Consider the following 54,432-nt stretch of genomic DNA (forward strand, 5'->3'; position numbering starts at 1 on the left):
CATCAGACAACTTGATCGACTTATCTGATCAACATTTGAGCCTTGCGTCGAATCGTCCGGGATGCGCGGCGGACCGGTGAGGACCTCCTCGACGGCCCCCGGTGGCCCTGCGGAGGCCGCTTCTGTCAAGGCCACGTACCATGGGGTAAGGCCGTGGCGTGTTCAGCCCGGCAGTGGCCCCGCGGATGCGGAGGCCGTCCACTCACTCCGGGAGAAGCGCCTCACTATGGCCACGCGCCACGACATCCGCAACGTCGCCATCGTCGCCCACGTCGACCACGGCAAGACCACTCTGGTCGACGCCATGCTCAAGCAGGCCGGTGCCTTCGCCGCGCACGCCGCAGAGTCGCTGGACGACCGCATGATGGACTCGAACGACCTGGAACGTGAGAAGGGCATCACGATCCTGGCGAAGAACACGGCGGTCAAGTACCACCCGAAGGATGGCGGCGACGCCATCACGATCAACATCATCGACACCCCCGGCCACGCCGACTTCGGTGGTGAGGTCGAGCGCGGTCTGTCGATGGTGGACGCGGTGGTCCTGCTGGTCGACGCCTCCGAGGGTCCGCTGCCGCAGACCCGCTTCGTGCTGCGCAAGGCGCTGCAGGCCCGCCTGCCCGTGATCCTGTGCATCAACAAGACGGACCGCCCGGACTCGCGCATCGACGAGGTCGTGAACGAGGCGTACGACCTCTTCCTCGACCTGGACGCCGACGAGGACCAGATCGAGTTCCCGATCGTCTACGCGTGTGCGCGTGACGGTGTGGCCTCGCTGACCAAGCCGCAGGACGGCACCGTCCCGGCCGACAGCGACAGCCTGGAGCCGTTCTTCTCCACGATCCTGGACTCCGTCCCGGCCCCGTCCTACGACGAGTCCGCGCCGCTCCAGGCCCACGTGACCAACCTGGACGCCGACAACTTCCTCGGCCGTATCGCGCTGCTCCGCGTCGAGCAGGGCGAGCTGCGCAAGGGCCAGACCGTCACGTGGATCAAGCGCGACGGCGCGATGTCCAACGTGCGCATCACCGAGCTGCTGATGACCGAGGCGCTCACCCGCAAGCCCGCCGAGGTGGCCGGCCCCGGTGACATCTGCGCCGTCGCCGGTATCCCGGACATCATGATCGGTGAGACCCTCGCCGACACCGAGAACCCGATCGCGCTGCCGCTGATCACGGTCGACGAGCCCGCGATCTCCATGACCATCGGCACGAACACCTCGCCGATGGTGGGCCGTGGTGGCACGGGCAAGGGCGCGGACGCCAAGTCCGTGGTCAAGGACCGCAAGGTCACCGCCCGCCAGGTCAAGGACCGCCTCGACCGCGAGCTGGTCGGCAACGTCTCGCTCCGCGTGCTCGACACCGAGCGCCCGGACGCCTGGGAGGTCCAGGGCCGCGGTGAGCTCGCGCTCGCCATCCTGGTCGAGCAGATGCGCCGCGAGGGCTTCGAGCTGACCATCGGCAAGCCGCAGGTCGTCACGCAGCTCGTCGACGGCAAGGTGCACGAGCCGGTCGAGCGCATGACGATCGACGTACCCGAGGAGCACATGGGCGCGGTCACGCAGCTCATGGGTGTCCGCAAGGGCCGCATGGACAACATGTCGAACCACGGCTCCGGCTGGGTCCGCCTTGAGTTCGTCGTTCCCTCGCGTGGTCTCATCGGCTTCCGGACCGAGTTCCTGACCGGCACGCGCGGCACGGGCATCGCCCACTCCATCCACGAGGGCCACGAGCCGTGGTTCGGCACGCTGACGACCCGTAACAACGGCTCGCTCGTCGCCGACCGCTCGGGCGCCGTCACCGCGTTCGCGATGACGAACCTCCAGGAGCGCGGTGTGCTGTTCACCGACCCCGGCACCGAGGTGTACGAGGGCATGATCGTCGGCGAGAACTCCCGCGCCGACGACATGGACGTGAACATCACCAAGGAGAAGAAGCTCACGAACATGCGGTCGTCCTCGGCCGACACGTTCGAGGCGATCGTCCCGCCGCGCAAGCTCTCCCTTGAGCAGTCCCTTGAGTTCTGCCGCGACGACGAGTGCGTCGAGGTGACCCCGGAGGCCGTTCGCATCCGCAAGGTCGTCCTCGACCAGAAGGAGCGCGGCCGCACCGCGAGCCGCGCCAAGCACGGCTGATCCACCGCGCCAAGCACGGCTGATCCGCCGGCACCGACCGGCTGATCCAAAGGCGACCTGAGCCCGGGTGCCCCCGCATGGGGGCACCCGGGCTTTTTTTGCCACCCATTTCCGTCCTCGCGTGTCCGAAATGCGGTGCGGCCGGACCGATACGCATGTAACACGTCCGTTTCGGGGGCTTCTCCCGCAGATCATTTTGTCCAAGTTTTGGAAGATGTACGCGGCAGCTGTGATGGAACCGAGACCTAAAGGCTGTGGTCGGTTATCTGGCTCATGTCACATAGTTAGCCGCGTAACGCTCGGGTCAATGGGTCATGCGCTGTGGGGACAGCGTCGACTCACGAGCACAGTGGGGTACTTGATCCTTCGTCAGGGGTGTCGGAGGTCAACCAGTACCCCTCCTGTCCGTGCACCGGTTGAGTCATGAGGAGGTACCCATGTGCGGTGTCATCAACGCCCTGTGGGTCACATCGTCCCCCGCGGTCCGCGACGACGGCGCGGAGTACCGAACCCTGATCCGCGCCACCGCGTACTGACGCGGGGGCCGGCGCCTGCGCCCGGCCCGACGGACCGTGACGTGGTTTCAACTACGCGCGTCCCGCTGGGACTTCCGGGCGACTTCGGGCGATCGACGTCTCTTCTGAACCGAACGGTGGCCGGGCACGCCAGGTGACGGCCGCCGACTCGGCACGGCCCGATCCGCTCCGGCGGACCGGCGCGGCCGGGTACGGCACACCCACACTTGCGGAATGGGCGAATTGTGACGAGTCCTATCGAGACTGAGGACGGCGCGGAACCGGTCGTCGTGCACGGCGGGCAGGCGGCGACCACGAAACCCGAGGGTGACCAGCTCGTCGGCCGGTCTCCCGGCCAGTTGATGTGGACCCGTTTCAAACGGGACCGCTCGGGGGTCATCTCCGCCTACGTCGTGGGGTTCTTCTTCCTGGTCGGGCTGCTCGCCCCGCTGATCTCCAAGCTGTACGGCAAGAATCCGTACACGGTGTACGCGGACGAACGTCCCGAGCTGTTCGACAGCGCCGGCGTGCCGCTCCAGCCCAACGGCGGTATCAGCAGCGAGTTCTGGTTCGGCCTGGAGCCGGGCAACGGCTATGACGTCTTCACCAAACTGATCTTCGGCATCCGGACCTCGCTGATGATCTCCGTGGCGGTGACGGTCACCGTCGTGATCACCGGCATCCTGCTGGGAGTGACCGCGGGCTACGTCGGCGGGAGGGCCGACTACGCCATCAGCCGCGTCATCGACTTCCTGCTGGCCTTCCCCTCGCAGCTCTTCTTCATCGCGAGCATGCCGGTCGTGGTCTCGCTCTTCGTGAGTCCGCGCGACGAGACCCCGACCTATGTGCGGGTGGTCGCGCTGATCGTCGTCCAGTGGTTCCTCGGCTGGATGAGTCTCGGCCGCATCCTACGGGGAACCTCGCTCTCCCTGCGCGAACGGGAGTTCATCGAAGCGGCCAAGGTGAGCGGGGCGTCCCCCTGGCGGATCATCCGCAAGGAGGTCCTGCCCAACGTGGTGACACCGCTCCTCGTGCAGACCACCTACCTGCTCCCGAACTTCGTGACGATCGAGGCGGGTCTGTCGTTCCTCGGCGTCGGAATCGTCGAACCGACGCCCGACTGGGGACAGATGTTCTCCAAGGCCTCGACGGAACTGGTCCTCCAGAACGACATCACCTACATGTTCTTCCCGGGCGTCTCGATGATCATCTTCGTCGTCGCGTTCAACCTGCTCGGGGATTCGGTCAGGGACGCCTTCGATCCCAAGACGGCTCGCTGACCACAGAGTTGTGGGCGCCTTCGCCCCGATCTCGAACGGCACCTCCACAGCACCTCAATGTCAGATCACTGGTTCGAAGACCGCAGACCGCAACTCGGCGGCACCACAGGTGCACTTGTTCGCACCGGTGACAACAGATGGGTAGGAATCTGAGTGATGAGTAGGGGCGGACGCCACGCATACGCCGCAATCTCAGTGCTCGCGGCGGGAGCTCTCGTGCTCACCGGTTGCAGCAAGGGCGGCAGCGACAACGGGAACAAGGACAACAAGGACAAGGAGAACGCGCAGCGGCAGCAGGCGTCGATCAAGTTCGGCAACGCCGCCGACTCCACCGGCCCCGCGGCCGAGGTACCCGGCGCCAAGAGCGGCGGCACGATGGAGGTCCTCCAGCGTGACAGCTACGCGCACCTGGACCCGGGCCAGATCTACGTCTCCGACGAGGGCTCCCTCGCCACGCTGCTCCACCGTGGTCTGACCGGTTACAAGGCCACGAGCGACGACGGCTCCAAGCACGAGATCGTCGGCGACCTCGCCACCGACTCCGGCACCACGACGGACGGCGGCAAGACCTGGAAGTACACGCTCAAGGACGGCATCAAGTTCGCGAACGGCGAGGCGATCACGTCCAAGGACGTCCGCCAGACCTTCGAGCGCATGTTCGCCCCGTTCATCAACCAGGGCCCGCCCTACATCCAGCAGTGGCTCGCCGACACTCCGGGCGCGGACTACCGCAAGCTGCTGAAGGACGGCCCCTACAAGGGCAAGCACCTGCCGGACACCATCCTGGAGACGCCGGACGACAAAACCGTCGTCTTCAAGTTCAAGACCTCGCACCCCGACCTGCCGTACGCCCTCGCCATGGCGGGCTACGCGGTCGTCTCCGCGAAGGGTGACACGAAGACGAAGTACGACCGGGCGCCCGTCACGACCGGCCCGTACAAGATCGAGTCGTTCAAGTCCGGCAAGTCTATGGTCCTCGTGAAGAACACCAACTGGGACCCGAAGACCGACCCGATCCGTCACCAGTACGTGGACAAGTTCAACATCACGTTCAACCAGCAGTACGAGACGTCCACCAAGACGCTGCTGGCGGACACCGGCGCCGACCAGACCGGCATCAGCTTCAACAACCAGGTCGACGCGGGCAACCTCTCCAAGGTCCTCGCCGACCCGAAGATGAAGTCCCGTACGGTCTCGGGCTTCCAGCCCTACGTCGGCCAGATGAACATCAACCTGAGCCACCCGGCCCTCAAGGACAAGACGATCCGCGAGGCCATCGCCTACGCCCTGCCGGTCACGCCGTTCGTGCGTGCCTACGGCGGCACCGACGCGATGGAGGTCGCCGGCGGTCTGATCAGCCCGACCGTCAGCGGCTACGACGCCTCCTTCGACCCGTGGGGCAAGAAGAAGAAGCCGGCCGGTGACCCGGTCAAGGCCAAGGCCCTGCTGAAGAAGGCCGGCAAGGTGGGCATGAAGCTGACCTTCGGCTACATCAACACCCCCGAGGGCCAGCAGTACTCCACCGCCATGGCCGAGGGCCTGAAGAAGGCCGGGTTCGACGTCCAGCGCCAGGAGATCCCGGCCGAGACCTACTACGACCAGGTCAGCAAGCTGGACAACAACTACGACATCTTCCACACCGCGTGGGGTGCCGACTGGCCGTCCGCCTCGACCGTGATCCCGCCGCTGTACGACGGCCGCGGAATCGCCGACGGCGCGCAGAACTACTCGCAGGTCAACGACCCCAAGGTGAACGCGGACATCGACCGCATCAACAAGATCACCGACCCGGTCAAGGGCGCGGCCGAGTGGGAGAAGGTCGACCAGTACCTGGTCAAGGACGTCGTCAACGTCGTCCCGACCGGCTACTACAAGCAGACCCAGATCGCCGGCTCCAAGGTCGGCGGCCTGGTCTACGACGACGTGATCGGTGGCGTCGACCCGCGTCGCCTGTTCGTCAAGTAACCGTCGCTTCGACGGGGCCCGGCGCGATCGCCCTCGGCGAGGGTGACGCGCCGGGCCCCGCCGGGCCCGCTGACGTCTGAGAGCTGCCCCTGCCATGCTGCGCTTCCTCATTCGCCGGACACTCGGCGCCGCCGTCATTCTCTTCCTGCTGAGTATCGTCGCGTTCCTGCTGTTCTTCGGGATGCCGAGGGACCCGGGCCTGCTGATGTGCGGCAAGACATGCACGCCTGCCAACCTCGCGAACATCCATCACGTGCTCGGCCTCGACAAGTCGATCCCGGAGCAGTACTGGATCTTCCTGCACAACCTCGTGCTGGGCAGCAACGGCTTCGACCAGGGTCCGTGCCCCGCGCCCTGTTTCGGGTACTCGTACCACACCAATGAAGAGGTCTGGGGCACGCTGATGGACCGCCTGCCCACCACGGTGTCGCTGACGCTGGGTGCCGCGGTCTGCTTCCTCTTCGTGGGTCTGGGCACCGGCATGCTCGCCGCGTGGAAGCGCGGCACGCTCGTGGACAAGACGGTGACCGCCGGCGCGATGGTGCTCAGCTCGATGCAGATCTACTTCCTCGGCCCGCTGGCGCTGGCCGCCCTCGTCTACCAGAGCCACCTCTTCGACAAGCCCGCCTACAACGACTTCACCGCGGACCCGGTGAGCTGGTTCAGCGGACTGATCATCCCCTGGGTGATCCTCTCCACGATCTTCGCCTCGCAGTACACCCGTATGGCGCGCTCGTCGATGATCGAGCAGCTCCAGGAGGAACACGTCCGCACCGCCCGGGCCAAGGGCATGTCGCGCAAGTACGTCTTCTTCCGCTACGCCTGGCGCGGATCCCTGATCCCCATCGTCACCATCTTCGGCATCGACCTCGGCTCGCTGCTGGGCGGCGCGATCATCACCGAGTACACCTTCGGACTCCCCGGCCTCGGCAAACTCGCCGTGGAATCGGTCTTCTTCAGCGACCTTCCGCTGCTGCTGGGCGTGATGCTCTTCTCCGCCGCCATGATCCTGCTGTTCAACATCGTCGTGGATGCCTGCTACGCCTTCATCGACCCGCGCGTGCGGCTGTCCTAGGAGCAATCCGTGACCACTCTGACCAAGGAATCGGGCGCCGGCACCCCGGCGGGCTCGGGTGCCTTCCTCTCGGTGCGCGACCTGTACGTCCGGTTCAAGACCGAGGACGGCGTCGTCAAGGCCGTCGACGGTCTCTCCTTCGACCTCGAACGGGGCAAGACGCTCGGCATCGTGGGGGAGTCGGGCTCCGGCAAGTCGGTGACCAACCTGACGGTCCTCGGCCTGCACAACCCGATGTTCACGACCGTCGAGGGCGAGATCGTGCTCGACGGCCAGGAGCTGATCACCGCCCGCGAGTCGGAGTTGGAGAAGGTGCGCGGCAACAAGGCCGCGATGATCTTCCAGGACCCGCTCACGGCGCTCTCCCCGTACTACACGGTGGGCCGGCAGATCGCCGAGCCGTTCTGGAAGCACACCGGAGCCTCGAAGAAGGCCGCCTGGGACCGCGCGGTGGAGATGCTCGGCAAGGTCGGCATCCCCAACCCCAAGGAACGGGCGAAGGACTATCCGCACCAGTTCTCCGGCGGTATGCGCCAGCGCGCGATGATCGCCATGGCGCTGATCTGCGACCCCGACCTGCTGATCGCGGACGAGCCGACCACCGCGCTCGACGTCACCGTGCAGGCCCAGATCCTCGACCTCCTGAAGAACCTCCAGCAGGAGTTCGGCTCGGCCATCATCTTCATCACGCACGACCTGGGCGTCATCGCGGACATGGCCGACGACATCATGGTGATGTACGCGGGCGGGGCGGTGGAACGCGGCACGGTGAACGAGGTGCTGCGCTCGCCCCAGCACCCCTACACCTGGGGCCTGCTGAACTCCATGCCCCGGCTGGACTCGGACCTCGATACGCCGCTCGCCCCCATCCCCGGCGCGCCGCCCTCCCTGCTGAGGCCGCCGTCGGGCTGCCGGTTCCACCCCCGCTGCACGTTCCGGGGCGAGGTCGGGGGTTCGCGGTGCGTGGACGAACTCCCGCTGCTGCCGGCGGGCCGGGGAGGCGCGTGCCACCTCACGGCCGAGCAGAAGCAGACCATTTTCGTCGAGCAGATCAAGCCCCGGCTGCGGTAGGGAGAACAGCGAGATGAAGGAAGACGTCGCGAAGGAAGACGTCGAGAAGGACGTCACGGCGGGCGCGGCCACGCTGCCCGCCCCGCGCGCCGCCGCCGGTGACAGCTCCGGCGAGCCGCTGCTCGTGGTCGAGAACCTGGTCAAACACTTCCCGGTCAAGGGCGGCTTCCCGATCAGGCGCACCATCGGCGCGGTGCAGGCGGTGGACGGCATCGACCTGACGGTGCACGTGGGCGAGAGCTTCGGCCTGGTGGGGGAGTCGGGCTGCGGCAAGTCCACGACCGGACGCCTGATCACCCGCCTGCTGGAGCCGACGGGCGGCACCATCTCGTACCGCGGCCAGGACATCACGCACGCCGGCCGCAAGCAGCTCGCGCCGGTCCGCTCCGAGATCCAGATGATCTTCCAGGACCCCTACTCGTCGCTGAACCCGCGGCAGACCGTCGGCAAGATCATCTCCGCGCCGATGGAGATCAACGGGATCAACCCGGCGGGCGGTCGCGAGAAGCGGGTTCGTGAGCTGCTGGAGATCGTGGGTCTGAACCCCGAGCACTACAACCGCTTCCCGCACGAGTTCTCCGGCGGCCAGCGCCAGCGCATCGGTGTGGCCCGCGCGCTGGCGTCCGAGCCCAAGCTGATCGTCGCCGACGAGCCGGTCTCCGCACTGGACGTCTCCATCCAGGCGCAGGTCGTCAACCTCCTCCAGGAGGTGCAGCGGGAACTGGGCATCGCGTTCCTGTTCATCGCCCACGACCTCGCGGTGGTACGGCACTTCTCGCAGCGCGTCGCCGTCATGTACCTCGGCAAGGTGATCGAGGTCGGCGACCGGAAGTCCATCTACACCCGGCCGCGGCACCCCTACACCCACGCCCTGCTCTCCGCGGTCCCCGAGGTCGAACTGGAGGAGTCCGACAAGCCCCCGCGGGAGCGCATCCGCCTCGCGGGCGATGTGCCGTCGCCCATCTCCCCGCCCTCCGGCTGCCGCTTCCGCACCCGCTGCTGGAAGGCGCAGGACAAGTGCGCGACCGAGGAACCGCCGCTCGTCCGGATCGCGGGCAACCGTGAGGGCCATCTGACGGCGTGCCACTTCCCGGAGGAGCCGACCACCGAGGCCCGCGACGAGGACATCGTCCTGGACCCGGCCCTGGTGGCCCTGGAGGACGCACCCGAGGCCACCTAGGACGGCCTGCCGTACGGAGGAGGGGCCCGCGCCGGACGCGCGGGCCCCTTCCCTTGCGCGGGCCGCGGAACGCGCGTGGGTCCCCGCTCCCTTGCGCGGGCCGCGGGGCGGTGCATGGGTCCGTCGGCCACCGGGTGCCCGGGGCCGCCCCGGACGGCCGAATGGGGGCCGCCCCCGGTCGGGGAGGTCCGGACCGCTCGCGGGCGTCCCTTCCTCGGCCGAGGGGGCTGTCATGGCCCAGTGAGCCGCCGGGGCGGTCAGGCCGGGCCGGCGACCGTGATGATCTCGGGGGCGGCGGGGGTGAGCGGCCGGAGCCCCCAGTCGCCGTACTGTTCGCGCACGACCAGCCCGGCCTCGCCGAGGAACGTCCTCAAGGCGTCCGCGCCCAGGAACCGCAGCGTGGTGCGGCTGACCCGCGGCCACCCCCAGCGCGGGTGCTCGAAGGTCTCGCTGAACGTCACCCGGTCCCCGAGCACCGGCGTCTCGACCTCGTGCCACACCCGTACGGGATCCCCGTGCGCGTCGCTCACCTCGCGCGCCCGCTCCGGCCGCCACCCCTCCCACGCCCGGACGGCGGGATTGCGGGTCTCGAAGACGAACCTCCCGCCGTCTCCGAGGGCCTGCCGTACGGCGGCCAGCGCGAAGCGCACCTCCTCGTCGCCGACGAGCACCTGGAACGCGTGCCCGGTCATCACGACGAGGTCGAACTCCCCCTCCCAGCGCACCGATCCGAGGTCCCCGAGCACCCACTCGACGTCCGCCTGCCCGCGCGCCTGGACCAGCATGGCCGCGGCGGGATCCAGCCCGCACAGCCGCCCCTCGTGACCGGCCTCCCGCGCACGCGCCAACAAGCGTCCCGTCCCGCATCCGACATCGAGCACGGACCGCGCGGACATCACCAGATCCAGGTAGAAGTCGTCGCTCGGACCCCATGGATTCAGCGTGTCGTACAAGGCGGCGAGTGAGACGTCACTGAACGATCGGTCAGCCATCACAGCAGTCTCTCAGCCCCGGCGGCCTCACGAAACCACTGATCGGAAAGGAACCGGTGAGCAAGTGACGGGGAAAGAATGGCAGGTTGAAGGGACGAGGAAAGGGGAGCCGGGGTTCGACGGGCTCCGACACCGCTCACGAGAATCGGGACGAGATGCTGCACCACATCGAGCTGTGGGTACCGGATCTGGGACGGGCCGTACGCTCCTGGGGCTGGCTGCTGGAGCGGCTCGGATACACGCCGTACCAGGACTGGCCGGACGGCCGGAGCTGGCGGACGGGGGAGACCTACCTCGTCTTCGAGCAGTCCCCCGCCCTGACCGCCGACCGCCACGACCGGCTGCGCCCGGGACTGAACCACCTCGCCTTCCACGTCGCCGGCCGCGCCGAGCTCGACACCCTCGTCGCCGAGGCGCCGGACCACGGCTGGACCCTCCTGTTCCCCGAAACCCACCCCCACGCGGGCGGCCCCGCCCACTACGCCGCCTACCTGGAGGACCCGGACGGCTTCGAGGCCGAACTCGTGGCCCGGCGGGAGGAGGAACGGAGCGTTAATCGCTCGACATCGAGTGGCCCCGGCCGGGATGCTTCACCCCGATGACTTCACAGACACGTACGGACAGGCCCCGTGACTGGGACGAGCGTTCCCAGTTGGCCACGTTTCTCGACTACGCCCGTGCCACCGCCCGCGCCAAGTGCGAGGACGTCTCGGCCGAGGACGCCCGCAAGGCTCCGTTGCCCGGGTCCCCGCTGATGACCCTGAGCGGGCTGATCAACCATCTGCGCTGGGTCGAGTACTACTGGTTCCAGGTGGTCTTCCTGGGCGAGGAGGACGAGGGGCCCTGGACGGACGAGGACCCCGACCGCGAGATGCGTATCGCCGTCGACTTCCCGCTCGCGCAGCTTCTCGGCGAGTACGAGGAACAGAGCGCCCGCTACCGCACGTTGGTGGCCGAGCACGACCTCGACACGAAGGCCAAGCGGGCCGGGCGCGACGGCACCCACGTCGACCTCCGCTGGATCGTCCTCCACCTCGTGGAGGAGACGGCCCGCCACAACGGCCACCTCGACATCCTGCGCGAACTGGCCGACGGCCGGACGGGAGACTAGACCATGGGAGAAGCGCAGTTGTCGCACCCCACCATCCGTACGATCACCTTCGACTGCTCCGGTGATCCCTACGATGTCGGGCTGTTCTGGAGCAGGCTGCTCGGCCGGCCGCTGAACGACGACGACAAGCCCGGTGACCCGGAGGCGGTGATCGAGGACCCGGCCGGTGGCCCGACCCTCCTGTTCGTGCGGGTCCCCGAGGGCAAGACGGTCAAGAACCGCGTCCACCTCGACCTGACCCCGCACGGCCGCACCCGCGACGCGGAGGCCGAACACGCCATCTCCCTCGGCGCCCGCCGCGTCGCCGACCACATCCGCCCCGACGGCAGCGGCTGGGTTCTCCTCGCGGACCCCGAGGGCAACGAATTCTGCATGGAACGCGGGGACTTGGAATTGTCGGACACGCCCTAGCCGGGCCTGCACGAGAGAAGGCCCGCACCGGGAGGTGCGGGCCTTCGTTCCCCTGGAACCGGCGTTCATGGGCTCGGGTCAATGGGCCGGGAAAGTCGGTTCCTGAAGGTGGCGGCTGACGCAAAGGGGTGTGTCAGACCGCCGCCTCGGAGTCCTTCGCGAGACGCTGGGCCGGAACGGTCTCCGTCGTCTCCGGGTAGTGGCAGGCCGTCAGGTGGCCGTCGTTGCTGCCCGAGATCTGCACCAGCGGCGGAGCCTCGGTCGCGCACTTCTCCGTCGCCTTCCAGCAGCGGGTGCGGAAGCGGCAGCCCGACGGCGGGTTGAGCGGCGAGGGGACGTCACCCTTGAGCAGGATGCGTTCACGGGCCGGGACGTCGTCCGCGGTCGCCTCGGGAACGGCGGACATCAGCGCGCGCGTGTACGGGTGGCGCGGGTTGTCGTACAGGTCCTCGCGGTTGGCGATCTCGACGATCTTGCCGAGGTACATCACCGCGACGCGCTGCGAGAAGTGCCGCACGATCGCGAGGTCGTGGGCGATGAACAGGAACGCGATGCCCAGGTCCCGCTGGAGCTCCTGGAGCAGGTTCACGACCTGCGCCTGGATGGAGACGTCGAGCGCCGAGACCGGCTCGTCCGCGACGATCAGCTTCGGCTTCAGGGCCAGCGCGCGGGCCACACCGATGCGCTGACGCTGACCGCCGGAGAACTCGTGCGGGAAGCGGTTGTAGTGCTCGGGGTTGAGACCGACCGTCTCCAGCAGCTCACGGACGCGCTTCTCGTGACCACCGGGCGGGTTGATCCCGTTGATCTCCATCGGACCCGAGATGATCTTGCCGACCGTCTGCCGCGGGTTCAGCGAGGCGTACGGGTCCTGGAAGATCATCTGGATCTCGGAGCGGACCGGCGCGAGCTGCTTGCGGCCGGCGTGCGTGATGTCCTGACCGCGGTACTTGATGCTGCCGCCGGTGGGCTCCAGCAGACGCGTGACCAGCCGGCCCGTCGTGGACTTGCCGCAGCCGGACTCGCCGACCAGGCCGAGGCTCTCGCCCTCGGCGACCTGGAAGTCGAGACCGTCCACGGCCTGGACCGCGCCGATCTTCCGCTTGAAGGGGAAGCCGCCCATCACCGGGAAGTGCTTGGTCAGTCCGGTGACGTCCAGGAGGGGGTTCGTGTTGCTCATGATCGTGAAGTCCCGTCTCAGTTACGTCAGTGCGACCGCGTCGCGGCGAGGTCGGCGAAGAAGTCGCGGCGCTGGTCCGCCGTGAGGTGGCAGGCGGCACCGCGCCCGTCCGTGACCTGGAGCGGCGGCTGCTCGGTGGAGCAGGAGCCGTCCGTGACCTTCTCAGCGAAGGTGCAGCGCGGGTGGAAGCGGCAGCCCGACGGCGGGTTGAGGAGCGAGGGCGGCGAGCCGGGGATCGGCGACAGCGGCACGTCGACCGGTCCGTCCAGGCTCGGCATCGAGCCCAGCAGGCCCCAGGTGTAGGGGTGCTGCGGCGCGCGCAGCACCTCCTTCTTGGTGCCCCGCTCCACACAGCGGCCGCCGTACATCACCAGCACGTCGTCCGCGATGTCGGCGATGACGCCGAGGTCGTGGGTGATGAAGATGATGGCGGTGCCGAACTCCTGCTGGAGGTCCTTGAGCAGGTCCATGATCTGGGCCTGCACGGTGACGTCGAGCGCGGTGGTCGGTTCGTCCGCGATCAGCAGCTCGGGGTCGCAGACCAGTGCCATCGCGATCATCGCGCGCTGGCGCATACCGCCGGAGAACTGGTGCGGGTAGTCGTCCACCCGGATGTCCGGCTGCGGGATGCCCACGCGCCGCAGCATCTCGATCGCCCGCAGCCGGGCCTCCTTCTTGGAGGCACCGGTGTGCTTGCGGTACGTCTCGCCGATCTGCCGGCCGATCGTGTGGTACGGCGACAGCGAGGCCAGCGCGTCCTGGAAGATCATCGACATCTTGTTGCCGCGCAGCCGCTCCAGCTCGCGCTCGGAGGCGGTCAGCAGCTCCTTGCCTTCGAGCAGGATCTCGCCGTCGATGGCGGTGTGCTCACGGTCGTGCAGACCGAGAATCGTCAGGTTCGTGACGGACTTGCCCGAGCCCGACTCGCCCACGATGCCGAGCGTCTTGCCCTTGGCCAGGTCGAAGGTGAGACCGTCGACGGCCTTGACGACGCCGTCTTCGGTGGAGAAGTGGACCTTCAGATCCCTGACGGACAGGAAGGGCTGCTGATCGGTGCTCGTCACGGGGACGCTCCTGGGGGGTGATGCGAGGGGGTAGCTTGCGGTCGGCGGGTGGGCGGCGCGGGGGCGCCGGGGTCAGGCGAGCCGGATCCGCGGGTCGATGAAGGCGTAGACCGCGTCCACGATGATGTTGAAGAAGACGATCGCCCCGGAGGCCACCAAGGTCACGGCCAGCAGCATCGGCAGGTCGTTCGCCTCGACGGCGGTCACGGCGAGCTTGCCGATGCCCTGGAGGCTGAAGACCGACTCGGTGATGATGGCGCCGCCGATCAGGGTGCCCAGGTCGATGCCGAAGATCGTGACGATCGGGCCCATCGCGCCGCGCCAGGCGAAGCGGAAGAACACCGCGCCGCGGGACAGGCCCTTGGCACGCGCCGTGCGCACGTAGTCCTCGCTGAGCTGTTCCACGAGCTGGGAGCGGGTCATACGGGTGTAGTTGGCCGTGAAGATGATTGACAGCGTCAGCCAGGGCAGCAGCAGGCCGCCGGCCCAGGCTCCGGGGTTGTCGGTGAGCGGCGTGTACGAGGGCTGCTCGAGGATGCCGAGCTGCTGGACCAGGAAGTACATCGCGATGTAGCCGACGAAGTAGATCTGGAGCGAGGAGCCGATCAGCGAGAACGAGCTGGCGATCTTGTCGGCGGCTTTGCCCTGCTTGACGGCGGCGATCATGCCGGTGCCGACACCGATGATGAGGAAGAAGATCGAGGCGCCGAACGCGAGGGAGAGCGTGGTCGGCAGACGGTCCATGATCGTGCCGAGAACGGGCTCGCGGTTGGTGAACGAGAAGCCGAGGCAGGGGGCGTTGCAGTTGCCCAGGCCGCCGTAGTCACGCCCGGCGAAGATGCCCTCCAGCCAGTGCCAGTACTGCACGGGCAGCGGATCGGCGATACCGAGGTTCACCCTGACCTGCTCCAGGAGGTCCTTGGTGCAGACCTTTCCGCACGCCATGCGGGCGGGGTCACGCGGGATCGCGTAGAAGAGCATGAAGGTGACGGCGCTGATGATCAGCAGAATCACAAGTGCGCCGAGAACACGGCGGACTAGAAAACGGAGCATGGCGTGACTTTCCGGACGGGGCGCCGTCGCCGGGAGTGTGGGGAGGGGGTCGAGAGAGGGGCCGGGGCGGCGGCACGGTGGCCGCCGCCCCGAAGCAGGATCAGGCCTTCGCGGCGTAGACCTTGCCCAGTGCGATGCAGGTGTTGCCGGAGTCGTAGATCACGCCGCCGACCTTGGAGCCGTGGAAGTAGTTGCGGATCGGGTTGTAGTCCGGAACCACGGCGGCGAGCTGCATGATCTGCTCGTCGATGTCGCCCCACATCGTGGCGGCCTTCTTCGCGTCGGGCTCGATCGTGGCGGCGGCGATCGCCTTGTCCACGCTCGCGTCCTTCAGCTGCGGCCAGTTGACGCCACCGTCGGCGATCTGGCTGCTGTCGAAGCAGGGCTGGATGACCGCGTAACCGGCCGGCCAGTCCGGGCCCCAGCCGGCGGCGAACATGTCGTACTCGTTGTCGAGCTGGCCGATCTGGCTGTAGAAGGAGGTCTTGTCGACCTGCTTCACGACCGGGGTGAAGCCGGCCTTGGTCAGCGCGGTCTTGATCGCGACGGCCTGCTTGACCGCGTTGTCCGACTGCTGCATGGCGACGACGATGGTCTGGCCCGTCTTGCCGGCGTCCTTGAGAAGGGCCTTGGCCTTCTCGGGGTCACCCATCGGCTTCGTCTTCTTCTCGTAGAGGTCGAAGTCCTTGTGACCCGGGGTGAGCGGGCTGATGATCGTGGTCGCGGTCGCCGTGGAGAGCGAGCCACCGCGGATCTGCTGGAGCTGCTTCGAGGGCCACGCGAAGTTGAGCGCCTGGCGCACCTTGGCGTCGGTGACGCGCTTGGTGTTGATCGCGAAGTAGTAGCAGGTGGTGTCGACCTGGGTCAGGACGCGCTTCTTGAGCGTCGGGTCCGTCATGACCTTCTGGATGCGCTCCGGGGCGACCTCGTTGAGCAGCGACAGCGTGAACTGGTCGTTGCCGTTGTCCGCGATGTAGCGGTCCGTCGAGGCCAGCGACTGGAAGCCGAACTGGAAGACGAACTTGTCCGGGTACGCGTTGCGCAGCGGGTCCGTCTCGGCGACCCAGTGCTCGTTGCGGACCAGGGTCGCGCCCTTGCCGATGCTGCGGCTCTCGATCTTGTACGGGGCGCAGGAGAGCGGGTGCTTGTCGTACTTCTCCTTGGTGTCGTGCTTCTTGGGCACGATGGAGAAGCCGCGCATGGCGACCATGAAGTTGAAGTCGGCGTGGGCCTCCTTCAGCTTGAACGTGATGGTCTTGCCGCTGACCTCGATGGAGTCGAGGTGCTTGCCGCCGTAGGGGCCCTTGTACTTGTCGCCGCCGATGAGCCAGCCCTGCGGGTAACGGGGACCCTGGGTGACGAAGGAGGCGAAGAGGCGCTCGAAGGTGTGGCGGACGTCCTCGATCGTGACGTCGGCGCCGTCCTCCCACTTCACGTTGTCCTTCAGCGTGAAGGACCAGGTCTTGCCGCCGTCGGCCGCGGTGCCGGCGTCCGTGGCGAGGTCACCCACGAGGGTGGTGCCGCCCTTGGAGTCGATCTTGTAGCCGGTCAGGCCGCGCAGGAACAGGACCGAGCAGGCGCCCTCGTACGAGGAGTAGAGCTGCGCCGGGTCCAGGTGGTCCCAGTCGATCTGGTCGAGCGTGTAGATCGTGCCGCCCTTGACCGCGCCGGGGACCTCGGGAGCCGCTCCGGTGGAGTCCGCCTTGGTGCCGACCGTGATGGTGGCCGCCTTGGCCTTGGCCACGGACGGAGCCTTGTTGCTGCCGGTCCCGCTGTTGCCGCTGCTGCAGGCGCTCAGCACCGTGGTGGCACCGGCGGCCACACCAGTGGCTATGAGGAAGTTTCTGCGGGAAAAGGACATGGCTTACCTGCCTAGTGGTGGGTGAATGTGAGACGGGTAACCAGCCGGACGGCTATGACCGGTACTGGGGGTGGAAGTCAGCGCTTGGACTTCGGGTCGAGTGCGTCGCGGACCGAGTCTCCGAGCAGGTTGAAGGCGAGGACGAAGATGATCATCGAGACGCCCGGGAAGATCATGAAGGTGATGTCTTCCGTGTAGAAGCCGGCACCGCGCTGGATCATGACGCCCCAGTCCGGGGTCGGGTCCTGGATACCGACGCCGAGGAAGGCGAGACCCGCTTCGGCCGTGACGTAGGCCGGCAGCATGAGGGTCGACTGGATCAGGATCGGTGTCCAGAGGTTGGGCAGCAGTTCCTTGAAGACGATGCGGCGCGAGGACGCGCCGGTCACCTTCGCCGCCTCGACGAACTCGCGCTCGCGCAGACCAAGGACCTGACCCCGCAGCAGACGTGCGATGGAGGCCCAGCCGAAGGCGGAGAGGACGAGGATCAGGCAGGTGGCCCGCAGCCAGGTCGGGACCTCTTCGTTGAAGGGTACGAAGAGCGCGTAGACGACCGGCATGAAGGCGATGAAGAACAGCGTGGACGGGAACGACAGCAGGATGTCGATGACCCGGCCGACGAAGTAGTCCGTCTTGCCGCCGAGGTATCCCGCGGTGATGCCGATCACGACGCCGACCACCGTGGTGAGCAGGGTGGCGGCGGTGGCGATCATCAGCGACGTGCGGATGCCGTACAGCAGGAAGGTGAAGACGTCACGTCCGAGCTGGGGCTCGATGCCGAACCAGAAGCTGCCGTCGATGCCGCCGTTGGGCTTCACCGGGAAGGCGAAGTCGTTGAGCAGGCCGTCCGTCTCCTGGCCGTACTGCTCGTACGGGTTCTTCCCGTACAGCTTGGCTATGAGCGGCGCGCAGATCGCGATGACGAAGAAGAAGACCACGATGTACGCGGAGACGACACCGGTGCGGTCGCGCTTGAAGCGCGTCCAGGCGAGTCGTCCGGGGGAGCGACTTTCCGAGCCCTTGTGGGTGGAAGACGAAGCCGGGGTCTTGCCGGTCTCGTCGGTCACCTCAAGTGGGGCGGCCGCGGATGGAGTAGGGGGGGTCATGATGCTCCAGGCCCGAGGGGGTCAAGGGCTCCGCAGGGCGCTCCCTACGGGCTACGCCGGACTTTTTCAACGCAATTCATGCAAGGTCAATAAAATCTCGGTCGCCTTGGTCTTGTCTTTACTTTCTTTGCCTCTGGTTGACCTCAGCGTAACTACGCGTGTAGCGCACTGTGGCCGTTCTGTGTCCGGATTCGGACCAACAGGGCGAAACGGGCAATGAGTTCGTTATCCGGACGCCAGAGTCTCGGAATGCGTACATCTCGTGCACTGGAATCAACAGTTCCGCATCGAACGGTGGAGATCTGTTGCGCGCAAGGTCAAGATCGTCTGCGCCGAAGGTCAAGATCATTTGACGGACCGTCCGGAATGCCTCCTTCCTGCCCCCGTTCGGACGGGCCGCCGGTGCCTCCTTCCGGATGGATCGCCACTCGGAAGGGTGGGGTAAATGTGCGATCTGCCCTATATAGGAAGATATTGGGCCCTAAAGGCACACCGCACCGGAGCCGGACGTTCGAGCCCGACCCCGGCGCCGGCGGCACAGCGCACTCTTGAGGAGGCACTCCATGCGTGGAGCCACGCACGCCAAATGGGCCGCATGCGCGGCGGCGGTAGTCCTGGCGGCGTCCGCCTGCGGAGGCGGAGGGGGCGGGAGCAGCAGCGGCTCCGGCACGGTCAGCGCCTCCTGGGGCGACCCGCAGAACCCGCTGGAACCGTCGAACACCAATGAGGTGCAGGGCGGCAAGGTCCTCGACATGATCTTCCGCGGCCTCAAGCGGTACAACGCCAAGACCGGTGCCGCCGAGGACATGCTCGCCCAGAAGATCGAGACCTCGGACTCGCAGAACTTCACGATCACGGTCAAGGACGGCTGGAAGTTCAGCAACGGCGAGGCCGTCACCGCCCAGTCCTTCGTCGACGCCTGGAACTACGGCGCCAGCCTGAAGAACAACCAGAAGAACGCGTACTTCTTCGGATACATCGAGGGCTACGACAAGACGCACCCCGACACGGGCAAGCAGAGCGCCGACACCCTGTCCGGGCTCAAGGTGACCGGCACCAACACGTTCACCGTCAAGCTCACCCAGAAGTTCTCGACGTTCCCGGACACCCTCGGCTACGCGGCCTTCTCGCCGCTGCCCAAGGCGTTCTTCAGCGACCACGCGGCCTGGGTCGCGAAGCCCGTCGGCAACGGCCCGTACACGATCAACAGCTACGCCAAGGGCTCCCAGATGTCCCTGACGAAGTGGGACGGCTACCCCGGTGACGACCCGGCGAAGAACGACGGTGTGACCCTCAAGGTCTACACGGACAACAACACCGCCTACAACGATCTCCTGGCCGGAAACCTCGACCTCGTCGACGACGTGCCCGCGGCCCAGCTCAAGAACGCCAAGAGCGACCTGAACGGCCGGTACATCAACACCCCGGCCGGCATCATCCAGACGCTCGCCTTCCCGTTCTACGACCCGAAGTGGAACACCAGCGGCGCCACCAAGGTCCGTCAGGGACTGTCCATGGCGATCAACCGCCAGCAGATCACCGACACCATTTTCCAGAAGACGCGGACGCCCGCGAGCGACTGGACCTCACCGGTGCTCGGCGAGAAGGGCGGCTTCCAGGAAGGCCTGTGCGGCAAGTACTGCGACTACAACCCGTCCGAGGCCAAGAAGATGGTCCAGGAGGGCGGCGGTCTGCCCGGCGGCCAGGTCAAGCTCTCGTACAACGCGGACACCGGCTCCCACAAGGAATGGATCGACGCCGTCTGCAACTCGATCAACAACGCCCTCGGCAACGACAAGGCCTGCGTCGGCAACCCGATCGGCACCTTCGCCGACTTCCGCAACCAGATCGGGCAGCACAAGATGCCCGGTCCGTTCCGGGCCGGCTGGCAGATGGACTACCCGCTGATCCAGAACTTCCTCCAGCCGCTGTACTACACGAACGCCTCGTCCAACGACGGCCTGTGGTCCAACAAGCAGTTCGACAGCCTGGTCAACCAGGCGAACGCGGAGACCGACACCAGCAAGGCGATCAAGCTGTTCCAGCAGGCCGAGGGGGTCGTACGGGACAACATGGCCGCCATCCCGCTCTGGTACCAGAACGGCAGCGCCGGCTACTCGGACAAGGTCTCGAACGTGGCCCTGAACCAGTTCAGCGTGCCCGTCTACAACGAGATCACCGTCAACTGAGCCGACTCGGCGGGCCCGTTACGGCGGGCCCGCTCCTCTCTCTCCGGAGCACTCATGGGACGGTACGTCATCCGGCGACTGCTGCAGATGATCCCGGTCTTCATCGGCGCCACACTGCTCATCTTCCTGATGGTGAACGTGATGGGCGACCCCATCGCGGGCCTGTGCGGTGAGCGCAAGTGCGACCCCGCCACGGCCGCCCAGCTGCGCGAGGAGTTCAACCTCGACAAGAACGTCTTCGTCCAGTACCTGCTGTACCTGAAGGACATCTTCACCGGTGACTTCGGCACCGCGTTCAACGGACAGCCGGTCACCGAGCTGATGTCCACCGCCTTCCCGGTCACCATCCGGCTGACGCTCGTCGCGATCTTCTTCGAGATCGTCATCGGCATCACGCTCGGCGTCATCACCGGTCTGCGCCGCGGCCGGCCCGTCGACACGGGCGTCCTGCTGCTCACCCTCGTGGTCATCTCCGTGCCGACCTTCGTCACCGGACTGCTGGCCCAGCTCCTGCTCGGCGTCAAATGGGGCTGGATCAAGCCGTCGGTCTCCGCGGACGCCACGTTCGGCGAGCTGATCGTGCCGGGCCTCGTGCTGGCCTCGGTCTCCCTCGCCTACGTCACCCGGCTGACCCGGACCTCCATCGCGGAGAACAAGAGGTCCGACTACGTCCGCACGGCCGTCGCCAAGGGCCTGCCGCGGCGCCGCGTCACCATCAGGCATCTGCTGCGCAACTCGCTGATCCCGGTGGTCACCTTCATCGGCACCGACATCGGCGCCCTCATGGGCGGCGCGATCGTCACCGAGCGGATCTTCAACATCCACGGTGTCGGCTACCAGCTCTACCAGGGGATCGTGCGCCAGAACACCCAGACCGTCGTCGGCTTCGTGACGATCCTCGTCCTCATCTTCATGGTCGCCAATCTGCTCGTCGACCTTCTGTACGCCGTACTCGACCCGAGGATCCGCTATGCCTGAGCAGCCGCCGTACGAGGAAGAGGAATTCCACCACGGCCCCGAAGGTCCGCCGCCGGAGGACCTCGCGATCGCACCGACCGGCTTCGGCGGCACCATGGACCTCGGATCGAGCGAAGCGGAAACCCTGGAGAAGACACCAGGAGGACCGGAGGGCACGGGGCCCAGCGAGAAGCCCCGCTCCCTGTGGTCCGACGCCTGGCGGGACCTGCGCCGCAACCCCGTCTTCATCATCTCCGGACTCGTCATCGTCTTCCTGGTCGTCATCTCGATCTGGCCCTCCCTGATCACCGACCAGAGCCCGCTCAAGTGCGACCTCTCCAAGGCGCAGGAGGGCTCGCAGTCCGGACACCCCTTCGGCTACGACGGTCAGGGCTGCGACGTCTACACCCGGACCGTGTACGGGACCCGCGTCTCGATCAGCGTCGGTGTCCTCGCCACGCTCGGGGTCGCGCTCCTCGGTTCGTTCCTCGGCGGGCTGGCCGGCTTCTACGGCGGGGTGGGCGACTCGGTCCTGTCCCGGATCACCGACATCTTCTTCGCGATCCCCGTCGTGCTCGGCGGTCTGGTCCTGCTCTCCGTGGTGACCAGCAACACGATCTGGCCCGTCGTCGGGTTCATGGTGCTGCTCGGCTGGCCGCAGGTCTCCCGTATCGCGCGCGGCTCGGTCATCACCACCAAGGAGAACGACTACGTCCACGCGGCCCGCGCCCTCGGCGCGTCCAACTCGCGGATGATGCTGCGGCACATCACCCCGAACGCGGTCGCGCCGGTGATCGTCGTCGCGACCATCGCGCTCGGCACGTACATCTCGCTGGAGGCGACGCTGTCGTACCTGGGTGTCGGTCTCAAGCCCCCGACGGTGAGCTGGGGCATCGACATCTCCTCGGCCTCCGCGTACATCCGCCAGGCCCCGCACATGCTGCTGTGGCCGGCCGGCGCGCTCGCGATCACCGTGCTCGCGTTCATCATGCTCGGCGACGCGGTGCGCGACGCCCTCGACCCGAAGCTGAGGTGAGTGCCGTGCTGCTCGAAGTGCGTGATCTGCACGTTGAGTTCAGGACCCGGGACGGTGTCGCCAAGGCCGTCAACGGGGTCGACTACAGCGTCGACGAGGGCGAGACGCTCGCCGTGCTCGGCGAGTCCGGCTCCGGCAAGTCGGTGACCGCCCAGGCGATCATGGGCATCCTCGACATGCCGCCCGGGAAGATCACCGGCGGCGAGATCCTCTTCCAGGGCAAGGACCTGCTGAAGTTCAAGGAGGAGGAGCGGCGCAAGGTCCGGGGCGCCGAGATGGCGATGATCTTCCAGGACGCGCTGTCCTCCCTGAACCCCGTCATCAGCGTCGGGGACCAGCTCGGCGAGATGTTCATCGTGCACCGCGGGATGAAACGCAAGGAGGCCCGCGCCAAGGCGATCGAGCTGATGGAGCACGTGCGCATCCCGGGGGCCGCCGAGCGCGTGCGGGACTATCCGCACCAGTTCTCCGGCGGTATGCGCCAGCGCATCATGATCGCCATGGCGCTGGCCCTGGAACCCGCCCTGATCATCGCCGACGAACCGACCACCGCGCTCGACGTCACCGTGCAGGCCCAGGTCATGGACCTGCTCGCCGAACTCCAGCGCGAGCTCCACATGGGGCTCATCCTCATCACCCACGACCTCGGCGTGGTCGCGGACGTCGCCGACAAGATCGCGGTGATGTACGCGGGCCGGATCGTCGAGACCGCCCCGGTCCACGACATCTACAAGGCGCCCGCCCACCCCTACACCAAGGGCCTGCTGGAATCGATCCCCCGGCTCGACCAGAAGGGCCAGGAGCTCTACGCCATCAAGGGCCTGCCGCCCAACCTGATGCACATCCCGCCGGGCTGCGCCTTCAACCCGCGCTGCCCGATGGCCCAGGACATCTGCCGCACCGAGGTGCCGCCGCTCGCGGAGGTCGACGCGGACCGCCGCAGCGCCTGCTTCTTCTGGAGGGAGTGCCTCGATGACTCAAGCCGCAACTGAGCCGCTGCTGGAGGTCAGCGGACTGGTCAAGCACTTCCCGCTCACCCAGGGGATCCTGTTCAGGAAGCAGATCGGGGCCGTCAAGGCGGTCGACGGCGTCGACTTCCACCTCGACCGCGGCGAGACCCTCGGCATCGTCGGCGAGTCCGGCTGCGGCAAGTCGACGGTCGCCAAGATGCTGGTCAACCTGGAGCGGCCGACCGAGGGCGCGATCAAGTACAAGGGCGAGGACATCACCCAGTTGTCCGGCAAGGCGCTGAAGGCGGTGCGCCGCAACATCCAGATGGTGTTCCAGGACCCGTACACCTCGCTCAACCCGCGCATGACCGTCGGCGACATCATCGGGGAGCCCTACGACATCCACCCCGAGGTCGCGCCGAAGGGCGACCGGCGGCGCAGGGTCCAGGAGCTGCTGGACGTGGTCGGGCTCAACCCGGAGTACATCAACCGCTATCCGCACCAGTTCTCCGGAGGCCAGCGCCAGCGCATCGGCATCGCGCGGGGCCTGGCGCTGCGGCCCGAGATCATCGTCGCCGACGAGCCGGTCTCCGCGCTCGACGTCTCCGTGCAGGCGCAGGTGATCAACCTGCTGGACCGGCTCCAGGCCGAGTTCGAGCTCAGCTACGTCTTCATCGCGCACGACCTGTCGATCGTGCGGCACATCTCCGACCGGGTCGGGGTGATGTATCTCGGGCGGATCGTGGAGACCGGCAAGGACGTCGAGATCTACGACCACCCGACGCACCCCTACACCCAGGCGCTGCTGTCCGCGGTGCCCGTGCCGGACCCGGAGGCCCGGGAGCACCGGGAACGGATCATCCTGCACGGGGACGTGCCCTCGCCCGCGAAGATCCCGTCCGGCTGCCGGTTCCGCACCCGCTGCTGGAAGGCGCAGGAACGCTGCACGCTCGAGGTGCCGCTGCTCGCGGTGCCGGCCGAGTTCCGGCTCGTCGAGGGTCCGGCCGCCCACGACTCGGCCTGTCACTTCGCCGAGGAGAAGCAGGTCGTGCCGCCCGAGGAGCCGTCCGACGGAACGGCATAGCGGCATAAACCTGAGCAAACTTCGTTAACACGCAGGCAACTTGACGGAAGCGGTACCGATATACGGACGCGTCAAGGTGAACAACGTACGGCCGTGCGGGTGCCGTGAACGAGCCGGGGTGTCGCCATGTCACCCCGGCTCGTACCTTTTGCGCCTGAACCGGCGCCGCCCTCGCGGAGGTGGCCGGTGTTTCGTCGTGGTTCCTCGATCGACGGCCGCGGTGTTCGGTGGAGTCTGGTGCTCAGTTCAGACCGAGGGCGCGTCGCAGGAAGTCCACCTGGAGCAGGAGCAGGTTCTCCGCGACCGTCTCCTGCGGGGTCATGTGGGTGACCCCCGACAGGGGCAGGACCTCGTGGGGGCGGCCGGCGGCGAGCAGGGCGGAGGAGAGCCGCAGGGCGTGCGCCACCACCACGTTGTCGTCCGCGAGGCCGTGCACGATCATCAGCGGCCGGTGCGCGTCCGCGGGCGCGGCCAGCCCCTCGTCGGTGACCAGTGAACTCTTCGCGTACGCCGCCGGGTTCGTCGCCGGGTCGCCGAGGTAGCGCTCGGTGTAGTGCGTGTCGTACAGCCGCCAGTCGGCGACCGGGGCCCCCGCGATGCCCGCGTGGAAGACGTCGGGGCGGCGCAGCACGGCGAGTCCCGCGAGCCAGCCGCCGTAGGACCAGCCGCGGATCGCGACCCGGGACAGGTCGAGCGGGAAGCGCTCCGCGAGACCGTGCAGCGCCTCCACCTGGTCGTCGAGGGAGAGCGTCAGGTCGTCGCGGATCGCCTTCTCCCAGGCGGGGGAGCGCCCCGGGGTGCCGCGTCCGTCGGCGACGACCACCGCGAAACCTTGGTCGGCGAACCACTGCGAGGTGAGGTGCGCGTTGTGCGCGGCCAGCACCCGGGGGCCGTGCGGACCGCCGTAGGGGTCCAGGAGGACGGGCAGGGGAGTGTCACCGTCGTAGTCGGTAGGCATAAGCACGGCGCATGGGATTTTCTGTGCGCCCCCCTGTGTGAGCGTCACGCGCGGGGACAAACCGGGATCTTCGGCGTACGAGGAGATGGTCGCCGTCTTCTTTCCCTCGCGCAGCACCTGCACCTGGGCGCCCGGCTGGTCGAGCACCGACGACACGAGCACGGTCACGCCCCCGGCGCGTACGGCCGAGTGCACGCCGGGCTCCTGCGAGACGCGCTCCAGGCCGAGTTCGTTCACCCGGTACACATGTACTTCACCCGTTTCGGGGGAACTCGCCCCCTCGCCCGCCGAGGCCGCGACCAGCACGTCGTCGGCCGAGACGTCGAGCACCGCCCTGACATGCAACTGGGCTCCGGTCAGCGGGCGTTCGCCGAACGCCAGGACGCGCGCGCCGCCCTCGTCGGCGATCCGGACGAGCTGTCCGCCGGGGCTCCAGCACGGCACTCCAGGGAAAAGATCAAGCCAAGTTGGATCTTCGTCCGCGTGCACCATCCGGGTCGCCCCGGAATCCGGGTCCACGGCCAGGAAGAGCTGGCTGCGCTGGTCCCTCGCCTGCACCAGAAGCAGCGGCGCACCCGCGGCTGACCAGTGCGCATGTGCCAGATACGGGTAGCGCGCCCGGTCCCAGGACACCTCGGTGCGCACCCCGTCGAGCCCGAACACGAAGAGCCGCACCTCGGCGTTGGGGCTGCCCGCCACCGGATAGGCGACCCGCTGCGGATCGGCTTCCGGGTGGGCCGGATCGGAGATCCACCAGCGCTGTACGGGCGTGTCGTCGACCCGCGCGACGAGCAGCCGGTCTCCTTCGGGCGACCACCAGAAGCCGCGCGAACGCCCCATCTCCTCGGCCGCGATGAACTCGGCCAGTCCGTAGGAGACCGTCCCCCGGCCCCCGGCCGGCTCCGGCTCCGCGATGGCCAGGTCGCCCTCGCCCTCGGCCCCGACGACGCGCAGGGCGCCCCCGGACACGTACGCCACGAGCGTGCCGTCCGGGGAGGGGCGCGGGTCGATCACCGGCCCGGAGACCGGGAGTTCACGCGCCGTGCCCGCCCGCAGCTCCGCCGTGAACAGCCGCCCTGACAAGGTGAAAGAGGCCAACTCGGCGGCTGCGTCGGTGGCGTACCCGACGATGCCCGCGCCGCCCTCGCGGCTGCGCTCGCGGCGCGCCCGCTCCTCGGGGGACAGGTGCTCGGTGGCTCCGCCGAGCAGGGCCGCGGGGTCGGCCACGACCCGCTCACGGCCCTCCGGTACGTCGAGGACCCACAGTTGGTTGGCCCGATCCGTACCGGAAGGGGACCGCAGGAACACCACACGGGAACCGTCGGGGGACACGGTGAACGCGCGCGGCGCGCCGGAGGTGAACCGCTGGGTGCGGGCGTACCGACGCGGGAAGGAGAGAGGCTCGTTCGTCATGCGTCGACCATATTGGCCATGCGCCCCCTTGTGCGGCCGTGCGCCGATCGATGCGCGCGTACGGATAGTTATGATCACTAGCGCTGTGTGGGTAGGAACCTGCCGGCTGAAGTTTGGATGGACCGACCCCTCGTGCCCGACCCCGTACCGGACCCCAAGTCCCTGGGAACTTTGGAGGTGAGCCGCCGTGGCACTCTCGATTTCGGCGGTGGTGCTGCTGGCGATCATCGTCTTTCTTCTGATCAAGAAGTCAGGACTGAAAGGCGGGCACGCGGTCGTCTGCATGCTGCTCGGCTTCTATCTCGCCTCCTCGACCATCGCGCCCACGATCAGCGATCTGACCACGAACATCGCGGGCATGATCGGCAGCATCAAGTTCTGATCCGCCCCGGGACCGTGGGCGGGGAGAGTGTCCGGCTCCCGCTCCCCGCCTGCCCCGTCCGGCCTCCTCGAAACGGACCGGTCCGCGCCGCCGGACGGCGGGGGACCCGGGCCTCGTAGGGTGGGTTCCATGACGGAACTGCCCGACCGGCGTCTGCTCCTGGTGCACGCGCACCCGGACGACGAGTCGATCAACAACGGCGCGACCATGGCCCGGTACGCGGCCGAGGGCGCCCAGGTGACGCTGGTGACCTGCACCCTCGGCGAGGAGGGCGAGGTCATTCCGCCCGAACTCGCCCATCTCGCCCCCGACCGCGAGGGCGGACTCGGTCCCTACCGGACCGGCGAGCTGAGCGCGGCCATGAAGGAGCTGGGCGTCACCGACCACCGCTTCCTGGGCGGCCCCGGGCGGTTCCGCGACTCCGGGATGATGGGCGCCGAGCAGAACCACCGCCCCGGCGCCTTCTGGGCCGCGGACGTCGACGACGCCGCGGATCACCTCGTGGAGGTGATCCGCGAGGTGCGCCCCCAGGTGCTCGTCACCTATGACCCCGACGGCGGGTACGGGCACCCCGACCACATCCGGGCCCATCGCGTGGCCGTGCGCGCCGCGGAGCTGGCCGCGGATCCCGCCCACCGCCCCGACCTCGGCGGCGCGTGGCGGATCGCCAAGACCTACTGGAACCGGGTGCCGCGCCCCGTCGCCGAGGAGGCGTTCGCCCGCCTGCGCGAGGCCCTGCCCGACCTGCCGTTCGACCGGAGCGCCGCCGTCGACGACGTACCGGGCGTGGTCGACGAGGCGACCGTCACCACCGAGATCGACGGCACCGCGTACGCCACGGCCAAGGCCGCCGCGATGCGGGCGCACGCCACCCAGATCACCGTGGACGGACCCTGGTTCGTCCTCTCGAACGAGCTGGCCCAGCCGCTCTTCACCACCGAGTACTACGAACTGGCCGGCGCCCCGCGCCCCGCGGCGCGCGAGCGAGACCTTTTCGAGGGAACCGGCACGACCGGGCGAGGGGCGGATCCGCGATGAGCTCGAACGGACAGCGCGGCGGGGGAAGCATGCTCGCCCAGCCGCTGAAGCCCCCCTCGGGCGGGCGGATCGCCGCCTACCTGGGGCTCTTTCTGCTCGGTGCCGTGGTCGGCGTCGCCGGAGCGCTGGTACAGCCGGGCTGGTTCCCGTTCGGGCTGCTGCTCGCCCTGGCGGGCGCCGCCGGACTCTTCCTGGGCGGCGCGCGGGCGGCGGGCACCCGGGCCGGAGCCGTCGCCCCCGCGGCGGGCTGGGTGGTCGCCGTCGTCCTGCTCACCGCCAGCCGCCCGGAAGGGGACTTCCTCTTCGGCGCGGGCGTCGTCTCGTATCTCTTCCTGCTCGGAGGCATGGCCGTGGCTGTGATGTGCGCCACTCTCGGCCAGGGGCGGCAACCAGGCCCTTCCGGTGCCCGACTTGGCAAGTGACGTACCACTTCGCCGTGTCGGTCCCGTGCGGGTCCCGCGCGAGATTCCTGCACGGTCGAGGTTTGCGGGCCGGACATGGCCAGTATGGTGGTGCGCGCCGCCGAGCTGCCCGAGATGAGGTCGAGTAAACGGGCGGCGGAGCCAACCGGGAGAACCTGCCTTGAGTCGTGAAACTGACAGTTCGTCCTCCGGGCCCAACGGGCGCGGTGGAGCCGCGTACCCGTCGGGGACGCCGCCGTACGGCACCCCCACGGCTTCCGAGAACGGTGCCGACGGGGGCCGCTCGGCCGCCGGCAAGCCGACGGAGGAGCGCAAGACCGAGACAACGCTGACGACACGGATCCGGATCAACATCCCCGGATCGCGGCCCATCCCGCCCGTGGTCGTCCGTACACCCGTCGCCGACGCCGACGCGCCGTCCGAGGGCGGCGACGGCGCCGACACCGGGACACACGCGGTGCCGGGCGCGAGTTCGCCCGCGGGCGCCGCCGGAACGACGGCCACCGCCCCGGCTCCGTCCGCGCCCGCGGACCAGCCCGCGGCGGCCGAGACGAGCAACTGGTTCGCGCCCCGCAAGCCCGGCACGCCCCCCAAGGGCGGGGCGGGCGGCGGCCCGGCCAACGGGGCGGGTGTGCCGGGCGGTTCGGCTCCCGCCGGCCCCGCGCCTTCCGCGCCTGCGGCGGGCACGCCGGGCGCGGGACGGCCCGCGCCGTCCATCGGTGCCGGCCCGCTGGGCATCACCGGTGGCGTCCGGCCCGGCGGCGCGAACGGTGCCGCGCTCCCCGGTGCCACCGGCGCCGGACCCGTGGCCCCCGGTCACGGCGGCGGCACGGGCTCCTTCGACGTCTCCGGGGCGCTGCGCGACACCGGCTCCTTCCCGGCCATAGGTACGTCCGGCGCGTCCGCGGGGTCCGGCGAACCGCGCCGCGACGACCTCCCGTACTTCTCCGAGAGCGGCCGCGGCGGCCCGGCCGGTCCGACCGGCGGTCCCGCCACCGGCGCCGGCCCGCTGCGGCCCCCGGCCGGCGCAGGCGCGGGCCCCGGCAGCCTGGCCGCCCGGTCCGGTCCGGCCCCCGGCAACCGGAACACGGGCCCCGGACACTCCGGCGCGCGCGGCGGCCTGAGCGGCGGTCTCAGCGACGACACCGCGATCCTCACCCCGCAGAAGCCGGCACCCGACCCGGGCCCCGGTGGCTACGGCGCCCCCGCGGACAACGTCTCCGGGCACACGCTGACCAGTGGCATGCCCGTCGTGTCGCCCAGCCAGAACTTCGCCTACGACGGGGAGCCCGACGGCGCCCGGTCGCACACCCCGCCGAAGCTCCCCGAGCCCGTCCGGCAGCCGTCCGCCCCCGCGAAGCAGGCGAAGCCGGCGAAGAAGAAGGGCCGCAACAAGCCGGTACTGCTCGGCGTCCTCGTCGTGGTCCTCGGCGGCGGTGCCTACGGTGCCGGCCTGCTCATGAACCACTCGGACGTGCCCAAGGGCACCACGGTGCTCGGCGTCGACATCGGCGGCGGCACCCGCGACGACGCCGTGAGGAAGCTCGACGACGCCCTCGGCACCCGGACGAACAAGCCGCTCACGCTGTCCGTGGACGGTGACACGGTCCAGCTCAGGCCCGACCAGGCCGGACTCCAGCTCGACAGTCAGGCCACCGTCCGTGCCGCCGCCTCCAGCGACTACAACCCGATCTCCGTGATCGGCTCGCTGTTCGGGCAGGGGCGTGTGGTGGAGCCCGTGATGCCGGTCGACAAGGAGAAGCTGCAGGCCGCCCTGGAGCGCGCCGCGAGCGGCTCGGGTTCGGCGAGCGACGGCACGATCAAGTTCCAGGCGGGCAAGGCCGTCCCGGTCTACGGCAAGGCCGGCAAGGGCATCGACGTCGAACCCTCGCTGCAGGCCGTCCAGGACGCGTACCGCGCCCAGGTGGAGAGCAACACGGCCACGCCGGTGAAGGTCGCCACCACGTCCCGCCAGCCGACGATCAGCAAGACAGAGGTGGACCGGAAGATGTCGACGTTCGCGAACGTCGCCATGTCCGCGAACATCACCGTCCGCACGGACGCGGCCCACACGGTCTCCTTCAGCCCGCAGAAGTCCATCTGGAAGTTCCTGAGCGTCCAGCCCATCCAGGGCAAGCTCGTCGAGCACTACGACCTCAAGGCGCTCGAGGAGCTGTACGGGCACGCCTTCGACGGGGTGACGATCACCAAGGGCGACGGCAGCCAGAAGGCCGTCAGCCCGCAGGACGTGGCCTCGGCCGTCGGCAGGGCGCTCGTCGGGAAGACGGCGACCGACCGCGTCATCACCATCTCCACCAACCCCACCTGACGGGTGTAGCCGGCGCGTGGAGGGCGCCCGGCCGGGACTCCACCGGCCGGGCGCCCTCGCGTCGTTCGGGGCCGCCGACCCGAGAGCCGTCCGCGGCGGCGGAACACGACAGTCGTCCGGGGCGGCCGAACACGACAGTCGTCCGCGGCGGCCCGCCCGACCTCGCCCGACCCCGTCCGGGGCGGCCGGCATGACATTCGTTCGGTCCGTCACATGACATCTGTCATCCGCCGCTCAGGACACACCACACTGCCGCGCGTGCCCCCCTCTCGACCACGATGGACGGCATGACAACGACTGCGGCGACCACCACCACATCGGTGGTCCGGTTCGAATCGGTGACCAAGAGCTACGGGAACGTCCGGGCCGTGGACGGACTGACGCTCGAACTCCACCCGGGCGAAACCGTCGCCCTGCTGGGTCCCAACGGCGCGGGCAAGTCGACCACGCTCGACCTGCTGCTCGGCCTCAAGAACGCCGACAGCGGCACGGTGCGGGTGTTCGGCACCGGCCCGCGCGAGGCGATCGTCGCCGGCCGGGTGGGCGCCATGCTCCAGAGCGGCGGGCTGATGGACGAGGTCACCGTCGGTGAACTGGTCAAGCTCGCCTGCGACCTGCACCCGAGGCCGTACTCCGCGAGCGAGGTCCTCGCCCGCGCGGGTATCACCCAGATCGCCGACCGCAAGGTCAACAAGCTGTCCGGAGGCCAGGCACAGCGTGTCCGCTTCGCCCTCGCCACGGCCGGCGACAGCGACCTGATCGTCCTCGACGAGCCCACCACCGGCATGGACGTCACCGCCCGGCAGGCGTTCTGGGCCACCATGCGCGAACAGGCGGACCAGGGCCGTACGGTCCTGTTCGCCACGCACTACCTGGAAGAGGCCGACGCCATCGCGGACCGCGTGCTCGTCCTGCACCGCGGACGGCTGCTGGCGGACGGCACCGCCGCCGAGATCAAGGCCAAGGCCGGAGCGCGCCGCGTCTCCTTCGACCTGGAGGGCACGATCGACGGGGCCTCGCTGCGCGCGCTGCCCTTCCTCACCTCGGTCACGGTGTCCAGGAGCGGCTCCGCCGCGGGGTCCGGGCAGACCGTCCGCATCCAGTCCTCGGACGCGGACGCGACCGTCCACGCGCTGTACGGGCTAGGCGTCTACCCCCGCAACCTCGAAGTCGCCGGGCTCGGTCTGGAGCAGGCCTTCGTCGCCATCACCGAGGCCGAAGAGGCCACCCGCGGCGCGGCCGAAGCGGCCCCCCGCGCCACCGCCGAGGAGGCCACGTCCAAGTGAACAGTCTCATCAAGCTGGAGATCACCCGCGCCCTGCGCAACCGCAAGTTCCTGTTCTTCTCGGTCGTCTACCCCTCGGCCCTGTTCCTGCTGATCGCGGGCAGCGCCGACAGCACCACGAAGGTGGACGGCACCGGCCTGACCCTGCCGACCTTCTTCATGGTCTCCATGGCCTCCTTCGGCGCCCTGACCGCCGTCCTCATGGGGAACAGCGAGCGCATCGCGAAGGAGCGGGAGAGCGGCTGGGTACGGCAGTTGAGGCTCACCCCGCTGCCCGGCCGCGGCTACGTGTTCGCCAAGACGGCCAGCGCCGCCGTGATCAGCCTGCCGTCGATCGTGATCGTCTTCGTGGTCGCCGCGGCGGTGAAGGACGTACGCCTGGACGTCTGGCAGTGGTTCGCGCTCACCGGCGTGATCTGGGCCGGCAGCCTGGTCTTCGCCGCCCTCGGTGTCGCCATCGGCTATCTCGCCAGCGGAGACGCGGTCCGGCCGATCACGATGATCGTCTACTTCGGTCTGTCGATGCTCGGCGGCCTGTGGATGCCGACGACGACCTTCCCCGACTGGCTCCAGAACATAGCCAAATGGCTCCCCACCCACGCGTACGCTGCCCTGGGGCAGGCCATCGAACTGGGGAACGCCCCGCACGCGAAGGACATCGCCATCCTCGCCGTGTCCTTCGCCCTCTTCGCGGGCGGCGCGGCCTGGCTGTACCGGAAGGACACGCTGAAGGCGTGAACGCCATGACGGAAGACCCGCTGCCCGACGCGGCCCGCACGGACCGGATCGTGCGGCTGGGACAGTCCCCGCGCAACGTCCGCGAGGCGCTGCGCAAGTCGGTGTGGATCGTCATCTGGCTGGTGTTCCTCAGCTCGCCGGTCCACGACCTCGTCTCCGGCCACCACACGTCCGGGGCCACCGCGGCCGGCTGGGTGGGCCTCGCGGCCTTCGTCGCGGTCTATCTGACCCTGGTCTTCCGGCACATGGGCAAGGCCTTCACGGGCTCCCTGGCCGTCGCCCTCATGGTGCTGGGCCTCGGTGCTCTGGCCGTCGTCCTGTGCCTGACGCTCGGAGCGCCGTGGCTCGGCCTGTTCGTGTACGTCTCGGTCGCGTGCGGGACGACGTTCCCGTTGCGCGTCTCGTACTGGACCATCCCGCTGACCGCCGTCGTGATGCTGCTCGTCGGGCTGCACGGCGGCGAGGAGGACGCGCGCAACCTCGTCCTGCTCGTCGTCCTCATCGGCTTCGCGATGACCGGCGTGCGGCAGCTCGTCCTCACGACGGTGGAACTGCGCAAGGCACGGGCCACCGTCGCCCAGCTCGCCGCGAACGAGGAACGCCTGCGGCTCGCCCGCGACCTGCACGACCTGCTCGGCCACTCGCTCTCGCTGATCACGCTGAAGAGCGAACTGGCCGGGCGGATGCTCCCCGGCCATCCCGACAAGGCGGCCCAGCAGGTCGCCGACATCGAACAGGTCAGCCGCCAGGCCCTGGTGGACGTGCGCGAGGCGGTCACCGGCTATCGCAGGCCCCGGCTGGCCGGTGAACTCGCGGGCGCCCAGGTCGCGTTGACCGCGGCCGACGTGATCGCCGACCTGCCTGCCGAACCCGGCCTCGACGGCGTGCCCGAGGAGACCGAGTCCGCGCTGGCCTGGGCGCTGCGCGAGGCGGTCACCAACGTCGTACGGCACAGCGGCGCCCGGCGCTGCACCGTCGAGCTCGTCCGCCGCCAGACTTTGGACGGTCCCGTGCTCGAACTCTCGGTGGAGGACGACGGGTCGGGCGGCACCTCGGGCGCGGCACCCGGCAACGGCCTGACCGGGCTGACCGAACGCCTGGAGAAGGCGGGCGGATCGATGGAGGCGGGCCGTGTCCGGCACGGATTCCGGCTGGTGGCACGGGCACCGCTGGAGGGCGGCCGGGCCCCTGCGGGCGCGGGGGACGACCCCGTAGGATCCGGGGCATGAGCCGCACGATCAAGGTCCTGCTCGCCGAGGACCAGTCGATGGTCCGCGAGGCGCTGGCCGCCCTGCTGGGACTGGAGCCGGACATCGAGGTGGTCGCCCAGGTGGCGCGCGGCGACGAGGTGCTGGCGGCGGCCCGTGCCCACGACGTGGACGTGGCGCTCCTCGACATCGAGATGCCGGGCATGACGGGCATAGAGGCGGCGGCCGAGGTCCACAAGGAGCTTCCGGGCGTCAAGCTGCTCATCCTCACCACCTTCGGCCGCCCCGGCTATCTGCGCAGCGCCATGGAGTCCGGCGCCGACGCCTTCCTCGTCAAGGACGCCCCCGCCGCCCAACTCGCCGCGGCCGTACGCAAGGTGCTGGACGGCGAGCGCGTCATCGACCCCACCCTGGCGGCGGCCGCGCTCGCCGAGGGCGCCAACCCCCTGACCGACCGCGAACGCGAGGTCCTCCGCGCCGCCGCCGACGGCTCCACCAACGCCGAACTGGCCAAGGCCCTCCACCTCTCCCAGGGCACCGTCCGCAACTACCTCTCGACCGCGATCCAGAAACTCGCGGTACGCAACCGGGCGGAGGCGGTACGGATCGCGCGGGAGAAGGGCTGGCTGTAGCCGCTCGCGGCGAGGCTCCAGGTTCACGCGTCGATCATCCGGGGCTCACGGCGGCCGGAGTTCTGAGGCGACATCAAAAAGCCTTGGTCTTATGCGCTTTGGCGTCGTCCGCCAGGCCGTTCCGGCCGCGGCAGTCACCGATGGAAGCTCCACCACGGTCACCGTCACCGGTGGCGTCGGACCCGCCGTCCCGGCGGTCATCCTCCCGGGCGCGGCCTTCGTGGCCGCCCTCGCCGGCTACGCCCCCCCGGTGCCGTGGGCGGCCGTGAGCTCGGTATCACCAGTACGAAAGGATGTTCCTCATGGCGGAAGACGATTTTGAGGCTCAGGCGGAACGACAGTTGGCGGCGGGAGACCCCGGCGCGGCTCTGACCCTGTATCTGAGGGCGTGGGCCGGCCCGGACGACGAGGTCGCGGAGAAGGTCCTGGACCTCGTCCACGAGTGGGGCGACATCGACACCGCGCTGGAGCTGATCGCCGCGGCCGCGGAGGCGGGCAACTCCGGGGCGTACGAGGCCCTGGCGGATCTGCTGATTCAGCTCGACCAGCCCGAGGAGGCGGTCTCGGCCCTTGAGCAGGCCGCCCGCGGTGGCCGCGACGTCACCCTGTGGACCGCCTCGGTCCTGGCCGACGAGGTCGGGGACAGGGCGCACGCGGAGAAGTACTACAAGCAGGCGCTGGCCGAGGGCAACCCTCAGGCGCTCAACGACTACGGCGCGTTCCTGAGCGAGGACGACGAACGGCTCGACGAGGCCGCCGATCTGCTGGGCCGGGCGATCAGCCAGGGCGACACCATGGCGGCCGGCAACCTCGGCCGGCTCCTGGCCGACCAGGAGGAGTACGCGGAAGCCGTCCCCTGGCTGCGGAAGGCTCTCGAGGCCGGAGAGCGATCGGTCCTGGTCGTGCTCGGCGAGGCCGAGAACGCCGTCGGTGACATGGAGGCGGCCGGCACCCACCTGCGGGAGGCCCTCACCGAGGAGCTCTCCGGCGCCCACTTCGCCTACGCGCTCCACCTGTCCGACAACGGCTCCCACCAGGAGGCCGTGGGCCACTACGAGGCCGCCGCGGAGGAGGACGGGGAGACCAACGCCTACCTGAACCTCGCACTCCTCCACGAGGAGCTGGAGCAGTGGGAACAGGCCGACCGCCGTTACCGGGACGCGATCGAGCACCAGGACGAAGTCGCCTTCGTCAACTACGCGCAGTTCCTCTCGGAGCAGGGCCGGGACGGCGAGATCGGCGCGCTGCTCGCCCCGGCGTCCGAACTCGACCTCGATCCGGAGGACATGGAGGAACTGCGGGCTCTCGCCGGGAAGCAGCGCCCCGACGCGTCCTGACCGGCCCTCGCGTGGGCGGGCCGGGCCGGGGGGAATCTTCATCCCGGCAGGGTGTGGGGTGCGGGAACGGGCCGGGCGGCCGTTCCCGCACCCCCGCCCCCTCAGTTGAGCATCGCCCGTGCCGCGTGGGCCTGTTGGCGGACCCGGGACGCGGCCGGTTCGTCGACCGCCGCCACCACGTCGGCGTAGGCGTCGAGTTCGGCGGCCCCGGCCAGGAAGTCTCCACGCTCGACAAGGAGTTGGGCCCGCTCGTAACGCAGCCGCGCCGGGTGCGAGGGCAGCAGCAGGGACAGCTCCACCGACCACAGGGCCACGTCGGAGCGCTCGGGCCGGGCGGCGGCCCAGGCCCGGATGTTGTTCAGGACGCGCAGCACGACGTCGAGCGGGTCGGCGGGGGCGAGCATCGACGGGTCGAGCGGGGCGCCGGTCGCGCCCGCGACGAGGAGCTGCGCGTCGGAGCCGGTCAGGACGCGCCCGCCGTCGAAGGGGTCGGCCAGCACCTGCTCCTCGGGCGGTCCGAAGCCCACCACGAAGTGACCGGGGAGCGCGACCCCGTACACCGGCGCCCCGGCCCGCCGCGCGACCTCCATCCACACCACCGAGAGCAGGATGGGCAGCCCGCGCCGCCGGCGCAGCACCGCGTGCAGCAGGGAGGATTCGAGCCGTTGGTAGTCGCCCGGTGAGCCCCGGTATCCCAGGTGTCCGCCGAGGAGTTCGGCGAGGGCGGTCGCCCAGCCACGAGGGCCGCCCGGACGGAAGGGCAGCCGGCCCGCCAGCTCGTCCAGCAGGATCTGCGCCGCGTCGATCCCGGCGTCGTCCAGGGTCCCGTCCGCCGCGGCGCCCACCAGCAGGCACAGCTCCGCCGGATCGGGCCGCTCGGCCCGCGCCTCGTCGGCGAACCGGCGCCGTACCTCGTCGGCCCGGTCGGGCTCGGGCGGCTGGGGGGAACGCATAGGTGGCTCGTGCCCCGTCACGTCGATCGATACGGCTCGACACCCGCACCGGCATCGCCGGACGGCCCGCGGTAGTGGTGGTACGCGTGATGCGGGGCGAACCCCATGCGGGCGTAGAGCTCCCGCGCCCCGGAGTTGTCCGCCTCCACCTGGAGCCAGGCCGCCGAGGCGCCCTCCTCCAGGGCCCGGCCGGCCAGGGCGGCCATGACGGCGGTGGCGAGGCCGCGGCGGCGCAGGTCCGGATCGACCTCCACGGCGGCGAAACCGGCCCAGCGGCCGTCGACGACACACCGCCCGATCGCCGCGGGAGCCGCGCCCCCGTCACCGGGAACCGTCGCGAACCACACCGAGGGACCGCCGCCCAGCACCTTCAGGGCCACCTCGCCGACGCCCTTGCGCTGATAGCGGCCCAGCCACGCCTCGTCGGCCGTGCGGGAGAGCGTCACCCCGGGCGCCTCCCGGTCCGCGACCGGCGCCAGTGCCCCGGTCCACAGCTCGGCGGTCACCTCGCGCGTCCAGCCGCGTGCCTCCAGCTCCGCGCAGAGGAGTTCCTGCGTGCCCTCGGCACCGGTGGCGGTCTGGACGAAGGCGGGCAGGTCACGGGCCGCGTACCAGTCCCGTACGTACGCGAGCGCACGGTCGAGCGGCACGCCCGGGTCGCCCAGCGGCAGCACGGAGTTGGCGCGCCGGGTGAACCCGCCCGCCGCCCGCAGCTCCCAGCCGCCGAGCCGCTCGCTCTCCACCGGCGGCCAGGCCCGCGCGGCGACGCGCGCCAGTTCCTCGTAGGACGCCGCGGGACCGCGCCGCCGGGCCGGGGCGGACGGCACGACCTTGGCCGCGACCAGGGAGGACTCCGCGATCCGGACCTGCTCCCCGGTCCGTCGTGTGATCAGCAGCACACCGTTGTCCCATGATGTGAGAACACCGACCGTATCGGTGAACTTCTCCACCGTGTCTCCATCGTCGGTCAGGCGCCGTACCGAGACGCGTTTCCCCACGTCAGCGGCGGTGACGCGGACCTCCAGGCGGCCGGCGGCAGAGAATTCCACAGGTCAGTTCACCCCTCCTGTTCGGATCATGCCCAAGAACGGAGATACTAGGGGCGGGCATCGACTACGCCGCGCTCCCGCGCGCCAGGCGGCGGAGCCTACGACAGGCCCGCCAGCGCCCTATCGAGGAGGAACGACAGCGTGACCTACGTCATCGCGCAGCCTTGTGTCGACGTCAAGGACAAGGCGTGCATCGAGGAGTGCCCGGTCGACTGCATCTACGAGGGCTCCCGGTCCTTGTACATCCACCCGGACGAATGCGTCGACTGCGGAGCCTGTGAGCCGGTGTGCCCGGTCGAGGCGATCTTCTACGAGGACGACACTCCGGAGGAGTGGAAGGACTACTACAAGGCGAACGTCGAGTTCTTCGACGAGCTCGGCTCGCCGGGCGGTGCCAGCAAGCTCGGTCTGATCGAGCGCGACCACCCCTTCGTCGCCGCGCTGCCGCCGCAGAACCAGTAGTCGCCGCGCTGCCGCCGCAGAACCAGCGGGCGGCCTGCATGCGCGCCGCCTCGGTCCCGTACGGCCTGGATCCTCCGGTCGCTGTACGGGACCGAGGCGTTTGCGGTGCCCGCCCGCGCGCATCCGTGCAGTGGCCCGTACCCGCGCGTACGGGTCGTACGTACGAGAAAGTGAGCCTGATCCCGTGTCCGCAGTCTCCGACCGGCTTCCCACCTTCCCCTGGGACAAGCTGGAGCCTTTCAAGGCGACCGCCGCAGCTCACCCGGGCGGCATCGTCGACCTGTCCGTCGGCACCCCGGTCGACCCGGTGCCCGAGCTGATCCAGAAAGCTCTGGTCGCGGCCGCGGACTCGCCCGGCTATCCCACGGTGTGGGGCACGCCCGAGCTACGGGACGCGCTCACGGGCTGGGTGGAGCGACGGCTCGGCGCGCGGGACGTCACCCACCGGCATGTCCTGCCGATCGTCGGCTCCAAGGAACTGGTCGCCTGGCTGCCGACCCAGCTCGGCCTCGGTCCCGGCGACAAGGTCGCCCACCCGCGCCTCGCCTACCCGACGTACGAGGTCGGCGCGCGGCTCGCCCGGGCGGAGCACGTGGTCTACGACGACCCGACCGAGCTGGACCCGACGGGCCTGAAGCTGCTGTGGCTGAACTCCCCGTCGAACCCGACCGGCAAGGTGCTGTCCGCCGCGGAGCTCACCCGGATCGTCGCCTGGGCCCGCGAGCACGGCGTCCTCGTCTTCTCCGACGAGTGCTACATCGAGCTGGGCTGGGAGGCCGACCCGGTCTCGGTGCTGCACCCCGACGTGTGCGGCGGCTCCTACGAGGGGATCGTCTCGGTCCACTCGCTGTCCAAGCGCTCGAACCTGGCCGGCTACCGCGCCGCGTTCCTCGCGGGCGACCCCGCCGTGCTCGGCGAGCTCCTCGCGATCCGCAAGCACGGCGGCATGATGACCTCCGCGCCGACCCAGGCCGCCGTGGTCGCCGCGCTCTCGGACGACACGCACGTCCGGGAGCAGCGCGAGCGCTACGCGGCCCGCCGCACCGCCCTGCGCGAGGCCCTCCTGGGCCACGGCTTCCGGATCGAGCACAGCGAGGCGAGCCTCTACCTCTGGGCGACCCGGGACGAGTCCTGCTGGTCCACGGTGGCCCACCTGGCCGAGCTGGGCATCCTGGTGGCCCCCGGCGACTTCTACGGCGAGGCGGGCGAGCGGTTCGTCCGCGTGGCCCTCACCGCCTCGGACGAGCGGGTGGCGGCGGCGGTGGAACGCCTGCGCTGACCGGCCGAGGGGCGGGAGCGCCCGCGCCGATCGGTGAAACGGGGTCCGGGGAAGCGAATCCCCGGACCCCGTCGCCGTACGCCCCGTCGGGCTAGCCCAGCGGCAGGCCCTTCAGCGGGAGCTGTCCCGTCGGCAGGCCGCCCTTGGTCACGGCGTCCGTCGGCAGGCCGCCCGCGGACGCGGCCTTCGCGGTGTCACCGACGAGCCCTCCGGCCTGGCCGGCCGCGGCCCCGGCCACCTTCCGCGCGGCGGGCGCCGCCTTCTTGGCGACCTTGGCTCCGGCCTTGCCCGCGGGCGGCAGGGCCTTCTCGACCGCCGCGCCGCCGGTCGTGCCGGCGATCCCGGTGGCGCGGTGCGTGGCTCCGTCGAGCGAGGGGCCGACGTTCGCCCCGTCCAGGGCGGTCAGCCCGCCGAGGCCGGGGGTGGGCGGCAGGTCGACGGCCGCGCTCGCGGAGCCGGCCGCGCCCACCACGGGCGCCGCTCCGGCCGCGACGAGCAGCACGACACGGGCGATCCGGCGGGTCAGGGAGAGGGACATGGTGCTCCTTAGACGGAAGGGAACGGGAATCGTCCTGCCGGAGCCGATCGGCCGAGTCGATCGGGAGGTGATCGTTCCGGGCCCGGACGCAGTGACTACCGCTCGAAGTCCGCGAAGGTTGCGGTGGCCCGCCGTAAAGAGTTGGCAATGCGTCGCATTATCGGTTGTGGATAAAAACGGGCAAACGATACCCGGTCAAAGGGCCCGCGGAGTCGCCGCGGTCCTTTGCTCCCAAGGGTTTTCACGCGCCGGGGGTGAGTGCCCGAAAGGGCGCGCACATCGCCGGCCCCCGAAGTCCGCGTCCTCCCCAGGGGTGAGGTCCCGTACTACTGCCCGGTCATGATCCGGACCTCGGCCGCGGTGTCCCCCGCCTCCGTGCCGCTCTTGTCGTCGGCCGTGCGCCACGAGCCCTCCGCGGTCCCCGCGGTCCACTCGCGCCCCGCGTACGACACCCGGTCGATGTGCAGGGCCGAGGAGTTGGCGACGGCCCAGTGCGCCAGCTCCCACCCGCGGCGGAGCTCCGTGGCACCGGAGCCGGACCCCTCGCGCACGGGGACGGTCACGGTCCGGCCGGCGCTCCCCGTGGCGACGGGGGCCGGAGAGGCCGAGGAGGCGGAGGAATCCGTGGAGACCGGGGAATCCGAGGGGGCCGCGGACTTCGGGGCGGCCGGTGCCGGTGACACGGCGGAACCCGCGGCGTCCACCGTGGCACCCGCCTCCTGGAACACATCCCGTCCGAAGTCCCGCGCGAGCGCGGCGCGCACCGGCGCCGGGCCGCCCGCCGGAGTCGTCGCGGCCGGGCGCCCCTGACAGGTCAGCGTGGCCGCCGCGCGGCCGGTCAGGGCGGCGGCGAGCAGCGTGGCGTCCGGCTCGTGCTTGGCGTACGCCTGCGGGAAGCCGCTGTGCTGCACCCGCTGCGCCGCGACCGTGAGCGGCAGCCGCGAGTACCCGGGCACCTTGGCCAGGTGCTCGTAGAAGATGCCCGACGCGTACGTCGGGTCCATGATCTGCTTCTCCGTGCCCCAGCCCTGCGACGGGCGCTGCTGGAACAGACCGAGGGAGTCCCGGTCGCCGTGCCGGATGTTGCGCAGCCCCGATTCCTGGAGCGCCGTCGCGAGGGCGATGGCCACCGCGCGCTCGGGCATGCCGCGGGAGGTGCCGATCGCCGAGATCGTCGCCGCGTTCACCGCCTGTTCGGGAGTGAACTCGTAGGACGCGCCGTCGCCGTTTGCGGAGACGACCTTGCACCGGGGCGCGCCCACGCCGCCCGTGAGGTACTGCACGCCGAGGTAACCCGCGACCGCGAGCAGGACCACGAGGGCCCCGCCGAAACGCAGGAGGCGACGGCGGCGTCGCCGGACAGGAGGGGGGGACGGCTCAGACACGCGTACAAGGTACTGGAGAGCGCTGTGGGCGAACCCTGGGGCTGTGGACAACGGCGGCGCGGCCGGGGGATACGACCGCATCCGGCTGCTTTCGGTACCCCCGGGCCGGGCGCGCTAGGGTCGGCGCCATGGCCGACACCCCGCTTGACCTCACCCTCGACGCAGCCGAGCTCACCGCGCGGCTCGTCGACTTCCGCTCCGAGAGCGGCGACGAGAAGCCGCTCGCGGACGCCGTCGAGACGGCCCTGCGCGCCCTGCCGCATCTGACGGTCGACCGGTACGGCAACAACGTCGTGGCCCGCACGAACCTCGGCCGCGCCGAGCGGGTCGTCCTGGCCGGTCACGTCGACACCGTGCCGATCGCCGGCAACGTGCCCTCCCGCCTCGACGAGAACGGCGTGCTGTGGGGCTGCGGCACCTGCGACATGAAGTCGGGCGTCGCCGTCCAGCTCCGTATCGCGGCCACCGTCCCCGAGCCCAACCGGGACCTCACCTTCGTCTTCTACGACAACGAGGAGGTCGCGGCCGATCTGAACGGGCTGAAGCATGTGGCCGAGGCCCACCCCGAGTGGCTGCGGAGCGACTTCGCGGTCCTCCTGGAGCCCTCCGACGGACAGGTCGAGGGCGGCTGCCAGGGCACGCTGCGAGTCCTGCTGAAGACCAAGGGCGAACGGGCCCACTCGGCCCGGAGCTGGATGGGCTCGAACGCGATCCACGCGGCCTCCCCGATCCTGGCCGCGCTGGCCGCGTACGAGCCGCGCTACCCGGTGATCGACGGTCTGGAGTACCGCGAGGGCCTGAACGCGGTGAACATCTCCGGAGGGGTCGCCGGCAACGTCATCCCCGACGAGTGCGTCGTCACCGTCAACTTCCGCTACGCGCCCGACCGCACCGAGGAGGAGGCGATCGAGCACGTCCGCGAGGTCTTCGCCGACTGCGGTGTGGCGGAGTTCGTCGTCGACGACCACAGCGGTGCCGCCCTCCCCGGCCTGTCCCACCCGGCGGCCGCCGCGTTCATCGAGGCGGTGGGGGGCACCCCGCAGCCCAAGTACGGCTGGACGGACGTCTCCCGTTTCAGCGGCCTCGGCATCCCGGCGGTCAACTACGGCCCCGGCAATCCGCACCTGGCCCACAAGCGGGACGAGCGAGTGGAAACGGCCAAGATCCTCGCGGGCGAACAGCGCCTGCGCGACTGGCTCACCGCCTGAGGACCGGCCCGTACCCGTCGGCTGTTCACGGCGGACATGCCCACGTCCCCCCGCCGTAACCAGCGGAGATCTACGCTGGGGCGGAACGACCTTCCCCCGCACCGGTTTTCGGCCGGAGCGGGGGAGATCCGTACGCGGAGGGAGTGGACATGGCTACTGGCAACCCGGAGGGCAAGAAGCGGCCACCGGACGAGCAGCGGCTGGGCCCGGTGCTGCGCAGGCGGGACCAGGTTCAGGCGAGCACCACGGACCAGCGTCTGCTGGACGCCGGCGGTCCTTCGGACTGGGTGCACACCGATCCCTGGCGTGTTCTGCGCATCCAGTCGGAGTTCATCGAAGGCTTCGGCACCCTGGCCGAACTCCCGGCCGCGATCAGTGTGTTCGGCTCGGCGCGGACCCCGGTCGACTCGGCCGAGTACGAGGCGGGTGTCGCTCTCGGCCGCGGTCTGGTGGACGCCGGGTTCGCGGTGATCACCGGTGGCGGACCGGGTGCCATGGAGGCCGCCAACAAGGGCGCCCTGGAGGCGAAGGGCATCTCCGTCGGCCTCGGCATCGAGCTTCCCTTCGAGCAGGGACTGAACCCGTACGTCGACATCGGCCTGAACTTTCGCTACTTCTTCGTGCGAAAAATGATGTTCGTCAAGTACGCCCAGGGGTTCGTGGTCCTGCCCGGCGGCCTCGGCACCCTCGACGAGCTCTTCGAGGCGCTCACGCTGGTCCAGACCCAGAAGGTCACCCGCTTCCCCATCGTGCTGTTCGGCACGGAGTACTGGGGCGGCCTGGTGGACTGGCTCAAGAACACCCTCGTCGCCCAGGGCAAGGCGGCCGAGAAGGACTTGATGCTGTTCCACGTGACCGACGACGTGCACGAAGCGGTGGCGCTGATGTCGAAGGAGGCCGGCCGCTAGCGTTCACGGGCGGGGGTACGGCCGTACCCCCGCCCCGTCCGCTACGCCAGTCCGCGCCGGGCCACCGCCGGCGGCCGGTGCCCGGCGATCGACGCCACCATGGCCAGCACCTGACGGGTCTCCGCGACCTCGTGGACGCGGTACACCTGCGCTCCCAGCCACGCCGAGACCGCGGTCGTCGCCAGCGTCCCGAGGACCCGCTCCTTGACCGGCTTGTCGAGCGTCTCGCCGACGAAGTCCTTGTTGGAGAGCGAGACGAGAACCGGCCACCCGGTGGAGACCATCTCCCCGAGCCGCCGCGTCGCCTCCAGACTGTGCCGGGTGTTCTTCCCGAAGTCGTGCCCGGGATCGATGAGCACCGACTCACGGGGCACCCCGAGGGCGACCGCGCGCTCCGCGAGGCCGAGCGTGACCCGCAGGATGTCCGCCATCACGTCCTCGTAGGCGATCCGGTGCGGACGGGTGCGCGGCTCGGACTCCCCGGCGTGCGTGCACACGAGCCCCGCCCCGTACCGGGCGGCCACCTCGGCCAGCCGGGGATCGACCCCGCCCCAGGCGTCGTTGAGCAGGTCTGCGCCGGCCTCGCAGACCGCCTCGCCGACCTCGTGCCGCCAGGTGTCGACGCTGATGACCACATCCGGGAAGCGGCGGCGCACCTCGGCGACGAAGCCGACCGTCCGCCGCGCCTCCTCCTCGGCGGTGACCTCCTCGCCGGGACCGGCCTTGACCCCGCCGATGTCGATGATGGCGGCCCCCTCGGACACCGCCTGCTCCACGCGCGCGAGAGCGGGCTCGTCGCGGAAGGTGGCCCCCTGGTCGTAGAAGGAGTCCGGGGTCCGGTTCACGATCGCCATGATCACCGGCTCGTGCGCCTCGAATTCGCGCCTGCCCAGCCTGAGCATCCCCTGTGACCTCTCCCCGTCAGTCGCACCGATAAGCCGCCTGCGACCTTAACTGTCACACTCGCATGGCACGATCGGAGCCTGACACTTCCAGCGTCAGACTGCTTTCGTCAGCACCAGAAATTTCGCGCCGACGCGACCCGCGCCGGCACCAGAGCGTGGGGACCTCAGCGATGTTCATGTTCTTGTTCCTGGTCGTCGCCCTCGCCGTCGTGGTCGCCGCGGTGACCCTGTCCGTGGTGGGCGGCGGTGAGAGCGCGCCCCTTCCCGACGCCGAGCCCGAGCGGCTGCACGATCCGCTGCCGTACGACCGCCCGGTGCACAAGGGGGACGTGGACGCCCTGCGTTTCGCCGTCACCGTGCGCGGCTACCGCATGACGGACGTCGACGACGCCCTGGGCCGGCTCGGCGCCGAGATCGGCGAGCGGGACGCCCGGATCGCCGATCTGGAGTCGGCGCTCGCGGGGGCCCGCGCGGCGAGCAGCACCACCTCGCTGCGCAAGCACCCCGAGGACGAGCGGTGAGCGACGCGCTGGCCGGACCCGACGGACTGCTGCGCTGCCCCTGGGCGCTGTCCACCGAGGACTACGTGGCGTATCACGACGAGGAGTGGGGCAGGCCCGTCCACGGCGACGACGCCCTCTACGAGCGGCTGTGCCTGGAGGCCTTCCAGTCGGGGCTGTCGTGGATCACCATCCTGCGCCGCCGCGCCGGCTTCCGCGCGGCCTTCGCGGACTTCGAGATCGCCAAGGTCGCGATGTTCACGGAGGCCGACGAGGAGCGCCTGCTCGCCGACCCGGGGATCATCCGCAACGGTGCCAAGATCCGGGCGACCGTCGCCAACGCGCGCGTGCTGGCCGGGTGGGCCCCGGGCGAGCTGGACGAGCTCGTCTGGTCCTTCGCCCCCGACCCCACCTCGCGTCCGGCCCCCGAGCGGCTCTCCGACGTACCGGCGGTCACCGACGAGTCGACCGCCCTGTCCAAGGCGCTCAAGAAGCGCGGCATCCGCTTCGTGGGCCCGACGACGGCGTACGCCCTGATGCAGGCGTGCGGCCTGGTGAACGACCACCTGGCCGACTGCGCGGTGCGCGACGCCGGCTGACCGCGACGCCCTCACAGGCGTGCAGAGAGCCCGCCGCGGGCCGAACACACGGTCCGCGGCGAACCCCCGGAGGTTCAGCGCCCCAGGTACTTGGGCTTCTCCTTGTTCACGAACGCCTGGACCGCGATGGCGTGGTCCTCGGAGGCACCGGCCCGCGCCTGGAGCTCGTCCTCCTTCTCCAGGGTCTCCTCCAGCGAGTGGGTGAGCCCGAAGGCGACGGACTCCTTCAGGGCCGCGTATGCCAGCGTCGGCCCGGAGGCCAGGGCACGCGCCACCTTCTCCGCCTCGGCCCGTACCTCGCCGGCCGGAACCAGCCGGTTCGCGATGCCCAGCTCGTACGCCTCCTGGGCGCTGATGCTGCGCGGGAAGAGCAGCAGATCGGCGGCACGGCTCGGGCCGATCACCCGCGGCAGCGTCCAGGAGATCCCCGAGTCGGCGGTCAGCGCGACACCGGCGAAGGACGTGTTGAAGGCGGCCGTGTCGGCGACGACGCGGTAGTCCGCGGCCAGCGCGAAACCGAACCCGGCCCCGGCCGCGACACCGTTGACCCCGGCCACCACGGGCTTCGCGGCGCCGACCAGCGCCCGCACGATGGGGTTGTAGTGCTCGCGGACGGTCCTCATCGTCCCGCCCGAACCCGACTCCCGGTCGGCGGCCAGCAGCCCGATGTGCTCCTTGAGGTCCTGGCCGACGCAGAACGCCCGGTCGCCGGCCGCGGTCAGCAGGATGGCCCGTACGGCGTCGTCCGCGGCGGCCGCCTGCGCCGCGTCCCGGAAGGCGACCTTGGTCTCGACGTTCATCGCGTTCATCGCCTCGGGGCGGTTCAGTGTGATCGTCGCGAGTCCGTCGCTCACCTCGTAGAGCACGGTGTCGGCCATGGTGGGTCCCTTCCGGGGGTCGCGGCTCGTCGTACCGGCCGGTACGTCCTGTGTCCGATGACAGCATGGCGGAGATCACCGGCGGTGGCGCGGGGCCTCCATGTGACCTGCGTCAAAGAATTCCGCGCCGCGAAGGCCGATGCGGCGGCGCAGTATCGCAGCCACATCGCCGAATTGGGTGGTTTTGCTCAAGCGCGTTGCGCAAGCGATGCAGACTGATGTTGGTCATCGGGTCCTGAGATGCGAGATAATGGCCTGGAAGCAATGTGTTCGATGCCGGTGACGTGTGTCCTATGAGAGGACGTGCGTGCCCTCCGAGGGGGCCGTCGGCGACGATGAGCTGGTTTCAGGAAGGGGAACGAGCATGGCGGCCATGAAGCCGCGGACGGGCGATGGCCCGCTCGAGGTGACCAAGGAGGGGCGGGGCATCGTCATGCGCGTTCCGCTCGAAGGCGGCGGACGGCTCGTCGTCGAGCTGACCCCTGACGAGGCCGACGCACTCGGCGACGCCCTCAAGAAGGTCGTCGGCTGACGCGGAACGCGACCCTTACCTCTTTCGGCTTCCCCGGTACCGCACATGGTGCCGGGGAAGCCGTTTTTTCACCGTAGTACGGGACTGCCGCGCCGCCTCGAACGGCGGGAAAAGGCAGGTCAGCGCTTGACCGCGCACAGCAGGCCGTCGCCCACCGGCAGCAGTGAGGGCACCAGCTCCTGACTCTCGCGCACCGCGCGCAGCAGCTCGCGCAGCCGGGTCACCTCGACCGGCTGCGGCCCCGAGTCCACGGTGCGGCCGTCCGCGAAGACGCCCTCGAAGGCGACGAGCCCGCCCGGGCGCAGCAGGCGCAACGATTCAGCGAGGTAGTCCAGGCTCTCCAGCCGGTCGCCGTCGCAGAACACCAGGTCGTATCCGGCGTCCGCTAGACGGGGCAGGACGTCCAGCGCGCGGCCGGGGATGAAGCGCGCCCGGTTGCTGGCGAACCCGGCGGCGCGGAAGGCCTGGCGGGCGAACTGCTGGCGCTCCGGCTCCGGATCGACGGTGGTCAGTACCCCGTCCGGCCGCATGCCGTGCAGAAGATGAATTCCGGAGACGCCGGTCCCGGTACCTATCTCGGCGACCGCCTTCGCGTCCACGGTGGCGGCGAGCATGCGCAGCGCGGCGCCCGTGCCGGGTGCCACCGAGCGCAGGCCGGCCTCGTGAGCCCGGTCCCGGGCCCAGCGCAGCGCCTCGTCCTCGGCGACAAAGGCGTCGGCGAACGCCGCCCAGCTCGTCTGCCGGTTGCCGGTAATGACCCTCTCCTGTCCCCGTGGTTGCCTGGGCGTGACTGTATCCGTTGGTGCTGGGAACCTGCGGATGGGACCGGGCGTTTAGAAGGGTGGGAGAACCGAGCGGGGGGAAGTCGATGAGTCGGTACACGGAGCGGGGCCGCGGGGGGACACCGGCGCATCCATATGAGCCGGTATCAATTTCCCGTAAAACCGCTTATCCGGAGCTAACGGGCGAGGTGGCTATGGTAGGGGCTCCACTGGACACCACCAGAGCCGACAGGGGAGGTGCGGCTGCGCCTGTGGATCGGGGAGGAGTGCTGCGGCGCCTGCTCAGATCGACCGGTGAGCCGAAATCCGTGACCGACAACGCCGATCAGCTCCCCGTTGCTGCCCCCGCGCAGACCGCGACGTTCACCACCGACGCGGAGGCGCAGGCATGGACTCCGCCCACCTGGGAGGAGATCGTCAGCACCCACAGCGGTCGCGTCTACCGTCTCGCCTACCGCCTCACGGGCAACCAGCACGACGCCGAGGACCTCACCCAGGAAGTCTTCGTCCGCGTCTTCCGCTCGCTGTCGACCTACACGCCCGGCACCTTCGAGGGCTGGCTCCACCGCATCACCACGAATCTCTTCCTCGACATGGTGCGGCGCAAGCAGCGCATCCGCTTCGACGCTCTCGGCGACGACGCGGCCGAGCGGCTGCCCAGCCGTGAGCCCTCCCCGCAGCAGGTCTTCAACGACGCGCACTTCGACGCCGATGTCCAGCAGGCGCTGGACACCCTCGCGCCCGAGTTCCGCGCCGCCGTCGTCCTCTGCGACATCGAGGGACTGTCCTACGAGGAGATCGCCGCGACCCTGGGCGTCAAGCTCGGCACGGTCCGTTCCCGGATCCACCGCGGCCGCTCCCAGCTCCGCAAGGCCCTGGCACACCGGTCTCCCGAGGCCCGCGCCGAGCGTCGCTCGTTCGCGGCCCGTGTGCCCGTGCTGGGGGGAGGGGGCGCGACCGCGTGAGTGGAACCCGTCCCACCCCAGCCGAGCAGCACCTCGGGGACCGACTTTCCGCCCTGGTGGACGGAGAGCTCGGTCATGAGTCGCGCGACCGCGTCCTGGCCCACCTCGCCACCTGCGCCAAGTGCAAGGCCGAGGCCGACGCCCAGCGCCGACTGAAGAGCGTCTTCGCGGAGATGGCCCCGCCGCCGCCCTCCGAAAGCTTCCTCGCCCGCCTCCAGGGACTTCCCGGGGGAGGCGACTCCGACAGCCCGCGACTGAACGGCGGCAGCTTCGGCGGCGGACTTCCCGGCGGCTCCACGGGCTCAGGACTGCCCGGCGTCTTCGGAACGCGGGGCGGGACCTTCGGGTACGTGCCGGCCGGACCGCACGCCGATGTCCTGCCTCCAGCTCCGGGGCGCGGCTTCCGCATCCATGACGTCAGCCGCCACGAGGCCGACCGGTCCGCCTCGCGCGGGCTGCGGTTCGCCTTCGTCGCCGCGGGCGCGGTGTCGCTCGCGGCCGTCGCGCTCGGCGGAGTGACCACCGGCATGCCCGGGGACACGGACGCGCGCGGAGGGGCCGGCGCCGGGAGCAATGTCATGCCGTCCCGGTCCCAGGGCACGGGGGCGACCTCGACTCCCGAGTCGCAGCGCCGCCGGTCCACCGGACCGCTGCTCGCCCAGGGCGAGCGGTCGCTCGGCAACGGTCCGGTGGCGCCGACCTCGGTGTCCGCCCCGCTGCTGCCCGGGGTTCCCGCTCCGGCGGGCCGCGGCCAGGACGCCGTGCACACGCTGACGACACCGGTGGTCGCCGATGCCGCCGCGATGTCCCCGCTCATACGTCCTCTGACCGACGTCCAGCCGCTCACACCGACCCCGGCTCCGGGGCTGCTCGCCGCCCCCGCCGCGACACCGTCCCCCACTTCGGCCCCGTCCTCCACCCCTCGTAACGCCCACTGACGCCGCCCTCTGCGCGTCGGCCCGGGAACCTGGTTGAATCCGGGGTGGGCCGCGTCCGCGGGAGGGATCACGGACGCGGAGGCGACGAGTCTGTGGTGGCCGTCGGCGCGTTGTGCCGCGGGCCGGGTGTGGGGAGAGCATGAACGAGGGCAGGCCCACGAAGGCGAAGTGGTGGAGTCGACCCCGGCCCGAGGCCGAGGGCACGGAAACCGCACCGGCTCACCCCACGGAACCGGATCCCACCCACCCCGCCGCCGCCCCGACGACCACGGACGGCGCGGAACCGGCCGCGCCCGAGCCGCACCCGGGAGAAATCCGTGAGGGCCGCACGGGCGCCGCGCCGAGCGCGCCCGAGCCGTGGCCGCACCCGGGAGACGCCCGCGGGGGCGGCACCGGCGGTGACTACGAACTGGAACGGCCCGCGCGCGTCCCCGTCCCCGCCCAAGCGGGGCCTCCCACCTTCTCCGCCCCCGCACCCCCAGCCGACGCGCAGCCCGGAGCCGGGGCCGAGGCCGGCGGTGGGCGTGACACGGCCACCGACACAGCCGGCGACGGCAACACCGGGAACACCGCTGGCGTCGGCGGCGCAGGCGAGTCCGGCGACGGTGGAGACCTCGAGCTTCAGCGGCCCGATGCGCGGCGCCCCGCGCCCCTGCACGCGCCCGACCCCCACGGCACGCCGCCCTACGGCCGCCCTGGCCCCTGGGCGCCCGCCCCGCCGGTCCAGCACCCCGTCGGCCACCCCACGGCCCCTCCCGCCTCCGAGGCGCCCGCCGAGCCCGTCGAGGCGGCCACCCCCGATCCCTGGCGGAACTACGACCCCTGGGCCGCCACGCCGGGCTCCCCGCGGGAGCACGGCCACCTCCAGCACAGCGGACCCTTCCAGCAGAACGGCATGGCCGTGCCCACCGTGGCGCAGCGACGCGGGAGGGCGAGGAAGTCCCTGGCGCTCGCCGCCGTCGTGCTCGCGCTGGTGTCCGGCGGCGTGGGCGGCGTCGTGGGGGCCTATCTGGAGCGGAACGGGGGACTGACGGACGTAGAGCTGCCGCAGGCCGCCAAGGAGGCCCCGGGGCGCGCCCCGGACAGCGTCGCCGGGATCGCGGCCCACGCGCTGCCCAGTGTCGTCACCCTGCATGTGCACGGCAGCGAGGAGGACGGCACCGGAACGGGCTTCGTGCTCGACGGCGAGGGACACATCCTCACCAACAACCACGTGATCGACCCCGCCGGCGGCAACGGCACGATCACCGTGACGTTCAGCGGCGGCGAGACCGCGAAGGCCCGGGTCGTCGGACACGACAGCGGCTACGACCTCGCCGTGGTCAAGGTCTCCGGAGTCGGCGGTCTGGCCCCGATAGCGCTGGGCAACTCCGACAGCGTCCAGGTCGGGGACCCCGTCGTCGCCATCGGCGCGCCCTTCGACCTCGCCAACACGGTCACCTCCGGGATCATCAGCGCCAAGGACCGGCCCATCACGGCGGGCGGCGAGAAGGGCGACGGCAGCGACGTCTCGTACGTGGACGCTCTCCAGACCGACGCGCCGATCAACCCCGGCAACTCGGGCGGGCCGCTGCTCGACTCCCGGGCCCGTGTCATCGGCATCAACAGCGCCATCCGTTCCGCCGACAGCGGCTCCGACCTGGGGACCGGTCAGGCCGGTTCCATAGGGCTCGGCTTCGCCATCCCCGTGAACCAGGCCAAGCGCGTCGCCGAGGAACTCATCAACACCGGCAGGGCCACCCACCCTGTGATCGGTGTCACGCTCGACATGAACTACACGGGCGACGGAGCACGGGTCGGCGCCAAGGCCGCCGGGGGCGGTGCTTCCGTCACGGTCGGCGGTCCCGGTGCCAAGGCGGGCATCAAGGCCGGTGACGTCATCACCGAGGTCGACGGCACACGGGTCCACTCCGGTGAGGAACTCATCGTGAAGACCCGCGCCCACCGGCCCGGAGACCACCTCCGGCTGACCGTCAGGCGGGGTGGCGCGGACCGCACGATCACCCTGGTCCTCGGTTCGGCGGACGGCGGCTGAGGGGCGCCGACGTCCGGGCCCGCGAGTGACACGAACCTCACAGTCGAGCACGACGTCCCAGCTCCGGACGGCAAACAGCAGGGAAAACCCGCGGTGCACCCGAAGGCGGAAGCCCCGGGACAGTTCCGGACGGACGGGAACGGCGGGTACGGTTGGATGCGGCCCGGACCACGGAAGACTCCCGAGGGCCGAGGACCGAGGTCATCGCGAGGAGCTACAGGTGTTCAATGACGTAGGACCGCTTGAGCTGGTGACGCTCGTCGTCCTGGCCGTGCTCGTCTTCGGTCCCGACAAGCTCCCGAAGATGATTCAGGACGTCTCGCGCACGATCCGCAAGATCCGCGAGTTCTCGGAGAGCGCCAAGGCGGACATCCGCGACGAACTCGGCCCGGAGTTCAAGGACTTCGAGTTCGAGGATCTCAACCCCAAGACGTTCATACGCAAGCAGCTCGACAACGACGAGCTGGGGCTCAAGGAGATCCGCAACGGCTTCGACCTGAAGAAGGAGATGGCCGAGGTCACGGACGCGGTGCACAGCAGCGAGTCCGGCTCCTCCACATCGGGCTCCTCCACGTCGGGCTCTTCCGCGTCGGGTGGCTCCGTCGACATGACGAAGAAGCGCGAGAAGCTCGACGGCGACGAGCGCCCGCCCTACGACGCCGACGCCACCTGATCCCCTCAGGACCCCGTCCGATCCCCGTACGGCAGCGTCTGATCCGTACGGAGTACCGCGGAGCGGCCCGTCTCACGGCAGCGCCCGCCGCCGTGCAGCCATGACCCTCTCGGGGCGCCGATCCCTGCCCCGGGACGGGCGGACACGGCCCCGGACCTCCTCCCTCGGCAGGCCGCGGACGGGCCCCGTACGGTCCGAATACGCCGTTCGCGCGCCTTACGCGCCGGGCGCTTTCGACGCTGCTCCGAGCAGGGTGGCTATGCTGCCCAGTTGTTGTGCGGACCGACAAGGTCGCCCGAGGGGGGTGGGCCGCCCGGTCCGACGAGAGCGAGGAGGCGTCCGGCAATGGAGACGACAAGTCGGGTAGGCGCGCAGGCGCCGGCCGCGGAGGGTGGCCAACAGGTCCCCTCCGCCCGGCGTACGGTCGACGGCTACCTGCTGGCGCCCTTCCCCTGGTACGGCCTCGACGAGGCCTTCACAGGGCAGCGCTGGCTGATGCAGGTGGGCACCTCCGCGGACGGCATGGTCGAGCACGGGTCCATCGGACACGGGGACGAGCCCTCGGTGCGCCCCGAGCCGGGCGAGGACAAGGACCGGTTCGCGGTGGTGGTCACCGTCGCCGCCAGCCCCGTACGGCGCAGCGCGGACGGCACGGGACTGCTGGAGGCCACGTCGGTGTCCTCGGCGGCGTGGCTGGCCGGTGTGGGGCTGCTGTCCTTCACCTGGCCCGGCCAGATGGACCACACCCTGCGGGACGACTGGCTGGACCAGCAGACCGAGACCGCGTGGGTGCTGGCCGACGACCTGGACGGCTCGGACTGGTCGACCCTGTCGCTGCCCGTGGACGGCGTTCCCACGTCCTTCCACTACCGCGAGTCCGAGTTCGGCTGGGTCCTCGCGGGTTCCACCCAGGAAGGCGTCCACGTGGGCGCGTACGGGCGGGGGATGAGCGCGTACGGGCTCGGCTTCGCGGTGATCAAGGACATCGGGTCCTACGCCTAGCGCATCGGTTCCTGCGCAAGGAGCCAACCACGTGGCCGGCTCCGTCGCCAACGTCTCCCTCGGCGGCGGCGCCAGCACCTCGCTGGACACCGCGGTGAAGAACTCCATCGCCTCTGGGGTGACGTACTCCATAGCGGCGGGCAACTCGGGCGCCCTGGCGTCGAACTACTCCCCCGCCCGGGTCACGGAAGCACTGACCGTCGGCGCGACGACCAGCACGGACGCGCGGGCGAGCTACTCCAACTACGGCTCCAGGGTGGACCTGTTCGCCCCCGGCTCCGGCATCACGGCGGCCTGGAACACCTCCGACTCGGCCACGTACACGGGCAACGGCACGTCGTTCGCCGCCCCGCACGTCTCCGGGGCCGCCGCCCTCTACCTGACGGCCCACCCGGGCGCCTCCCCCGCGACGGTCGGCAGCGCGTTGGTCAACGGCGCGACCAGCGGAGTCCTCAGCGGTGTCGGCTCGGGTTCCCCGAACAAGCTGCTGAAGCTCGTTCCCTGATCAGGGACATCGGCGCTTGAGCAAGAAGCTCGGCCGGATCTTCCGGTCGAGCTTCCTGCGCTCCCGGGCCGGCACCGAGGCGTCGGGCAGGGCTCAGTTCCGTACGGCTCCGGTCAGCGGGGCCAGTACGCGCCATCCCACCGCCTCGTACAGAGCCCGGCCCTCCGGTGTCGCGACCAGCACACCTGCCGTGGCCCCCTGTCCGGCCGCGACCTCGGCGAGTGTGTTCATCAACAGGCGTCCCAGACCCCGGCGTTGATGAGCGGGGTCGGTCTCGACCTGATCGATGGCATAGGCGGAGCCCGTGACGGCGACCTGGCCGCGTGCGGCGAAGGCGCCGTCGGCGGAACGGACCAGGGCGCGGGTGAGGCCGGCCCTGG

At 70.1% G+C, this 54,432-nt stretch carries 50 protein-coding genes and 1 pseudogene; 36 read left to right on the plus strand and 15 right to left on the minus strand.

The annotated features are described in order from the left end of the window. The first annotated feature begins 226 nt into the window (after positions 1 to 226). The 6 genes from typA to ACWEBX_RS19785 all read left to right on the plus strand — a co-directional run bounded on the left by typA (position 227) and on the right by ACWEBX_RS19785 (position 9,220). A complete protein-coding gene (gene typA / locus ACWEBX_RS19760; RefSeq protein ID WP_451886123.1) occupies positions 227 to 2,134 on the plus strand; it encodes a translational GTPase TypA in 1,908 nt (635 codons plus the stop codon). A 760-nt stretch (positions 2,135 to 2,894) separates the two neighbouring features. Beyond that, positions 2,895 to 3,929 carry an ABC transporter permease gene (locus ACWEBX_RS19765; protein ID WP_451886124.1) on the plus strand — a complete coding sequence of 345 codons (1,035 nt, stop codon included), beginning with the start codon at positions 2,895 to 2,897 and terminating at the stop codon, positions 3,927 to 3,929. 156 nt (positions 3,930 to 4,085) lie between these two features. After that, positions 4,086 to 5,894 (plus strand): ABC transporter substrate-binding protein, encoded by a 1,809-nt coding sequence (locus ACWEBX_RS19770; RefSeq protein ID WP_451886125.1) that lies wholly within the window; start codon positions 4,086 to 4,088, stop codon positions 5,892 to 5,894. 94 nt (positions 5,895 to 5,988) lie between these two features. After that, complete coding sequence (locus tag ACWEBX_RS19775) at positions 5,989 to 6,969, plus strand: ABC transporter permease (protein ID WP_451886126.1); 981 nt, start codon at positions 5,989 to 5,991, stop codon at positions 6,967 to 6,969. 9 nt (positions 6,970 to 6,978) lie between these two features. Beyond that, a complete protein-coding gene (locus ACWEBX_RS19780; RefSeq protein ID WP_451886127.1) occupies positions 6,979 to 8,040 on the plus strand; it encodes an ABC transporter ATP-binding protein in 1,062 nt (353 codons plus the stop codon). A gap of 13 nt (positions 8,041 to 8,053) precedes the next feature. After that, positions 8,054 to 9,220, plus strand: coding sequence for an ABC transporter ATP-binding protein (locus ACWEBX_RS19785; RefSeq protein ID WP_451886128.1), 1,167 nt, complete (start codon positions 8,054 to 8,056; stop codon positions 9,218 to 9,220). 257 nt (positions 9,221 to 9,477) lie between these two features. On the opposite strand, the gene ACWEBX_RS19790 is transcribed toward ACWEBX_RS19785, so the two are convergent. After that, positions 9,478 to 10,212, minus strand: coding sequence for a class I SAM-dependent methyltransferase (locus tag ACWEBX_RS19790; RefSeq protein ID WP_451886129.1), 735 nt, complete (start codon positions 10,210 to 10,212; stop codon positions 9,478 to 9,480). A 155-nt stretch (positions 10,213 to 10,367) separates the two neighbouring features. On the opposite strand from ACWEBX_RS19790, the gene ACWEBX_RS19795 reads away from it, so the two are divergent. Genes ACWEBX_RS19795 through ACWEBX_RS19805 form a run of 3 tightly spaced genes read left to right on the plus strand, consistent with a single transcriptional unit; the run spans position 10,368 to position 11,734 of the window. Then, the gene (locus tag ACWEBX_RS19795) at positions 10,368 to 10,814 is read left to right on the plus strand and encodes a VOC family protein (RefSeq protein ID WP_451886130.1); all 447 of its coding nucleotides are present in this window, start codon (positions 10,368 to 10,370) and stop codon (positions 10,812 to 10,814) included. Further along, positions 10,811 to 11,323 (plus strand): DinB family protein, encoded by a 513-nt coding sequence (locus ACWEBX_RS19800; protein WP_451886131.1) that lies wholly within the window; start codon positions 10,811 to 10,813, stop codon positions 11,321 to 11,323. Before ACWEBX_RS19795 ends, ACWEBX_RS19800 begins: the two co-directional genes overlap by 4 nt. 3 nt (positions 11,324 to 11,326) lie before the next feature. Then, on the plus strand, positions 11,327 to 11,734 hold the full coding sequence (locus ACWEBX_RS19805) for a VOC family protein (protein WP_451886132.1): 408 nt from the start codon (positions 11,327 to 11,329) through the stop codon (positions 11,732 to 11,734). Positions 11,735 to 11,867: 133 nt separating this feature from the next. Here ACWEBX_RS19805 and ACWEBX_RS19810 read toward each other — a convergent pair whose 3' ends face one another. The 5 genes from ACWEBX_RS19810 to ACWEBX_RS19830 form a co-directional block, all read right to left on the minus strand. Continuing rightward, on the minus strand, positions 11,868 to 12,914 hold the full coding sequence (locus tag ACWEBX_RS19810) for an ABC transporter ATP-binding protein (protein WP_451886133.1): 1,047 nt from the start codon (positions 12,912 to 12,914) through the stop codon (positions 11,868 to 11,870). A gap of 26 nt (positions 12,915 to 12,940) precedes the next feature. Then, on the minus strand, positions 12,941 to 13,978 hold the full coding sequence (locus ACWEBX_RS19815) for an ABC transporter ATP-binding protein (protein WP_451886134.1): 1,038 nt from the start codon (positions 13,976 to 13,978) through the stop codon (positions 12,941 to 12,943). A gap of 72 nt (positions 13,979 to 14,050) precedes the next feature. Continuing rightward, positions 14,051 to 15,031, minus strand: coding sequence for an ABC transporter permease (locus tag ACWEBX_RS19820; protein WP_451886135.1), 981 nt, complete (start codon positions 15,029 to 15,031; stop codon positions 14,051 to 14,053). 100 nt (positions 15,032 to 15,131) lie between these two features. After that, positions 15,132 to 16,892 (minus strand): ABC transporter substrate-binding protein, encoded by a 1,761-nt coding sequence (locus ACWEBX_RS19825; RefSeq protein ID WP_451886136.1) that lies wholly within the window; start codon positions 16,890 to 16,892, stop codon positions 15,132 to 15,134. Positions 16,893 to 16,969: 77 nt separating this feature from the next. Then, positions 16,970 to 17,998 (minus strand): ABC transporter permease, encoded by a 1,029-nt coding sequence (locus ACWEBX_RS19830; RefSeq protein ID WP_382787770.1) that lies wholly within the window; start codon positions 17,996 to 17,998, stop codon positions 16,970 to 16,972. Positions 17,999 to 18,561: 563 nt separating this feature from the next. Between ACWEBX_RS19830 and ACWEBX_RS19835 the strand changes: the two genes are divergently transcribed. The 5 genes from ACWEBX_RS19835 to ACWEBX_RS19855 are packed head-to-tail and all read left to right on the plus strand — an operon-like array spanning position 18,562 to position 24,214. After that, positions 18,562 to 20,187: a peptide ABC transporter substrate-binding protein gene (locus ACWEBX_RS19835; RefSeq protein WP_451886137.1), complete on the plus strand. Its 1,626-nt coding sequence runs from the start codon at positions 18,562 to 18,564 to the stop codon at positions 20,185 to 20,187. 54 nt (positions 20,188 to 20,241) lie between these two features. Continuing rightward, positions 20,242 to 21,165 carry an ABC transporter permease gene (locus ACWEBX_RS19840; RefSeq protein WP_451886138.1) on the plus strand — a complete coding sequence of 308 codons (924 nt, stop codon included), beginning with the start codon at positions 20,242 to 20,244 and terminating at the stop codon, positions 21,163 to 21,165. Further along, positions 21,158 to 22,180 carry an ABC transporter permease gene (locus tag ACWEBX_RS19845; RefSeq protein ID WP_451886139.1) on the plus strand — a complete coding sequence of 341 codons (1,023 nt, stop codon included), beginning with the start codon at positions 21,158 to 21,160 and terminating at the stop codon, positions 22,178 to 22,180. Before ACWEBX_RS19840 ends, ACWEBX_RS19845 begins: the two co-directional genes overlap by 8 nt. A gap of 5 nt (positions 22,181 to 22,185) precedes the next feature. After that, positions 22,186 to 23,172: an ABC transporter ATP-binding protein gene (locus ACWEBX_RS19850; protein WP_451886140.1), complete on the plus strand. Its 987-nt coding sequence runs from the start codon at positions 22,186 to 22,188 to the stop codon at positions 23,170 to 23,172. Beyond that, complete coding sequence (locus ACWEBX_RS19855; RefSeq protein WP_451886141.1) at positions 23,153 to 24,214, plus strand: ABC transporter ATP-binding protein; 1,062 nt, start codon at positions 23,153 to 23,155, stop codon at positions 24,212 to 24,214. The genes ACWEBX_RS19850 and ACWEBX_RS19855 overlap by 20 nt, the downstream gene beginning before the upstream one ends. 241 nt (positions 24,215 to 24,455) lie before the next feature. On the opposite strand, the gene ACWEBX_RS19860 is transcribed toward ACWEBX_RS19855, so the two are convergent. Next, complete coding sequence (locus tag ACWEBX_RS19860; RefSeq protein ID WP_451886142.1) at positions 24,456 to 26,585, minus strand: prolyl oligopeptidase family serine peptidase; 2,130 nt, start codon at positions 26,583 to 26,585, stop codon at positions 24,456 to 24,458. Positions 26,586 to 26,772: 187 nt separating this feature from the next. Here ACWEBX_RS19860 and ACWEBX_RS19865 point away from each other — a divergent pair, with 187 nt between their 5' ends. The 9 genes from ACWEBX_RS19865 to ACWEBX_RS19905 all read left to right on the plus strand — a co-directional run bounded on the left by ACWEBX_RS19865 (position 26,773) and on the right by ACWEBX_RS19905 (position 35,956). Beyond that, on the plus strand, positions 26,773 to 26,967 hold the full coding sequence (locus ACWEBX_RS19865; protein ID WP_037620693.1) for a hypothetical protein: 195 nt from the start codon (positions 26,773 to 26,775) through the stop codon (positions 26,965 to 26,967). 129 nt (positions 26,968 to 27,096) lie between these two features. After that, entirely contained in the window at positions 27,097 to 28,005 is a 909-nt protein-coding gene (gene mshB / locus ACWEBX_RS19870) for an N-acetyl-1-D-myo-inositol-2-amino-2-deoxy-alpha-D-glucopyranoside deacetylase (protein WP_451886143.1), read from the plus strand. Further along, on the plus strand, positions 28,002 to 28,427 hold the full coding sequence (locus ACWEBX_RS19875) for a DUF6113 family protein (protein WP_451886144.1): 426 nt from the start codon (positions 28,002 to 28,004) through the stop codon (positions 28,425 to 28,427). Before mshB ends, ACWEBX_RS19875 begins: the two co-directional genes overlap by 4 nt. A 160-nt stretch (positions 28,428 to 28,587) precedes the next feature. Continuing rightward, positions 28,588 to 30,756 (plus strand): hypothetical protein, encoded by a 2,169-nt coding sequence (locus tag ACWEBX_RS19880; RefSeq protein WP_451886145.1) that lies wholly within the window; start codon positions 28,588 to 28,590, stop codon positions 30,754 to 30,756. Between the two features lie 287 nt (positions 30,757 to 31,043). Further along, positions 31,044 to 32,042 (plus strand): ABC transporter ATP-binding protein, encoded by a 999-nt coding sequence (locus tag ACWEBX_RS19885; protein ID WP_451886146.1) that lies wholly within the window; start codon positions 31,044 to 31,046, stop codon positions 32,040 to 32,042. Then, a complete protein-coding gene (locus tag ACWEBX_RS19890) occupies positions 32,039 to 32,779 on the plus strand; it encodes an ABC transporter permease (protein ID WP_451886147.1) in 741 nt (246 codons plus the stop codon). The genes ACWEBX_RS19885 and ACWEBX_RS19890 overlap by 4 nt, the downstream gene beginning before the upstream one ends. Before the next feature lie 5 nt (positions 32,780 to 32,784). Next, on the plus strand, positions 32,785 to 34,008 hold the full coding sequence (locus tag ACWEBX_RS19895; protein WP_451886165.1) for a sensor histidine kinase: 1,224 nt from the start codon (positions 32,785 to 32,787) through the stop codon (positions 34,006 to 34,008). Next, positions 34,005 to 34,619 (plus strand): response regulator transcription factor, encoded by a 615-nt coding sequence (locus ACWEBX_RS19900; RefSeq protein ID WP_451886148.1) that lies wholly within the window; start codon positions 34,005 to 34,007, stop codon positions 34,617 to 34,619. Before ACWEBX_RS19895 ends, ACWEBX_RS19900 begins: the two co-directional genes overlap by 4 nt. Positions 34,620 to 34,921: 302 nt before the next feature. Next, a complete protein-coding gene (locus tag ACWEBX_RS19905) occupies positions 34,922 to 35,956 on the plus strand; it encodes a tetratricopeptide repeat protein (protein ID WP_451886149.1) in 1,035 nt (344 codons plus the stop codon). Positions 35,957 to 36,057: 101 nt separating this feature from the next. On the opposite strand, the gene ACWEBX_RS19910 is transcribed toward ACWEBX_RS19905, so the two are convergent. Both ACWEBX_RS19910 and ACWEBX_RS19915 read right to left on the minus strand, forming a co-directional pair. Continuing rightward, the gene (locus ACWEBX_RS19910) at positions 36,058 to 36,909 is read right to left on the minus strand and encodes a transglutaminase family protein (RefSeq protein WP_451886150.1); all 852 of its coding nucleotides are present in this window, start codon (positions 36,907 to 36,909) and stop codon (positions 36,058 to 36,060) included. A gap of 17 nt (positions 36,910 to 36,926) precedes the next feature. Continuing rightward, complete coding sequence (locus ACWEBX_RS19915) at positions 36,927 to 37,958, minus strand: GNAT family N-acetyltransferase (protein WP_451886151.1); 1,032 nt, start codon at positions 37,956 to 37,958, stop codon at positions 36,927 to 36,929. Positions 37,959 to 38,099: 141 nt separating this feature from the next. Here ACWEBX_RS19915 and fdxA point away from each other — a divergent pair, with 141 nt between their 5' ends. Next, positions 38,100 to 38,420, plus strand: coding sequence for a ferredoxin (gene fdxA, locus ACWEBX_RS19920; RefSeq protein WP_019058397.1), 321 nt, complete (start codon positions 38,100 to 38,102; stop codon positions 38,418 to 38,420). Positions 38,421 to 38,604: 184 nt separating this feature from the next. After that, positions 38,605 to 39,699: a bifunctional succinyldiaminopimelate transaminase/glutamate-prephenate aminotransferase gene (locus ACWEBX_RS19925; RefSeq protein ID WP_386988431.1), complete on the plus strand. Its 1,095-nt coding sequence runs from the start codon at positions 38,605 to 38,607 to the stop codon at positions 39,697 to 39,699. A gap of 91 nt (positions 39,700 to 39,790) precedes the next feature. Here ACWEBX_RS19925 and ACWEBX_RS19930 read toward each other — a convergent pair whose 3' ends face one another. Then, positions 39,791 to 40,237 (minus strand): ATP-binding protein, encoded by a 447-nt coding sequence (locus ACWEBX_RS19930; RefSeq protein ID WP_451886152.1) that lies wholly within the window; start codon positions 40,235 to 40,237, stop codon positions 39,791 to 39,793. A gap of 326 nt (positions 40,238 to 40,563) precedes the next feature. Beyond that, a complete protein-coding gene (locus ACWEBX_RS19935; RefSeq protein ID WP_451886153.1) occupies positions 40,564 to 41,622 on the minus strand; it encodes a heavy metal transporter in 1,059 nt (352 codons plus the stop codon). Positions 41,623 to 41,750: 128 nt separating this feature from the next. On the opposite strand from ACWEBX_RS19935, the gene dapE reads away from it, so the two are divergent. Beyond that, positions 41,751 to 42,830: a succinyl-diaminopimelate desuccinylase gene (gene dapE, locus ACWEBX_RS19940; protein WP_451886154.1), complete on the plus strand. Its 1,080-nt coding sequence runs from the start codon at positions 41,751 to 41,753 to the stop codon at positions 42,828 to 42,830. 149 nt (positions 42,831 to 42,979) lie between these two features. Beyond that, positions 42,980 to 43,738 carry an LOG family protein gene (locus ACWEBX_RS19945; protein WP_451886155.1) on the plus strand — a complete coding sequence of 253 codons (759 nt, stop codon included), beginning with the start codon at positions 42,980 to 42,982 and terminating at the stop codon, positions 43,736 to 43,738. 41 nt (positions 43,739 to 43,779) lie between these two features. On the opposite strand, the gene folP is transcribed toward ACWEBX_RS19945, so the two are convergent. Beyond that, positions 43,780 to 44,640 carry a dihydropteroate synthase gene (gene folP, locus ACWEBX_RS19950; RefSeq protein ID WP_451886156.1) on the minus strand — a complete coding sequence of 287 codons (861 nt, stop codon included), beginning with the start codon at positions 44,638 to 44,640 and terminating at the stop codon, positions 43,780 to 43,782. A gap of 173 nt (positions 44,641 to 44,813) precedes the next feature. Between folP and ACWEBX_RS19955 the strand changes: the two genes are divergently transcribed. Continuing rightward, complete coding sequence (locus ACWEBX_RS19955; protein WP_451886157.1) at positions 44,814 to 45,164, plus strand: DivIVA domain-containing protein; 351 nt, start codon at positions 44,814 to 44,816, stop codon at positions 45,162 to 45,164. Next, positions 45,161 to 45,742, plus strand: coding sequence for a DNA-3-methyladenine glycosylase I (locus tag ACWEBX_RS19960; RefSeq protein ID WP_451886158.1), 582 nt, complete (start codon positions 45,161 to 45,163; stop codon positions 45,740 to 45,742). Before ACWEBX_RS19955 ends, ACWEBX_RS19960 begins: the two co-directional genes overlap by 4 nt. 74 nt (positions 45,743 to 45,816) lie before the next feature. Here ACWEBX_RS19960 and chcB read toward each other — a convergent pair whose 3' ends face one another. Beyond that, complete coding sequence (gene chcB, locus ACWEBX_RS19965) at positions 45,817 to 46,620, minus strand: 2-cyclohexenylcarbonyl CoA isomerase (protein WP_451886159.1); 804 nt, start codon at positions 46,618 to 46,620, stop codon at positions 45,817 to 45,819. A gap of 364 nt (positions 46,621 to 46,984) precedes the next feature. Between chcB and ACWEBX_RS19970 the strand changes: the two genes are divergently transcribed. Beyond that, the gene (locus ACWEBX_RS19970) at positions 46,985 to 47,152 is read left to right on the plus strand and encodes a DUF3117 domain-containing protein (RefSeq protein ID WP_003966491.1); all 168 of its coding nucleotides are present in this window, start codon (positions 46,985 to 46,987) and stop codon (positions 47,150 to 47,152) included. A 119-nt stretch (positions 47,153 to 47,271) separates the two neighbouring features. Here the strand turns inward: ACWEBX_RS19970 and ACWEBX_RS19975 are convergent, their stop codons facing one another. Then, a complete protein-coding gene (locus tag ACWEBX_RS19975) occupies positions 47,272 to 47,973 on the minus strand; it encodes an O-methyltransferase (RefSeq protein ID WP_451886166.1) in 702 nt (233 codons plus the stop codon). Positions 47,974 to 48,200: 227 nt separating this feature from the next. Here ACWEBX_RS19975 and sigE point away from each other — a divergent pair, with 227 nt between their 5' ends. The 6 genes and pseudogenes from sigE to ACWEBX_RS20005 all read left to right on the plus strand — a co-directional run. Then, positions 48,201 to 48,899 carry an RNA polymerase sigma factor SigE gene (sigE, locus tag ACWEBX_RS19980; protein ID WP_361688844.1) on the plus strand — a complete coding sequence of 233 codons (699 nt, stop codon included), beginning with the start codon at positions 48,201 to 48,203 and terminating at the stop codon, positions 48,897 to 48,899. Beyond that, on the plus strand, positions 48,896 to 49,837 hold the full coding sequence (locus ACWEBX_RS19985; protein WP_451886160.1) for an anti-sigma factor family protein: 942 nt from the start codon (positions 48,896 to 48,898) through the stop codon (positions 49,835 to 49,837). Before sigE ends, ACWEBX_RS19985 begins: the two co-directional genes overlap by 4 nt. Before the next feature lie 139 nt (positions 49,838 to 49,976). Next, positions 49,977 to 51,872 carry a trypsin-like peptidase domain-containing protein gene (locus tag ACWEBX_RS19990; protein ID WP_451886161.1) on the plus strand — a complete coding sequence of 632 codons (1,896 nt, stop codon included), beginning with the start codon at positions 49,977 to 49,979 and terminating at the stop codon, positions 51,870 to 51,872. 220 nt (positions 51,873 to 52,092) lie between these two features. Beyond that, positions 52,093 to 52,545: a sec-independent translocase gene (locus tag ACWEBX_RS19995; RefSeq protein WP_451886162.1), complete on the plus strand. Its 453-nt coding sequence runs from the start codon at positions 52,093 to 52,095 to the stop codon at positions 52,543 to 52,545. Positions 52,546 to 52,890: 345 nt separating this feature from the next. Then, positions 52,891 to 53,547: a hypothetical protein gene (locus ACWEBX_RS20000; protein ID WP_451886163.1), complete on the plus strand. Its 657-nt coding sequence runs from the start codon at positions 52,891 to 52,893 to the stop codon at positions 53,545 to 53,547. 22 nt (positions 53,548 to 53,569) lie between these two features. Further along, positions 53,570 to 54,052 (plus strand): annotated as a pseudogene (locus tag ACWEBX_RS20005) (S8 family serine peptidase); the annotation flags it as partial. 93 nt (positions 54,053 to 54,145) lie between these two features. On the opposite strand, the gene ACWEBX_RS20010 reads toward ACWEBX_RS20005, so the two are convergent. Further along, positions 54,146 to 54,432, minus strand: a 287-nt coding sequence (locus ACWEBX_RS20010; RefSeq protein ID WP_451886164.1) for a GNAT family N-acetyltransferase, incomplete at its 5' end; no start/stop codon positions are given.

This window comes from Streptomyces sp. NPDC005070 (genome assembly GCF_053600395.1).

Bases quoted from the DNA above. Each gene is read 5' to 3' on its own strand.
- ACWEBX_RS19830 (WP_382787770.1), bottom strand. From the start codon at position 17,998: ATGACCCCCCCTACTCCATCCGCGGCCGCCCCACTTGAGGTGACCGAC.
- ACWEBX_RS19770 (WP_451886125.1), top strand. From the start codon at position 4,086: ATGAGTAGGGGCGGACGCCACGCATACGCCGCAATCTCAGTGCTCGCG.
- ACWEBX_RS19885 (WP_451886146.1), top strand. From the start codon at position 31,044: ATGACAACGACTGCGGCGACCACCACCACATCGGTGGTCCGGTTCGAA.
- ACWEBX_RS19835 (WP_451886137.1), top strand. From the start codon at position 18,562: ATGCGTGGAGCCACGCACGCCAAATGGGCCGCATGCGCGGCGGCGGTA.
- ACWEBX_RS19795 (WP_451886130.1), top strand. From the start codon at position 10,368: ATGCTGCACCACATCGAGCTGTGGGTACCGGATCTGGGACGGGCCGTA.
- typA (WP_451886123.1), top strand. From the start codon at position 227: ATGGCCACGCGCCACGACATCCGCAACGTCGCCATCGTCGCCCACGTC.
- ACWEBX_RS20000 (WP_451886163.1), top strand. From the start codon at position 52,891: ATGGAGACGACAAGTCGGGTAGGCGCGCAGGCGCCGGCCGCGGAGGGT.
- ACWEBX_RS19820 (WP_451886135.1), bottom strand. From the start codon at position 15,031: ATGCTCCGTTTTCTAGTCCGCCGTGTTCTCGGCGCACTTGTGATTCTG.
- chcB (WP_451886159.1), bottom strand. From the start codon at position 46,620: ATGGCCGACACCGTGCTCTACGAGGTGAGCGACGGACTCGCGACGATC.
- ACWEBX_RS19955 (WP_451886157.1), top strand. From the start codon at position 44,814: ATGTTCATGTTCTTGTTCCTGGTCGTCGCCCTCGCCGTCGTGGTCGCC.
- ACWEBX_RS19800 (WP_451886131.1), top strand. From the start codon at position 10,811: ATGACTTCACAGACACGTACGGACAGGCCCCGTGACTGGGACGAGCGT.
- ACWEBX_RS19840 (WP_451886138.1), top strand. From the start codon at position 20,242: ATGGGACGGTACGTCATCCGGCGACTGCTGCAGATGATCCCGGTCTTC.
- ACWEBX_RS19855 (WP_451886141.1), top strand. From the start codon at position 23,153: ATGACTCAAGCCGCAACTGAGCCGCTGCTGGAGGTCAGCGGACTGGTC.
- ACWEBX_RS19790 (WP_451886129.1), bottom strand. From the start codon at position 10,212: ATGGCTGACCGATCGTTCAGTGACGTCTCACTCGCCGCCTTGTACGAC.
- ACWEBX_RS19910 (WP_451886150.1), bottom strand. From the start codon at position 36,909: ATGCGTTCCCCCCAGCCGCCCGAGCCCGACCGGGCCGACGAGGTACGG.
- ACWEBX_RS19785 (WP_451886128.1), top strand. From the start codon at position 8,054: ATGAAGGAAGACGTCGCGAAGGAAGACGTCGAGAAGGACGTCACGGCG.
- ACWEBX_RS19805 (WP_451886132.1), top strand. From the start codon at position 11,327: ATGGGAGAAGCGCAGTTGTCGCACCCCACCATCCGTACGATCACCTTC.
- dapE (WP_451886154.1), top strand. From the start codon at position 41,751: ATGGCCGACACCCCGCTTGACCTCACCCTCGACGCAGCCGAGCTCACC.
- ACWEBX_RS19930 (WP_451886152.1), bottom strand. From the start codon at position 40,237: ATGTCCCTCTCCCTGACCCGCCGGATCGCCCGTGTCGTGCTGCTCGTC.
- folP (WP_451886156.1), bottom strand. From the start codon at position 44,640: ATGCTCAGGCTGGGCAGGCGCGAATTCGAGGCGCACGAGCCGGTGATC.
- ACWEBX_RS19775 (WP_451886126.1), top strand. From the start codon at position 5,989: ATGCTGCGCTTCCTCATTCGCCGGACACTCGGCGCCGCCGTCATTCTC.
- ACWEBX_RS19810 (WP_451886133.1), bottom strand. From the start codon at position 12,914: ATGAGCAACACGAACCCCCTCCTGGACGTCACCGGACTGACCAAGCAC.
- ACWEBX_RS19970 (WP_003966491.1), top strand. From the start codon at position 46,985: ATGGCGGCCATGAAGCCGCGGACGGGCGATGGCCCGCTCGAGGTGACC.
- ACWEBX_RS19860 (WP_451886142.1), bottom strand. From the start codon at position 26,585: ATGACGAACGAGCCTCTCTCCTTCCCGCGTCGGTACGCCCGCACCCAG.
- mshB (WP_451886143.1), top strand. From the start codon at position 27,097: ATGACGGAACTGCCCGACCGGCGTCTGCTCCTGGTGCACGCGCACCCG.
- ACWEBX_RS19905 (WP_451886149.1), top strand. From the start codon at position 34,922: ATGGCGGAAGACGATTTTGAGGCTCAGGCGGAACGACAGTTGGCGGCG.
- ACWEBX_RS19875 (WP_451886144.1), top strand. From the start codon at position 28,002: ATGAGCTCGAACGGACAGCGCGGCGGGGGAAGCATGCTCGCCCAGCCG.
- ACWEBX_RS19825 (WP_451886136.1), bottom strand. From the start codon at position 16,892: ATGTCCTTTTCCCGCAGAAACTTCCTCATAGCCACTGGTGTGGCCGCC.
- ACWEBX_RS19845 (WP_451886139.1), top strand. From the start codon at position 21,158: ATGCCTGAGCAGCCGCCGTACGAGGAAGAGGAATTCCACCACGGCCCC.
- ACWEBX_RS19990 (WP_451886161.1), top strand. From the start codon at position 49,977: ATGAACGAGGGCAGGCCCACGAAGGCGAAGTGGTGGAGTCGACCCCGG.
- ACWEBX_RS19895 (WP_451886165.1), top strand. From the start codon at position 32,785: ATGACGGAAGACCCGCTGCCCGACGCGGCCCGCACGGACCGGATCGTG.
- ACWEBX_RS19945 (WP_451886155.1), top strand. From the start codon at position 42,980: ATGGCTACTGGCAACCCGGAGGGCAAGAAGCGGCCACCGGACGAGCAG.
- ACWEBX_RS19900 (WP_451886148.1), top strand. From the start codon at position 34,005: ATGAGCCGCACGATCAAGGTCCTGCTCGCCGAGGACCAGTCGATGGTC.